Source organism: Cetobacterium sp. ZWU0022 (genome assembly GCF_000800875.1).
GTDB lineage: Bacteria > Fusobacteriota > Fusobacteriia > Fusobacteriales > Fusobacteriaceae > Cetobacterium_A.
Genome location: NZ_JRJZ01000059.1, coordinates 1 through 52789, shown reverse-complemented (window position 1 = coordinate 52789; position 52789 = coordinate 1). Strand labels below are relative to the sequence as shown.

Genomic DNA, 52789 nt, shown 5'->3' with positions numbered 1-52789 from the left:
ATGGTGTAACTATTATATCAAAAAATTAGCTCTGTCACAAAAGTGGCAGAGCTTTTTTTAATTTTTTCTAAAATTGATAGCTTCTAATAAATGATTTTTTTCAATGTTGATCGCATTATCTAAATCGGCAATGGTTCGAGCTACTTTTAATATTTTATGATAAGTTCGCATAGATAGATTTAAACTTCTGATAGCAGTTCTAATAATATTTTCACACTCTTTATCTAGAGTACAAAATTTTTCTACTTCAAAATTATTCATATCGCGATTTAATTTATTTCCGGAAAATCTTAAGTTTTGTATTTCTCGAGCACGAATAACTCGCTCTTTAATAACTTTTGAAGAGTCGCCTCTTTCTTCATCTAAAATCTCTTTATCATTTAATCTATATATTTCAACGTATAAATCTATTCTGTCTATAATAGGTCCGGATAGTTTTTTAGAATATCTTCTTAAATCATATGGAGTACAGGTGCATAGTTCTTCATCAAATCCAAGACCACAGAAGCATGGATTACAGGCCGCAACAAATATAATTTTTGCAGGGAATTCCATTTTTCCTAAACTTCTAGTTATTGATATTCGTTTTTCTTCAAGGGGTTCTCTTAAACTCTCAATTACGATTCGATCAAATTCTGTAAATTCATCTAAAAAAAGTACTCCATTATTTGCAAGACTAATCTCGCCTGGTTTAGGAGTTCGCCCACCACCAATTATAGAAGTTGCTGTTGATGTATGATGTGGGTCACGGAATGGTCGATTGGTAACGATAGGAACCCTTTCACTTAATTCCCCAGCAATGCTATAGATTTTAGTAGTTTCTATAATCTCTTTCTCGGACATAGGAGGTAAAATGGTCGTCAATCTTTTAGCAAGCATAGACTTTCCACTTCCAGGAGCCCCAATCATAATAATATTATGTCCTCCAGCAGCAACAATTTCTAGAGCTCTTTTTGCTCTGATTTGGCCTTTTACATCCCACATATCAAGTAGATTTTCTGAAAACTTAGAGGTGTTTATAACTCTCTTGCTTCTGATAATCCCTTCCTCAATAAACTTAACAACATCTCTTAAATTCTTTACGGGAACTATCTCGATATCTTTTATGATAGAAGCTTCCTCCAAATTTTCTTCGGGTATAATCACACCTTTAAAACCTTTACTTTTAGCTAGTAAAACACCACTAATAATACCATCAGCACGTCTGATTTCACCAGTCAAAGATAACTCTCCCATCATAATATAATCTCGTAAAATTCCAGTGTAGTCAGAAATAAACCTCATTCCGATCATAATACCGATAGCTATGGGTAAATCGAAATGTGATCCTCTTTTTCTAATATTTGCAGGGGTTAAATTTACAACAATTCTTCGAGGTTCTAAAAGATATCCCATATTCTTAATTCCAGAACGAATACGATCTCTACTTTCTGAAATCGTAGTATCACCTAATCCAACGATATTAAAAATAGGCAAACCATTCGTTACATCGACCTCAACCTCTACTAAAAAAGGTTCAATTCCAAGATAGCTCGAACTCAAAACCCTAACTAACATAAAGTTCCTCCCTTTATTTATCAAATACTTTTAAGATTAAAGTTTTAAATATAGTAGGTAGTTATTATAAAAGTTCTTTATGTATTTACTGATAATTTTTAATTTTCTTTTTTTATACAAAAAAAGTAAAAAAAGGTTTGACATATTTACGAAAAAGGTGTATATTATCTTTGTGAACAAAATTGTAATAATTACAAAAAAGAAATTAAAACAAATTTAAAAAGAAAAAGATATAGATAAGAGAAAATCGAGGAGGATTAAAAATGGCAAAAGTAAAATGTACAGTATGTGGAGAAGTATTTGAAGAGGCTTTAGGAACTTGCCCTTTATGTAAAGTAGGATTAGATAAGTGTGTTCCATTTGATGAGTCAGGAGCAAGAGTATGGGCAACTGAGCACAAAGTTGGAGAGGGATTAGCTTGCGGAGATGAAGAAATCATTGAAGGATTAAGAGCAAACTTCAACGGAGAATGTATGGAAGTTGGGATGTACTTAGCAATGGCTAGAGTTGCAGATAGAGAAGGATATCCAGAAGTAGCAGAAGCTTATACAAGAATCGCTTTTGAAGAAGCTGGACATGCTGCAAGATTCGCTGAATTATTAGGAGAAGTAGTAACTGATTCTACAGAAGAGAACTTAAAGAGAAGAGTAGAAGCTGAATATGGAGCAACTTCAGGGAAGTTCGATATTGCTAAAAGAGCAAAGCAATTAGGATTCGATGCTATTCACGATACAGTTCATGAAATGGCTAAAGATGAAGCTAGACATGGAAGAGCTTTCTTAGGATTATTAGAAAGACATTTCCAAAAATAATAGATAAAAAGTAGAGTGTTTGAACTATTCAAGCACTCTTTTTCGTTTATTGAAGTTTTGATTATATTGTGATACTATTAAAGTATTATAGGATAAGGGTGATATAAGTGGGGAAAATAATATATGTAACTGGAGGAGCTAGAAGTGGAAAAAGCTCTTTTGCAGAAAAGAAAGTCTTAGAAATGCAAAAAGAAAAAATATATGTTGCGACAGCCATATCATTTGATGATGAGATGAAAGAACGAGTTCGTCTTCATAAGATTCAAAGGGGAGAAGACTGGATAACAATAGAGGGATACAAAAATATATGTGAGACATTATCAGAGTATAAAAAATTATCAGGAGTTGTACTATTAGATTGTTTAACTAATATGGTAACTAATAATATGATTATGGATAGAGAAATAGACTGGGATAGTATCACTCAAGATGAGTTAAGAGTTATTGAAGATGAGATTAAAACTGAGGTACAAAATTTAGTTGATTTTATAAAAGAAAGTTCTTTAGATATGGTGGTTGTTTCAAATGAAGTCGGGATGGGTTTAGTTCCTCCGTATGCATTAGGAAGATATTTTAGAGATATTGGAGGACGAATAAATCAATTAGTAGCAAAAGAAAGCCACGAAGCTTACTTAATAGTTTCTGGGTTAGAATTAAAATTAAAATAGAGTTGGAGGAAAAAATGAACGGATTAGCTTTACTTTTTAAATTTATGACAAGATTACCATTTCCGGGAGGAAATAAATTTGATTCAAAAGCCTTGGGAAATTCAATGAAATGGTTTCCAATAGTAGGTTTAGTAATAGGAATTATAAACTTTGTTGTTGCAGCATTATTAGAAACGATTATTCCATCACCTATTTTAATGGGAATAATATTAGTGACATTAGATGTAATAATAACAGGTGGCTTACATTTGGATGGTTTAGCTGATACTTTTGATGGGATATTTAGTTATAGAAGTAAACAAAAAATGCTAGAGATAATGAAAGATTCAAGAGTTGGAACAAATGGAGTTTTAGTTTTAGTTCTTTACTTTATTTTTAAAATAGCATTTTTAGTAGAAACTTCAGAGTTATTTGGAGTAAGTCAAGGGGTTATAATGTTGATAGTTCCAATCTTATCTAGAATAAATGGAGTTATAAATTGTGCTTTCGAACCATATGCAAGACCAACAGGTATGGGAAAGACTTTTGTTGAAAATACAGATAAAGCGGGAGCAGCGATAGCATATACGGTAGTAACAGGTATATTGTATTTAGTAGCGCAATATTTTGGATTACCGTTCTTGAATTTATTTTTGATATTAAATATTTTAGGAGTTAGTGGATTTTTCTTTGGAAAGCTGATGACAAGAAAAATAGGTGGGATAACAGGTGATACATTAGGAGCGTTATTAGAATTATCGTCTGTTTTATCACTAGTTTTAATGTATATCTTTTTATAAGAGGAGAAATTTATGGGAAAAGTTATTTTAGTTAGACATGGTGAATCAGAACTCAATGTAAAGGGTGTTTATTACGGAGTTTTAAACCCAGGACTTACAGAAGAGGGAAAAGAACAAGCTAAAAAAACGAGAGATATACTAAAAGAGATTAATTATCATAAAATTTATTCAAGTGATTTAAAAAGAGCTTTAGATACAGCAGAAATAATAAATTCTAAAGAATTAAAAATCTTTGTAGATGAAGATTTAAGAGAGTTAAACTTTGGAATTTTTGAGGGACATACCTATGAGGAGCTTTTAGAAAAGTATCCTGAAGAGTTGGAAAAAAGCCAGAAAAGTTGGGAAAATTATAATTACATAACTGGGGAAAGTGTTGTAGAGCTTCAAAATAGAGCAATAAATTTTATAGATAAAAAAGTTAATTTAGATGAAGATACAGTTTTAGTTACTCATTGGGGTATTATAAATACCATTTTAAGTCATTATTTTTCAAATGGATTGGATGCATATTGGAAGTTTAGTGTAAAAAATGCAGGAGTAGTTATAATTGAGTTTTCTGATGGATATCCGATATTAAAAGGATTCAACATAGGGGGATAAATTGAAGAGATTAATAAAAGTTCAGAAAGAGATTAAAGAAATAGATGTAGAGGCCATGAGGTTATGTAAAGATATACTAGATACTAGGATGAAACCGCAAAAAAGCTTGGGTATCTTAGAGGATCTAGCAGTAACGGTAGCAGGAATAACAGGTAAACCATTAAACACGTTGGAGAGGGGATGTCACTTTATAGCTTCAGCTGATAATGGAGTTATAGAGGAGGGAGTATCATCATGCCCTTTGGAATATACAAAAATTGTTTCAGAGGCTATGTTAAACTCGTTTGCAGCTATAGGTATTTTATGTCAAAGCTTAGATATTCCTCTTAATTTGATTGATGTAGGAATAAAAGGAGATATTTCAAGAGAATATAAGCACCTTTATTTGAAAAAAGTTGCGTATGGCACAAAAAATTTCGTTCAAGAACCAGCTATGAGTATTGAGGAAGTAATAAAGGCCATTGAAGTTGGTGTGGAGATGATAAAAAATAAGAAAGAGTATGATTTTTTCTCAAACGGAGAGATGGGAATTGCGAATACCACTACTAGTTCAGCAATTTTATACGCTTTAACAAAAGAAAATATCGAAAAAGTTGTTGGATGTGGTGCTGGTCTTTCAGACGAAGGACTAAAAAGAAAAAAAGATATAATAAAAACTTCAGTAGAGAAATATGATTTGTTTAATAAAGAAGCGCTAGAAGTTTTAAGATGTGTAGGTGGGTTAGATATAGCTTGTATGGTTGGATTATACTTAGGAGCCGCCTTAGAAAGAAAACCTATGTTGATTGATGGATTTATTTCAGGTGTTGCAGCTTTAGTAGCTACAAGAATCGAGCCTAAAGTAAAGGGATACCTAATAGCGACTCACATGAGTGAAGAACCTGGAATGAAGGTTGTTATGAATGCTTTAGAGTTAAAACCATTTTTAGATATGCAGATGCGTTTAGGTGAAGGAACCGGAGCGGTTTTAGCTTATCCAATTTTAAAAGCAGCAATGAATATTCCAAAAGTTATGAAAACAAAAGATGAGGTTTATGACTTGTTTCAATAATTTCTAATAAGGGGTGGTTGTCTTGGAAAAAGAACAAATGCAAGGACACCGAAAGAGATTACGAGAGAAATATTTAAGAGTTGGTTATAAAGGATTAGAGGATTACGAGATATTAGAGTTGATTTTGACATATTCAATCAAATTGAAGGATTGCAAAGGAATAGCTAAAAATTTATTAGCAAAATTTAAAACAATAGATACAGTTATAAAAGCAGAGATAAATGATCTGAAAGATATTGAAGGTGTTGGAACAGAGACGGCATTATATTTAAAAGTGATTGGAGATATAATGTCGAATCATTATTTTAAAAATATACAATCAGCAGATTTTAAAACTTTAAAAGGAAAAACAGATCTTATAAATTATTTAAAAGATGATGTAGGATCCTTGAAAAGTGAAGAGTTCAAAGTTATATACTTGAGTAGCGATAATAAAATTGTTGCAGATGAAATTCTGTTTAAAGGAACCATAGATAGAAGTGTTGTATATCCAAGGAAGATTGTAGAAAGAGCGATACATAATAGAGCTAAGGGTGTAATATTTGCTCATAATCATCCAAGTGGAAATTTAACACCATCTAAAAAAGATATAGAATTGACATTAGAGATGCAGGAATTATTAGAAAAAGTGGACATAAAATTACTAGATCATATTATAGTGAGTGATGAATCCTATTTTAGTTTTTATGATAATGGATTAATTGAATATTATTAAATTCGACCCTCTTAAATTTTTTAAGAGGGTTTTTTCAAAGGAGGAGTAGAAGTGTTAGATAAAATAGTTATAAAGGGAGCTAGAGAGCATAACTTGAAAAATTTTGATATAGAGATTCCAAAATATAAATTTGTTGTTGTAACAGGAGTTAGTGGAAGTGGAAAATCATCTTTAGCTTTTGATACAATTTATTCTGAGGGCCAAAGAAGATATGTTGAAAGTCTGTCAGCTTATGCAAGACAATTTATAGGACAGATGAAAAAACCAGAGGTAGATAGTATAGAGGGGTTAGCTCCAGCGATATCAATTGAACAAAAAACAACAAATAAAAATCCAAGATCAACAGTAGGAACAGTAACAGAGATATACGATTATATGAGATTGCTATTTGCTCATATAGGAAAGGCTCATTGTCCTGTATGTAATAAATTAGTTGAAAGACAAAGTGTAGATGAAATTGTAGAGAATGTTTACGAGAAATTTCAAAACGGAGAGAGATTGATGCTTTTGAGTCCAGTTATAAAGGACAAGAAAGGAACTCATAAAAATCTTTTTTTAAATTTGGTAAAGAAAGGATTTGTAAGAGCAAGAGTAAATGGAGAAATTTTATATATTGAAGAAGAAATAAATTTAGATAAAAATAAAAAACATAACATTGAAGTGGTTGTTGATAGATTAGTTGTAGATAAGGAAGATAAAGATTTTAAATCGCGTTTGACTGAAAGTATTGAGCAAGCAATAGAGTTATCGGAAGGAAAAATTATTATAAATTGGTCTGATGGAGAACAGCTATATAGTGAAAATTTTTCATGTCCAGATCATGAAGACGTAAGCATTCCGGATTTGAATCCCAGACTATTTTCTTTTAATGCTCCGTTTGGTGCGTGTCCAGAGTGTAAAGGGATTGGAAAGAAATTAGAAATAGATGAAAGTAGATTGCTAGAGGATGAGAATCTCTCTATATTGAAGGGAGGGATATATATTCCTGGAGCGGCTTCTGCTAAAAAAGGTTATACTTGGACAATTTTTGAATCAATGGCCAGAAAATATAAGATTGATTTAGATAAACCAGTAAAAGAGTTAACAAAAAAAGAGATGGATATTATATTTTATGGAACTAATGGAGAGAAATTTAGAGTTGATTATGATTCTAAAGAGTTTAGTTTCCATGGAGAGAAAGAGTTTGAAGGAATAGTGAAAAACTTAGAGAGAAGATATAATGAATCATTTTCTGAAAGTTCAAGAGAAGAGATTGAAAATAGATTTATGATTGATAAAATCTGTAAAGTTTGTAATGGGAAAAGATTAAAACCTGAAGTTTTAGCTGTAACAGTTTATAAAAAAAATATAATAGAGATAACTGAATTAAGTATAAAAGAAGCACTTAAATTTTTTGAAACAATAGAGCTAACAGAAAAAGAGAGACAGATTGCAGCAGAGATTTTAAAAGAAATCAAAGAAAGATTGTCATTTATGATAAATGTGGGATTGGATTATCTGAGTTTGGCAAGAGAAACAAAAACATTATCTGGTGGAGAATCACAAAGAATAAGACTAGCAACTCAGATTGGATCTGGTCTTACAGGAGTGTTGTATGTTTTAGATGAACCGAGTATTGGATTACATCAAAGGGATAATGATAAACTTTTAGCTACTTTAAATAGATTAAAAGAGCTAGGGAATACATTGATTGTTGTAGAGCATGATGAAGATACAATGTATCAAGCTGATTACATATTAGATATGGGTCCAGGAGCCGGAGTTTTTGGAGGAGAGATTGTAGCTGCAGGAACACCAGACGAGGTTATGAAAAATGAAAGATCAATGACAGGAAAGTTTTTAAAAGGAGAGATAGGGATTCCAATACCATCAGAGAGAAGAGTTAGTGAAGAGTTCATAAAATTAAAAGGAGCAAAGGGAAATAATTTAAAAAATGTTGATGTGGACATTCCTCTGGGAGTTTTAACTGTGGTAACAGGAGTTAGTGGAAGTGGAAAATCAACTTTAATAAATCAAACTTTATACCCTGTCTTGTTTAATAAATTAAATAGTGGAAAGCTATATCCTTTAGAGTATGACTCAATTGAAGGAATTGAAAAACTTGAAAAAGTTATAGATATAGATCAAAGTCCGATAGGAAGAACTCCTCGTTCTAATCCAGCCACATATACAAAAGTTTTTGATGATATAAGAGATATATTCTCACAAACAAAAGATGCTAAGTCGAAGGGCTACAGTAAAGGACGTTTTTCATTTAATGTGAAAGGTGGAAGATGTGAAGCTTGTCAAGGAGCTGGAATCATAAAGATAGAGATGAACTTCTTACCAGATGTTTATGTTGAGTGTGAGGTTTGTAGAGGAAAGCGATATAATAGAGAAACTTTAGAAGTTTATTACAAAGGAAAAAATATATCAGATGTTTTAGATATGAGTGTTGGAGAAGCTTATGAGTTTTTCCAAAATATACCGACATTAGAAAGAAAATTGAAAGTATTAGTTGATGTAGGATTAGATTATATAAAGTTGGGTCAACCAGCAACAACTTTATCTGGAGGAGAAGCTCAGAGAATAAAATTAGCTAGTGAGTTAGCAAAAGTATCAAAAGGAAAAACTGTTTATATCTTAGATGAACCTACAACTGGATTACACTTTGAAGATATAAGAAAATTATTAGAAGTTATAAATAGACTTGTGGAAAAAGGTAATACAGTAATAATAATTGAACATAATTTAGATGTTATAAAAAATGCAGATTACATAATTGATATAGGACCTGAAGGTGGAGATGGTGGAGGAAAAGTTATCTTGACTGGAACACCAGAGAAGGTTGCAGCTTCAAAAAAAGGATATACAAGTAAATACTTAAAAAAAGTGTTAAAGGGAGAGAGATAAAGAATGTTTGAATACTTAAACGGAGTAGTAAAAATAAAAAAACCAGAATATTTAGGAATAGATGTAAACGGCGTAGGCTATAGAGTATATATAACTTTAAAAACATATGATGAAGTACAAATTGGAGATAAAAGAGAGTTATATATATACAATGTAATAAAAGAGGATGCTTTTAAGTTAGTTGGATTTTTACAGGAAAGAGAAAGAGTGTTATTCGAAATGTTAATAGGTATAAGTGGGATAGGGTTGTCTTTAGCTTTATCAATAATGTCTACATTTTCAATTGATAATATAAGAGAGATTGTATTAACTGAAGATTTTAAAACTTTAAAAAGAGTTCCAAAATTAGGAGAGAAAAAATCAAAACAAATAATAATAGATTTAAATAATAAAATCAAAACTTTAAACTTGATGGCGATGGAAGATCCATCAGGAGATATACTGAATAGTGCAATAGAAGATGAGCTGTATATGGCCTTAGAGTCTTTAGGATATAGTAAAAAGGAAATAGATTCTCTGGTGAGTAAAGATGAGTTAAATGGATATTCGACTTTAGAAGATGCAATAAAAGGAGTTCTTAAAAAAATTCAGTTAAGGGGATGATTTTATGAGAAAAATCTATGTTCTAGACACAAATGTTTTAATACATGACCACAGAAGTATATACAGTTTTGAGGATAATGAAGTTATTGTTCCAATTTTTGTTATTGAAGAGATAGACCATCTAAAAAGAAATAGTACAACAGCTATTCAAGCTAGATTAGCAGCAAGAGAATTAGATGCAATAAGAAAAAAAGGGTGTATAGCAAAAGGTGTTAATCTAGAGAAAGGGATTTTTTTCAAAGTAGAGATTGAGAACGATTTAGAATTGCTACCGCTAGCTTTAAAAAGAGATTCCGTAGATAATATGATAATATCGGCAACTTTAGGAATTAAAAATAAAAATCCAGATATGAAAGTGGTTTTGATAACAAAAGATATAAATATGAGGATAAAAGCGGACTCCTTAGGTGTAGAGGTTCAAGATTATGAAACTGATAGAACGGATTATACAACTTTAGATGATGGTTATGTAGAAATTGAAGTTCCAAGAGATATATATACAAAATTTGATAAAGCTGGAAAGATAAATGTTTGGGAATTAGGAGAAGGATATCATTTTACTGAAAATATGTTTGTGAGATTTAAATGTGGTGATGAAAAAACTTCTGGAAGATATATTGGTGGAAAAATTAGAAGAAATTTAGAGGGACAAATTTCAGCTTGGGGAGCAAGAGCTAGAAATGATGAACAAGAATATGCTATGGAACTTTTGATGGATGAAAATATAAGAGTTGTAACTTTAGTTGGAAAGGCTGGAACAGGAAAGACACTCTTAGCTATTGCTGCAGGACTTGAGCAGGTTGTAGAAAGAGGAAAGTATAAGAAACTCTTAATCGCAAGACCTATAATACCAATGGGGAAAGATTTAGGATATCTTCCTGGAAGTGAAGAGGAGAAATTAAGACCTTGGATGCAACCTATATATGATAATATAGATTATTTAGCAGGTGAAAAAGGAGAAAAAACAGGTGAAAAAGTTATTTTAGGTCTTCAAACTATGGGATTGTTAAAAATAGAAGCCTTGACATATATAAGAGGAAGAAGTATTCCGAATGGATATGTAATAATAGATGAAGCTCAAAACTTAACACCACTAGAGGTAAAAACAATAATAACTAGAGCTGGAGAAAATACAAAAATTGTTCTTACAGGAGACCCAGACCAGATTGATAGTCCGTACTTGGATGCAGATACAAATGGGTTGACATATTTAGCAGATAAATTAAAAAACGAAGGCATTGTAGGACATGTAACTCTAAAAAAAGGTGAACGTTCAGCTTTAGCTGAATTAGCTGCAAAACTTCTATAATTTTTTCTTTTATTTTATGAATATATATATTATAATATTGTATAAGATAGAAGACGAAACTTGGGAGGAGTAAAGTTATGGAAGCAGTTTTAACAATATTTTTATTCATATTTGCTGTAGCTTTAATAGTACTAGTTCTTGTACAGCCAGATAGAAGTCATGGAATGTCAGGAAGCATGGGAATGGGAGGTTCAAATACAGTATTTGGAGTTTCAAAAGACGGAGGACCACTAGCCAGAGCAACTGAAGTAGTCGCATTTTTATTCATACTTTCAGCACTTCTTCTGTATCTAGTAAAATAGTTAAAAGAGTTAAAGGCGTGTTGGGGTACACAATACGCTTTTTTATTTTAAAAAATAGGTTGTGATTAGATGCAAAGTATATTTGGTGGAAATTTTGAAAAAGCAAAACCTCTATCAGCTCGTTTAAGACCTAAAAAGTTGAATGAGTTTCAAGGTCAAGAGAAGATTTTAGGTCAAAATGGTGTTCTTAGAAAAATAATAGAGGGAAAAAATCTTTCTAATATGATTTTGTATGGACCATCAGGTTGTGGAAAAAGTTCTTTAGGAGAGATAATTTCAAGAGAGTTAGATTATAACTTTGAAACTTTAAATGCTACAATAGCAAGTTTAAATGATTTGAGGGAAATAGTTGAGAAAGCAAAAAGAAATCTCGAGTTATATGGGAAAAGAACAATTCTATTTTTGGATGAGATACATAGATTTAATAAAACCCAACAAGATGCACTACTTTCTTATACAGAGTCGGGGATACTGATTTTAGTTGGAGCTACTACTGAAAATCCATATCATAGTTTGAATAATGCACTTTTATCAAGATGCTTATTATTTGAATTTAAGCCCCTTACAAGAGAAAATATAAATAATATTTTAAAAAAAGGAGAAGAGCTTTTAGAATCTCAACTTCCAAAAGAGGTGAGAGAGGTTATTTTAGATATCTCTCAAGGTGATAGTAGGATAGCTTTGAACTATTTAGAACTTTATAAAAGTAGCTGTGCAGGTTACAGTGAAAAAGAGATTATAGATCTTTTTAGAGAAAGAAGAGCTTCTTATCATAAAGAAGAGGATAAATATAATCTTATTTCTGCCATGATAAAAAGCATAAGAGGCAGCGATCCAGATTCAGCTGTTTATTGGTTGGCAAGACTTCTTCATGGTGGAGAAGATCCAAGATACATAGCAAGAAGAATTTGTATTCACGCAAGTGAAGATATAGGAATGGCTAATCCAGAGGCAATGATAATAGCTAATAGTGCTATGAATGCTAGTGAAAGGATAGGAATGCCAGAAATAAGAATAATTTTATCTCAAGCAGTAATCTATTTGGCTATATCGACAAAAAGTAATAGTAGCTATTTAGCTATTGATAAAGCACTAAAAGATATCGAAAATGGGGATTTAGAACCAGTACCTATTCATATAGGGGATAGAGCAGTTGGTTATAAATATCCACACGATTATCCGAATAATTTTGTTGATCAAAAATATAAAGAACATAAAAAAAGATATTATATTCCTGGAAACAATAGATATGAGAAGTTGATTGAAGAGAAATTAGAAAAATTATGGAAATTAAAATAATTGAGGTGATAAAATGAAACTGATTAAAGCAGTTAGAGGAACTAAGGATATATATGGAGATAATGGAATAAAGTACGACTATATAACAAGAACGGCTCAGCAATTTTTTGAAAACTATGGGTATTCTATGATAAAAACTCCAATATTTGAAGAGACAGATTTATTCAAAAGAGGAGTAGGAGAGGGAACTGACATAGTTGAAAAAGAGATGTATACTTTCCAAGATAGAGGAGAAAGAAGTATAACATTAAGACCTGAAGGAACAGCAGCAGTTGTTAGATGTTACTTAGAAAATAAAATTTACGCAAAAGAGGAAGTTTCAAGATACTTCTACGCTGGTTCTATGTTTAGATATGAAAGACCTCAAGCGGGAAGACAAAGGGAATTTAATCAAATAGGTGTTGAAGTATTAGGAGAAAGTTCACCGATTTTAGATGCTGAAGTAATAGCTATGGGATACTCATTCTTAAGTAAAATAGGAATAACTGATTTAGAAGTAACAATAAACTCAGTTGGAGAAAAAGAGAGCAGAGTTAAATATAGAGAAACTCTATTAAACTTCTTAGAGCCGATGAGAGAAGAGTTATGTGACGATTGTAGAATGAGAATGGAAAAAAATCCTTTGAGAGTTTTAGATTGTAAAGTAGACAAGTGTAAAGAGCTGACAGCTGATGCACCAATCATAACAGATTCATTAACAGAGGAAGAGAAAAACCACTATGAAACAGTAAAAAAATATTTAACAATTTTTGGTGTTAATTATAAAGAGGACCCAAGATTAGTTAGAGGATTAGATTACTATTCAAGTACAGTTTATGAGATTGTAACGAATAAGTTAGGATCACAAGGAACTGTTTTAGGTGGAGGAAGATATGATAATCTTTTAAAGCAACTTGGAGATAAAGAGATTCCAGCTTTTGGATTTGCCGCTGGTGTTGAAAGAATAATGATGCTATTAGGAGATGAATTCCCAAGAAGAGATTTAGATGTATATATCGCTTGGTTAGGAGAAACAACAATGGATTGTGCTTTCAAAATAGCAAACGATTTAAGAATTGCTGGAAAATCGGTTGTAATTGATTACAATTCAAAAGGAATGAAAGCTCATATGAAAAAGGCTGATAAAGTTGGAGCAAAAAATGTTATTATAATTGGTGAAGATGAAATGAATAAAGGTGTTGTAATGCTTAAAGACTTCATTAACAGAACTCAAGAGGAAGTTAGCATAGAAAATATAAAAAATATATTAAAATAATAGAAGGAGAAAAAGAGATGACGTATTATAGAACTCATAACTTAGGGGAATTAAGAGCTTCAAATATTGGTGAAACAGTTACTTTATCTGGATGGGTTGATACAAAAAGAGACCTAGGTGGGTTAACTTTTATCGATTTAAGAGATAGAGAGGGAAAAACTCAAATAATATTCCATACAGATGTAGCTGAAGTTGCTGTTGTAGAAAGAGCACAAAAATTAAAAAATGAATCAGTTATAAAAGTAGTTGGAGTTGTAAGAGAGAGACAAAGTAAGAATGCAAATATTCCAACAGGAGATATCGAAGTTTTTGTAACTGAATTAGAAGTTTTAAATAACTGTGATGTGTTACCATTCCAAATCTCTGGAGATGATAATTTAAGTGAAAATATAAGATTAAAATATAGATACTTAGATTTAAGAAGAACACATATGGCTAGAAATTTAAAAATGAGACATAAAATGATTATGTCTATAAGAAACTATATGGATGAAAAAGGATTCTTAGATGTAGATACTCCAATCTTAACTAAGTCAACACCAGAAGGAGCAAGAGATTTCTTAGTTCCAAGTAGAACAAATCCAGGTGATTTCTATGCATTACCTCAATCACCTCAATTATTCAAGCAATTATTGATGATTTCAGGAGTAGAAAAGTACTTCCAAATAGCTAAATGTTTCAGAGATGAGGATTTAAGAGCGGATAGACAACCTGAATTTACTCAATTAGATATCGAGATGTCATTCATTGAGCAAAAAGATATAATGAACGAGATTGAAGGATTAGCAAAAAGAGTATTCAAAAATGTAACAGGAGAATCAGCTGAGTATGATTTCCCAAGAATGCCATATGCAGAAGCTATGGAAAGATTTGGTTCAGATAAACCTGATACAAGATTTGGTGTAGAATTAAAAGATTTAACTGATATAATGGCAACTTGTGGATTCAAAGGATTCAAAAGTGCAGTAGAAGCTGGAGGAGTAGTTAAAGCTGTAGTAGCTCCTGGTGTAGCTGAGCAATTCTCTAGAAAGATATTAACTGAGTACGAAGATTATGCAAAAACATATTTTGGTGCAAAAGGAATGGCTTGGATAAAGCTAACAGAAGAGGGAGTGAACTCTCCAATCGCTAAATTCTTCACAGAGGAAGAGATGGCAGCAATTATATCTAGAACTGAAGCAAAAGTTGGAGATGTAATTATGATAGTTGCAGATAGAGCAAAAGTTGTTTACGGAGCTTTAGGTGCAGTTAGATTAAAATTAGGAAAAGAGTTAGGATTAATTGATAATGATGAATTTAAATTCCTATGGGTAGTAGATTTCCCGATGTTCGAGTATGATGAAGAAGAGCAAAGATATAAGGCTCAACATCACCCGTTCACATCAATAAAAGAAGAGGATATGCAACTGTTCTTAGATGGAGAAATGGATGCAGTAAGAACAAACTCTTATGACTTAGTATTAAATGGTTCAGAAATTGGTGGAGGATCAATTAGAATATTCAATCCAGAAATTCAAAGTAAAGTATTTGAAAAACTAGGATTATCGAAAGAAGAAGCTCAAGATAAGTTTGGATTCTTCGTAGATGCATTTAAATATGGAGCACCACCTCATGGAGGATTAGCATTTGGAATCGATAGATGGTTAATGGTTATGTTAAAAGAGCAATCTATAAGAGACGTAATACCATTCCCTAAAACAAATAAAGGTCAATGTCTGATGACTGAAGCTCCAAGCAAAGTTGATGACAAACAATTAGAAGAGCTTTATTTAGATTCAACATATAATCCAGAAATAGTTTAGTTATAAAAAATATACTATTCAAAAGGATTTTTTAATTGAAAAAATAATATAGAAGTGATATAATTGTCTTAAGAGTAAATATTTCTGGTCTACTCGCTGTTATCTGGAGGTTTTGGGCCTAAGGTCGCTATTGGGATTGGCTCTGTTGTCTATAACTCAGATACGTCACGGAAACCCTTGTTTCACGGACCCTGTATATAGGCATTATCTGATTACCACGTATATGAAACGGCGACCAAAACCGTAAGGAAGGCGGTAGACTGGAGTTATTCTTTTTTAGGACTTTCGGGTCCTTTTTTTATTTCACAACAAAAGGAGTAAATTATGTTAACTATTGAAAAACAGATAGAGTTAATTTTATTAGATACAGTAAAAAATTTGTATTCAGATAAAGAGTTAAAACCAGTAGAGATAACTGTTGCAACAAATGAAAAATTTGGAGATTTCCAATCAAACTTTGCAATGATGAACTCGAAAATAATAGGAGGAAATCCAAGAGCGATTGCTGAAAATGTAGTAAATAACTTAGTTGTAAATGATGTTATTGAAAAAATTGAGATTGCTGGACCAGGATTTTTAAATATCTTTTTAAAAGATTCATACTTAGCAGATTTAGTTAAGAAGATATCTAAAGAGAACTATGAGTTTAAAGGATTAAATACAGAGGGAGATGTAATAATTGATTACTCTTCACCAAATATCGCAAAAAGAATGCATATAGGTCATTTAAGATCAACTATAATAGGTGATTCTATAAAAAGAATGTATAAATATTTAGGATTCAATGTTGTTGCAGACAACCACATTGGAGACTGGGGAACGCAATTTGGAAAGCTAATTATAGGATATAGAAACTGGTTAAATGCAGAAGCTTACAAAGAAAATGCAATTGAAGAGTTAGAAAGAGTATATGTTGAATTCACTAGACAAAGTGAAGAGCATCCAGAACTTGAAGATCAAGCTAGAGAAGAGTTAAAGAAACTTCAAGATGGAGATGAAGAGAACTACAGATTATGGCAAGAGTTTATAAAAGTATCTTTAGATGAGTATGGAAAGTTATATACTAGAATGGGAATTAATTTTGATACTTACTATGGAGAATCATTCTATCACGATTTAATGCCAGGTGTTGTTAAAGAGTTAGAAGAGAAAGAGATTGCAGTAGAGGATCAAGGTGCAAAAGTTGTATTCTTCCCAGAAGAGGAGAAGTTACACCCTTGTATTATTCAAAAAAGAGATGGAGCTTTCCTATATGCAACATCAGATATAGCTACAGTAAAATTCAGATTAAGCAACTATAATGTAAATAAATTAATCTATGTAACTGATGAGAGACAACAAGATCACTTCAGACAATTCTTCAGAATAACTGATATGTTAGGATGGAATGTAGAGAAGCAACACGTATGGTTTGGAATCATGAGATTTGCTGATGGAGTTTTCTCAACAAGAAAAGGAAATGTAATCAGATTAGAAGAGCTTTTAGATGAAGGAAAAAGAAGAGCTTTAGAGATTGTAAATGAAAAAAATCCTGAATTATCAGATGAGGAAAAAGATAATATAGCAGAAGTTGTTGGAACTGGAGCTATAAAATATGCTGATTTATCTCAAAATAGACAGACAGCTGTAATATTTGAGTGGGATAAAATTCTGAGTTTCGAAGGAAATACAGCACCATACTTACAATACTCTTATGCTAGAATAAAATCTATTTTAAGAAGAGCAGTAGAGAATGGAAAAGATTTAAGAGAGGATGTAGCAGTTACATTTACTGATAAAACAGAAAGAACATTAGCACATCACTTAACTCAATTCCCAGCAGTTATATTAAAAGCAGCAGATAGCTGTAGACCAAATCTAGTTGCAGATTACTTATTTGAATTGTCGAAGAAGTTCAATGGATTCTACAACGCTTGTCCAATATTAAATCAAGAGGATGAAATTCTTTATTCGAGATTATTATTAGCTGAAAGAACAGCTGCAGTTTTAAAAGAGGGATTAAACCTTTTAGGAATTGAAACTTTAGAAAGAATGTAATAAATATTAAAGCCAGTACTTTGTGCTGGTTTTTTTATTGAAAGAATTAATAAAAAAAATAGTATAAAGATAAGAGAAGAAAATATTTATACGAGGTGAGAAGATGGAATTGTATCATATAATTTACTCAGCTGGAGTAGATGCCTTTTTTAAAGTTGGAGTATTTGTATCGTTATCTATTTTGACTATGGGGATTATAGATTATAAATTTAATGGAGTTGTAATAAAACTATTGGAAAAAAGTAGTAAAAATGGTGTGTATTTATCTGCTCTTTTGGGATTAATTCCTGGATGTGGAGGAGCTATAGTTGTAGTACCACTTTTTATTTTGGGTAAGATTAGTTTTGGAGCGCTAGTTGCAGCTTTTATAACAACAATGGGGGATGCTGCTTTTGTTTTAATTGTTGGAAATATTACAGCGTATTTTAAAATATTATTGATAAGCGGAGTGGTTGGAATAGTTTCTGGATTGCTGATAGACCGATTTGGAGTTGGTGAAAATATAGTTATGAATAAAGATTTTAATCAGACTTCGGAAAGTGGTTTTGTAAACGAAGAAAGTGGACACAAAATTCATAATCATATAGCTCACAAAAAGGGTGATATAGTTGATAAAGTTTTACATAGAAAATCTGATATAAAAGAGATATATTTGTTGACACACACAGTTTGGTATAAAATATTTTGGATTTTAGTTATAGTTTCAACTCCTTTTGCAATTGAGCATCTTTTAGAGGGGCACTCTCATGTAGAGCATGAAGGCGATTTAAATCTAATTGAAATTATAGCTTTTTTAGGAACTTTTCTTTGTATTTTTTATACATTTTTGAGTAGGAAACTTGTAAAAGGAAGTGATTTTGATAAAACAGAAAGCAAATTGGGATCACTAAAAGAGACTTTAATTCATACAGCAGAGGAAGTCGCTTTTTTAGTGAGTTGGGTTTTTGTAGCTTTTTTTAGCTATGAAATATTTTTGAATTATATAGGTGGAGAGATTGTATTAAAAAATATTTTAGATAGCGGTGGTTTTTTAGTTGTGATTATGGCAATTTTAATAGGATTGATTCCAGGATGTGGTCCTCAAATTCTTTTAGCAGCACTTTATATATCAGGAGCGATACCTTTTTCAGCATTAGCAGCTAATGCAATCTGTAATGATGGTGATGCCTTATTTCCACTTCTGGCATTGAGTAAGAAATCGGCATTTATGGTTACGTTATATAATGTTATTCCAGCTCTATTAGTAGGAGGCATACTATACATTTTAGAAAGATAAAATAAAAAAGACGGATTTTATTTTCCGTCTTTTTTATTTGTTTATTTTTTAAAATAGTTTTGAAGTAGATTATCTAAAAGCGGATTAACTCCTAAAAATTGTATATATCTATTATATTCCTCTCTTTTTAGAGTTAACTTTTCCTCTGTTGGATTACCTTTAATAGCCTTAATAAGGATATTTTTAGGTGTGTGCTCCATGTCTATAAACTCCATAACTTTTGTATTGAATCCACAAAGTTCTAAAGATAAAGCTCTTAAAGCATCTGTAGCTAGAGAACTAAATCTTTCCTGTAAGATTCCGTGATTTCCGAAAGGTGAAAGCACACCTTTTATCTCTGTGGTAGAAGATTTATCAATTTTTTGATTTATTTCAGATTGGCAGCATGGAACAGCAAGAATAGCTTTTGCCCCAAGTTCTAATCCTTTTAAAATAGAGTAATCAGTTGCATTGTTACAAGCATGTAAAGAGAATATCATATCAACATTATCGAACTCATGAAACTCTTTGATATCTCCTTTTAAAAATTTTAGATTGTTAAACTCTAACTCTTGAGCAATCGAGTTGCAGTGAGTAATTACGTCCTCTTTTAAATCTAAACCAATAACTTCGATATCTAAATTTTTAACATTTTTTAAATAGTGATAAAGAGCAAAAGTTAAATATGATTTTCCACAACCAAAATCAACGATCTTCATACTGTTTTGAATTAGAGTTTTTTCTTGTAACTCTTTTAAAGTATCTTCGATAAACTCTAAATATCTATTGATCTGTCTAAATTTATTAAATCTCTCTTTAGTGACTTTACCTGATTCAGACATAACGCCTAATTTTATTAAAAATGGAATTGGTGTATTGTCTTGAAGAATATAGTTTTTTTGTTTGTTATGAGAAAGTTCAATTTTTTTTCCTATAACACTCTTTCTTTTTAGAGAAAATCCTTTTTTGTTTTGTAAGACCTGAATCTCCTCTTCTGTTGCAGATATAAGAATTTGTTTGAAACTTACTGTAATATCTTTTAAATGATCAAAGCATTCATCTAGTGTGTAATTTTTGTGAAAAGCTTTGTTATCTTTAAAACTTTCAATTTGAATAAAAAGTTCTCCTTTTATTTCAACGGGTTTTAAATTTATTTTTTTATAAGGGTTTTCTTTTGTTGGATTTGAAAAGATAGCTCTAATAAATTTGTTACTATTAATATTTTCGATAAAAATATTTAAAATGTCATCAATATTGTATTTCATACCAGACTCCTTTTTTTCAATAATTTATATTATACTATTTAAGTTAGAAATATTCAAAAAAATTTTGACAAAAGAGATAAATTATGATATTTTAGATTATAGATATAGGGGGTATTGGTATATACCTTAAAAGGAGATGACACATGAAAAGAGAGTATGAGATTGTAAACCTTCATTGTGGAGGATGTGCTTCAAAGATTCAATATGAATTAGATAAAGTGAAAGAAATAAAAGATGTCAATGTGGATTTTTACACTAAGAAAGTTAAGTTTACTTTAGTTGAAGAAACAGATGAAAAGAGTCTTTTAAAAAAAATAAATGAGATTGCAGATAAAGTTGAGCCAGGAACATATTTAAAAGAGGAAGAGTTAGATGAGCATGACGATGAGCATTTACATAATCATACTCATTCATCGTCAGGAGATATCTTATCAAAAATAGATTTAATAATTCTCACAGTTGGGATAACTTTATTTATAGTTGGTTTAACTTTACCTAAAAGTTTACAAAAAGATATAATATTAGTTATAGCTTATGGATTGTCAGGTTATGATATTCTACTGAATGCTTTTAAAAATATTAAAAGAGGAAAGTTTTTAGATGAGAATTTCTTGATGAGTATTGCAACTATTGGTGCACTTGCATTAGGAGAGTTTGGAGAAGCAGCGGGAGTTATGATATTTTATAAAATAGGAGAATATTTCCAAGAGATGGCTGTAAATAACTCTAAAAAATCTATTGAAAAACTGATGAGTATAAAGCCAGAGTTTGCAAACTTAAAAAATAAAAATGGTACAGTAGAAGTTGTTGATCCTTCAAAAGTTAATGTTGGAGATATTTTAATTGTTAAACCAGGAGAGAGAGTTCCTTTAGATGGTGTTATTACTTTAGGAAATACGACACTGGATAAATCTGCATTAACAGGGGAATCAGTTCCTGTAATAGGGGAGATTGGAAGCGAAGTTTTAAGTGGATCGATAAATATAAATGGAACAATAGAGTTTAAAGTGACTAAGTTATATTCTCAATCAACTGTAAGTAGAATAATTGAGATGGTAGAGAGTGCAGGAAGTAAAAAAGCACATGCAGAAAAGTTTATAACAAAGTTTGCTAGATATTATACACCGATTGTAGTTACACTATCTATTTTAATTGCAGTTTTAGTTCCATTGATGTATGATGGTAACTTTAAGTTATGGTTTAGTAGAGCATTGATATTTTTAGTTATATCTTGCCCTTGTGCTCTTGTGCTTTCAGTTCCTTTAACATTCTTTAGTTCTATAGGTAAAGGATCGAAAGAGGGAATTTTGATTAAGGGTGGAAACTATCTAGAAAGATTAAAAAATATTGATACTGTTGTATTTGATAAAACAGGAACTTTAACAAAAGGAAGATTTAAGGTAACGGCAGTTGAAGTCTTCAAAGGAACAGAGAGTGAATTGTTAGAGTATGCTAAGGCTGGAGAGTTTTATTCAAATCATCCAATAGGAAAAGCTATATTAAACTATGGTAGTGTTGAAGTTTCTGAATGGGATATTCAAGGGCATAATGAAAAAGCAGGTTATGGAGTAAATGCCCTTTATTGTGGAAAAGAGATATTAGTAGGAAGTAGAAAGTTTTTAGAGAGCCATAATATAGCGATTGATTTAGCAGAAGATTTTGGAACGGTTGTGTATATCGCAGTGGATTCTGAACTTCTTGGAAGAGTAATTGTTGAGGATGAGATTAAAGAGACATCAAGAAAAACAATTGACGAGTTAAATGCTCAAGGAATAAATGTATATATGTTGACAGGAGATAATCTAAAAACAGGAAGATATATAGGAGAAGCTTTAGGAATTGATGACGATAAAATATGTACAAATTTATTACCACAAGATAAAGTTTCAAAACTTGAAGAGATAAAAGCTAAAAGTAAAAAAGGAACTATTTTTGTTGGAGATGGAATAAATGATGCCCCTGTTTTAGCAATGGCGGATATAGGAATATCTATGGGAAAAATAGGTAGTGATATAGCTATTGAAAGTTCAGACATAGTTTTAATGAATGATGATCCTTATAAAGTTCTAGAAGCTTTAAATTTAGGAAGAAAAAATCATCAGGTTGTTATTGAAAATGTTGGATTCGCTTTGGGAGTAAAAATAGTTGTTATGGTACTAGGAGTTTTAGGAATTGCAAACTTATGGTTAGCTATTTTTGCCGATGTAGGAGTATCAGTTTTAGCAGTTTTAAATGCATCAAAAATTTTAACAAAGAAAGACTAATGGTTTTAATGAAATAAAAGAGAGCTAGCCTCTCTTTTATTTTTTATGTTATAATATATAAAAAAATCAAAAGGTGGTAGAGATGTTTTATTTTATTTATGGTGATACCCCGCTTCCATTAAAATATGAAGAGTTAGTGGAAAAAATAAAAAAATCAAATCCTCATATTCCAATTAAAATTTATGATGCCTCTCAAGGAGAGGAGGAACAATTTTTAGAGAGTATATCGATTAACTCAATGTTTGTAGCAAAAGAGATGATTGTTTTAAAAAGAGCAGATAAATCTAAAAAGTTAGATAATCTTCTTAAGATTGTTGGAGATTACGATTTAACTAAAAAAGAGGTTATAGTTGTCTATGAAGAGGAGTTAAATGACTATGGAAAAGCAATAAACGAAGTTGGAAAAAGAGTTTTAACAAATGCAGAGAAACTTGGCCAAACTATAGTTGCAAGAAAAGCCTTGGAAAAAAAAGGAATACATTTTTATATAGAGAAGGAATTACAAATTTCAGAGTATGAATCAGAGAAGTTAGCAGAAGTTTTAGGTGATGACTTTTTTAAAGTGAAAAATGAAGTCGAGAAGATAAAGAGTTTTTTAAACGGAAAAACTTTTATTTTAGAAGAAATATTACCAATATTATCAGTAAGTGATGAGTATAATTTAAAAAAATTGGTTGAAGACTTCATGATAACTGATAATATTAGCATACTTATAGAATATTTAAAGAAAACAAAAGAGTATATGCTATTTTTATATTTAATGACAGAGGAGCTTAATTTGGCACTGAAACTAGTTGGATTGAAAAAATCTGGTGAGTTAAGAGCTAATATATCATATAATGAGTTTAAAGCATCAAGCTATGAAAAAATCAAAAAATATTTTAAAACATCAAGAGGAATGATGAGAGAATATCCTGTATTTTTAAAATTGAAGTATATGTCTTCATTTAATGAGGAATTTTTATTGAAGTCTATAGAAAATCTATTAAAAGTGGAGCACTCAGTAAAAAATGGTGGAATAGAAGAGAGTATTGGGATAGAGAAATTTATAATTGAATTTAGGAGAGGGTAGATACTACCCTCTTTTTATATTGAAAAAAATAGAATCAATATTATTTATAAAAGAGGAAGGCTTAGAAAAAAATCCACATGAGTTATAAAAATTCAGAGGATAAGTGAGTATAAGCTCTTTTTTAGCTCTGGTTATAGCAACATAAAATAATCTTTTCTCTTCTTCTATATTAATCTCGCTTCCTATGGAGGTTGGAATAATTCCATCTAGAAGAAGTGGAATAAAAACATAATCCCACTCTAAACCTTTAGAGCTGTGTATAGTTGATAAAGTTACTCGACTATTTTCATTAAAAGATAGATCTTTGAAGATGTTTTCTAAAAAAATATTTTGAGTGATATTAAAAGTAAGATTATTTTCATTAAAAAATTTTATAATGTTTTCCATATGAATATAGTTTCGGAAAAGAATAACTATATTTGATGATAAATCAGAGGATAAAATTTTTTTTATTTGAGATATTATAAAATTTATCTCGTCAGTATGATTTTTAAAAATATTGAGTGTAGGTAAAAAGTCAGAAGTATTTTTTGTTGTTAAAGTTTTTCTAAAAGAGTAGCGTAAGCACTTAGCAAATTCATTAGATAGATTTAAAATATTTTTTGAACATCGATAGTTTTCTTTTAAAATAAAAGTTTTACTGTCATTGAAATCATTGGAGAAATTTTGAATATTTTCTGTAGAGGCTCCTTTAAAACTGTATATGCTTTGATAATCATCTCCTACAGCCATAATGAAACTATTTTTTGAAAATATTTTTAAGATATCTACTTGAATAGAATCTGTATCCTGATATTCATCAATCATAATATATTTAAAATCTGTAGGGATTATATTTAAATGAAGCTGTTTATAGAATGCGTTTAGTAGGTCATCAAAAGTGTAGAAATTTGTTTGTTTTTTTCGGAGACTTATATCATTAAAAAAATTTAATAAAATATTTTTAGAAGTTTTATTTAAGCTTTTGAAAAAAAAAGATTCGGTATATCTATCTTTTATAGAAGTAGTACATTTTATAATTTCATCTTTAGTCAAAAATTTTGAAATCTGAGTATAATAAATAGAGGAGTTAGCAAACTCGAGCGCGTTATCAGAATTTAAAATTTGAAAGTTTTTATTTTGAGTATACTTTTTAAGTGACTTATAGGCTAAAGAGTGAAAAGTTTCAATGTTTATATTTGAATCAGGAATAAAAGCTTGAATTCTCTCTTTAATTTCATTGATAGCTTTTCTTGTAAATGTTAGAATTAAAATATTTTTGGGTGGAATTTGTAATTTAAGTAACAAAAGTGCTCTGTAAATAATAACTCTAGTTTTACCAGAACCTGCACCAGCAAGGACTAAAAAATTTCCATTTAAACTTTTTACGGCAATTAATTGCTCAAAATTTAGATTAGAAATTAGAAGATTTTCAAAATTATTAGAAAGATTCAATTCTTTTAAACATACATTTTTTAAATAGTTTTCTTTCATTTTAGATATACTCCTTCCTAGAAAAATCAAAGCTTAATACAATATACTTCAAAAAAATAAAAAAAGCTAATATAAATAAAAAAAGTTGAATCATGGTTTGACAATTGCAAAATGGTTAAAAAGTGATGGTTAAAAATTTGAAAAGTAGGCAAAAAAATATTTTTAAAAACACTAAAACACAAGTATACTAGCATTATAAAATAAAAATTCACAAAGGAGTGATGGTTTATGACACTAATAAATACAATAGAAAAAGTAAGATTAGCTCAAAAAGAATATGCTAAATTTACACAAGAAAAAGTAGATGAAATCTTTAGAGAAGCTTCATTAGCTGCAAATAATGCTAGAATAAAATTAGCTAAAATGGCAGTAGAAGAAACTGGAATGGGAATTGTTGAAGATAAAGTTATAAAAAATCACTTTGCTTCAGAATATATTTATAACTCGTACAAGGATACAAAAACTTGTGGAGTAATAGAAGAAGATATGGCTTACGGAGTACAAAAAATAGCTGAGCCAATCGGAGTTATTGCAGGAATCGTTCCTACAACTAACCCAACATCAACTGCAATATTCAAAGCTTTATTAGCTTTAAAAACAAGAAATGCAATCATTTTTTCTCCACACCCAAGAGCAAAAAATGCAACTATAGAAGCTGCTAGAATAGTTTTAGAAGCAGCAGTAAAAGCTGGAGCACCAAAAGATATAATCGGATGGATAGCAGAACCTTCAGTTCAAGCTTCAAATGATTTAATGAAGATGGCGGATCTTATATTAGCAACTGGAGGACCAGGAATGGTTAAAGCTGCTTACTCGTCAGGAACACCTGCAATCGGAGTTGGAGCTGGAAATACACCAGTAATCATCGATGAAACTGCTCATATAAAAATGGCAGTAAACTCAATCTTATTATCTAAGACATTTGATAACGGAGTTATTTGTGCATCTGAGCAAGCAGTAATCATACCAGCGTCAATCTATGATAAAGTAAAAGAGGAGTTTGCAGCAAGAAATGCTTACATCTTAAAAGGTGAAGAAGTAGATAAAGTAAGAAAAACAATAGTTATCGATGGACACTTAAATGGAGATATCGTAGGACAATCAGCATATAAAATAGCTAAAATGGCAGGAGTAAATGTTCCTGAAACTACAAAGGTAATAATCGGAGAAGTTGAATCAGTAGAGTTAGAAGAATCATTCTCTCATGAAAAGTTATCTCCAGTATTAGCAATGTACAAAGCTACTAATTTTGAAGATGCTTTAAAGAAAGCTGACAGATTAATCGAATTAGGAGGAATGGGACATACTTCAGTTTTATACGCAGATGAATTAATTGCTAAAGATAAAATTGATTTATTTGGACAAACAATGAAAACTGGTAGAACATTAATCAACATGCCAGCAGCTCAAGGAGCAATCGGAGATGTATTTAACTTCAAATTAGCACCATCATTAACTTTAGGATGTGGATCGTGGGGAGGAAACGCTGTTTCTGAAAACGTTGGAGTTAAACACTTAATCAATATAAAAACAGTTGCTAAAAGGAGAGAAAATATGTTATGGTTTAGAATTCCTGAAAGAGTTTACTTCAAATTCGGATCTCTTCCTGTAGCTTTAGAAGAGTTAAAAGGAAAGAAAAAAGCTGTAATCGTAACTGACCAACAATTAGCTACATTAGGATATACAGATCATATAACTACAGTTTTAGAAAATATCGGAGTAGATTTCAGAGTGTTCTCAGATGTACAAGCTGATCCAACTTTAAGTGTAGTTGAAAAAGGTGCAGAATTAATGAGAGGATACAATCCAGACGTAATCATCGCTCTTGGTGGAGGATCAGCAATGGATGCTGCTAAGATTATGTGGGTTATGTATGAGCACCCATCTGTAAACTTCAAAGATTTAGCTATGACATTCATGGATATTAGAAAGAGAATAGTTAAATTCCCTAAAATGGGAGAGAAAGCTGAGTTCTGGGCAGTAGCAACTTCAGCAGGAACAGGATCAGAAGTAACTCCATTCGCAGTTATAACTGATGATGCTACAGGAGTAAAATATCCTCTAGCTGACTACGAAATTACACCAAATGTAGCAGTAGTAGATCCTCAATTAATGTTATCAATGCCAGCTGGATTAACAGCAGCATCAGGAATAGACGTTGTAACACATGCTGTAGAAGCATATGTATCAGTATTAGCTTCAGAATTTACTAATCCATTAGCATTAGAAGCTACAAGATTAACATTTAAATATCTTCCAGAATCTGTAAAAGGAGGAGCGACAGCAGTAAAAGCTAAAGAAAAGATGGCAAACGCATCTTGTATGGCTGGAATGGCATTCTCGAATGCATTCTTAGGAATATGTCACTCAATGGCTCATAAATTAGGGGCAGCTTTCCACTTACCACATGGAGTAGCAAACGCTTTATTATTAGATGAAGTAATTAGATTTAATGCAACTGATAAACCATTCAAGATGGCAGGATTTGCACAATATAAATATCCTAACGCAAAAGAGCGTTATGCAAAATTAGCTGACTACTTAGGATTAACAAAAGGAACTGAAACTCCAGAAGAGAAAGCTAAGTTATTAAGAAAGAAATTAGCAGAATTAAAAGCTGAAATTGGAATAAAATCAACAATTGCAGAATACGGAATTTCTGAGCAAGAATACTTAGCTAAATTAGATCAAATGGTAGAGGATGCATTCGATGACCAATGTACAGGTGCAAACCCTAGATATCCATTAATGAGCGACTTAAAAGAGATGTACTTAAGAGCTTACTATGGACCAGAGAAGTATTTAGCTATGCAAAAAAAGAGCGAAGAAAAAGTAGAAAAAAAAGCAAAATAAAATTTAGCCACCTTAATTAAATTTAGTCGTATAAAAAGTAAAAACCTCCTAAGAAATTAGGAGGTTTTACTTATAATAAAGATTATTTAATTTTTGTCCAAGTTTGTTTAGAACCAATTAGTCCAGATTTATCTAAGCTTCCTTTAACAATGATAGTATTAGCATCTTTAAAGGAAATTGAGCAGTAGTATGTTTTTCCATTTTCTGGATTGTAGATGAACCCGTTTTCAAATCTATCTTTTTCAGGGTTGTATGTGAATTCACTAACGAAGTTTATACCAACTAAAGGTCTTGATTTTAAATTTTCATCAGAGTTAGCTAAATCTAGTTTCATTTGTCCTTCTAATTTGTGACCTTTCTCATAAACTGGGATAGTTAGCTCATTAATTTTTCCAAAATACTTATTTTCTACTTTGTAAAATTCAACGATTATTTGGTTTCCATTTTTAGCTTTTTCGGTAATCCATTTTCCAGAGATATCCTCTTCTTTTGAGAAAGTTAAAGAACTGAAAATTAAAGTTAATAGTAAAAATAATTTTTTCATTATAAATCCTCCAAAATTTTATTTTTTATATTATAACAGGTGTAATTAAATAAATCAATACCGAAAAAAAGAACAAAATAAAAATATTTTTTCTTTTTTCAGTAATATTGAAAAAATTTATTTTTTAAATGGAGCTCATTTATTAAATAAATTTGATTTGTACGATATAAAAGGTTATATTTTATTAAGAATATTAAAAAAATAAAATCTTAAAATTAAACAAAAAAAACTATAGGGGGATAAAAATGAAGAAAAAAATACTTTTATTAAGTGCTTTAGCAATATTTTTAGGAAATAGTTTAAATGCAGTAGCAAGTAAGGATACTTTGATTGTAGCACAAGGAGCTGATGCGAAAGTTTTAGATCCTCATGCAACAAATGACCAACCATCTTCTAGAGTAGCAGGACAAATCTATGATTCATTAGTAAAACAAGATATCAATATGAATATAATTCCTGGTTTAGCTGAAAGTTGGACTCAAATTGATGATACAACGACTGAATTTAAATTAAGAAAAGGTGTAAAGTTCCATAATGGAGAACCTCTAACAGCGGATGATGTAAAGTTCACATTAGATAGAATGAAATCATCACCTCAAGTATCACATATAATTAAAGCCATTGATTCAGTTGAAGTAGTGGACGATAATACAGTAAGAATAAAAACAGATAAACCGTTTGGTGCCTTATTAAGTCATCTATCACATACAGCTGCATCGATTTTAAATAGAGAGGCAGTTGAAAAAGGTGGTTCAGCTTATGGTCAAAATCCAGTAGGAACAGGACCTTATAAATTTGTTAGTTGGCAAGCTGGAGATAGAATAACTCTTCAAGCAAATCCTGAATATTATTTAGGAAAAGCTCCAACTGAAAAAGTAATTTTTAGAAGTATAGTTGAAGGAACAAATAGAACAATAGGATTAGAGACTGGTGAAGTTGATATCGCATATGATTTAGAACCTGTGGATAAAGAGATGGTAAAATCGTTACCAACTTTAGATTATGTGGAGGAACCATCGTTATCAATGGCATACATAGGGTTTAACGTGAATAAAGAAGCGTTAAAAGATAAAAAAGTAAGACAAGCAATTTCTTATGCTTTAAATGTACAAGATATAATTGATGTTGCATACCAAGGGTCAGGAGCAAAAGCAAACTCGCCAATAGGACCAAAAGTATTTGGCTATAATCCTAATGCAAAAGGGTACGATTATAATCCTGAAAAAGCAAAAGAGTTATTAAAAGAAGCTGGATATGAAAAGGGATTAAAGTTAAAGTTATGGACAAATGATAATCCTACAAGAAGAGATATAGCTGTAATAGCTCAAGATCAATTAAAACAAGTTGGAATAGATGTAACTATTGAAACTCTTGAATGGGGAGCATACTTAGATGGAACAGCAAGAGGAGAGCATGATATGTTTATTTTAGGATGGGTTTCTGTAACAGGAGATGCTGATTATGGACTAGAGCCTTTATTTAACTCTGCAAATAAAGGTGGAGCAGGAAATAGATCATTCTATGAAAATCCAAAAGTTGATGAATTATTAACAAAAGCAAAAAATTCAACAAATCCAGAAGAAAGAAAAGCGTATTACTATGAAGCTCAAGAAATAATTCAAGAGGATGCACCTATATTTACAATAGCTTATACAACTCAAAATATAGGAAAGCAAAAAACTGTTGAAGGATTCCAAATGCATCCAGCAGGACATCATAAAATATACGGAGCGTACAAAACAAAATAACATATAAATAAAATTTAGAAAGGAAACCTTTTGGTTTCCTTTCTAGTATAAAGCAAATAAAGGGGGATACACATGCACAAGTATATATTAAAAAGAATACTGTTACTAATACCAGTATTGTTAGGAGTATCGTTTCTAGTATTTACAATAATGTCATTTACACCAGGAGATCCAGCACAACTTATCTTAGGAGAAAGTGCTCCTAGGGAAGCTGTAGCTCAATTGAGAGCAGAGATGGGATTGAATGATCCATTTATAGTTCAATATATCAGATTTGTTAAAAATGCAGTAGTAGGAAATTTTGGACAGTCTTATACTACAGGAAGAGAGGTATTTGGAGAGATATTCTCGAGATTCCCGAATACACTAATATTAGCAGTTTTAGGAATAATTATAGCTGTTTGCATTGGAATTCCTTTAGGAATAATTTCAGCAACAAGACAGTATACATTAATAGATAGCGTGAGTATGATAGGAGCACTTTTAGGAGTATCAATGCCAGTGTTCTGGTTAGGGTTAATGTTAATCTTAACATTCTCAGTAAATTTAAGATGGTTACCTTCTGGAGGATTTGATGGATTAAAAAGTTTGATTTTACCATCGATTACATTAGGGGTAGGATCGGCAGCCATAATTACTCGTATGACTCGTTCTTCTATGTTAGAAGTTATAAGACAAGACTACATTAGAACGGCAAGAGCTAAGGGGGTAGCAGAAAAAGTTGTAATAAATAAGCATGCTCTAAAAAATGCTTTGATACCAGTTATAACAGTAGTTGGATTACAATTTGGTGGACTTTTAGGAGGAGCTGTATTAACAGAATCAGTTTATTCATGGCCTGGTGTAGGAAGAATGATGGTTGATGCCATTAGACAAAAAGATACACCGACAGTTTTAGCATCGGTAATTTTCTTGGCGGTAACGTTTAGTATAGTAAACTTAGCAGTTGATATATTATACGCTTATGTAGATCCAAGAATAAAATCGCAATACAAATAGAGGGGTGAATAAAGTGGAGACTACTACAAAAAATGAAAATATTGGGAAAAAAAGAAGTCAATGGGCTGAATTATGGAAAAATTTAAAAAGAAATAAGATGGCATTGTTTGGTTTAGTTATATTGGTTATAATAGTTTTACTTGCGTTATTTGCAGATCAAATAGCTAACTATGATCAAGTTGTTATAAAGCAAAATTTAAGAATGAGATTAAAACCTCCTTCATCAACTCATTGGTTAGGAACGGATGAGTTTGGAAGAGATATTTTTGCAAGATTAGTTCATGGAGCTAGAGTATCGTTAAAAGTTGGAATATTAGCTGTAGGGATTGCTATAATTGCAGGTGGATTTTTAGGAGCCATTGCAGGATATTATGGTGGTAAATTAGATAATATTATAATGAGAGTAATGGATATTTTCTTAGCAGTACCTAGTATATTATTAGCAATTGCAATTGTATCAGCACTAGGACCGAATTTATTAAATTTAATGATAGCTGTAAGTATCTCTTCGATACCTAGATATGCTAGAATAGTAAGAGCATCTGTTCTATCAATAAGAGATCAAGAGTTTATCGAAGCAGCAAGAGCGATTGGAGCAAGTGACGCAAGAATAATATTCAGACATATTATTCCTAACTCTTTAGCACCTGTAATTGTACAAGGAACTTTAGGGGTTGCTAATGCAATATTATCGACAGCAGGATTGAGCTTTATAGGATTAGGAATCCAACCACCAGCACCAGAGTGGGGATCAATGCTATCAGGAGGTAGACAATACCTGAGATATGCATGGTGGGTAACTACATTCCCAGGAGTATCAATCATGATAACAATTCTATCACTAAACCTTTTAGGAGATGGATTGAGAGATGCATTAGATCCGAGATTAAAACAATAATTACAGTGGGGGAGATGAACGTAATGGAAAAATTATTAAATATAAAAAATTTATCTATAAACTATGAAACAAATGATGAGAAAGTTTTAGCAGTTACAGACTTGGAAATCGAATTAAATGAAGGAGAAACATTAGGATTAGTTGGAGAAACTGGAGCTGGAAAAAGTACAACAGCACTAGGAATAATGAGACTGGTTCCAAATCCACCTGGAAAAATTTTGTCAGGAGAGATTTTCTTCCAAGGAAGAAATCTACTTACAGTTTCTGAAGAGGATATGAGAGCTATAAGAGGAAGACAGATAAGTATGATTTTCCAAGATCCGATGACATCTTTAAATCCAGTTTTAACTGTTGGAGATCAAATAGCTGAAGTTATTCAGATACATGAAAAGCTTTCAACAAAAGATGCGATGGAAAAAGCAAGTGAGATGTTGGAATTAGTAGGAATTCCAGGAAATAGATTGAATGATTATCCACACCAATTCTCGGGAGGAATGAAGCAAAGGGTTGTAATTGCTATTGCCTTGGCATGTAATCCAAAACTTTTAATAGCGGATGAACCTACGACAGCTCTAGATGTTACGATTCAGGCACAAGTGCTAGACTTGATGAACGATTTAAAAGAAAAATTAAAAACATCAATGATTTTAATAACGCATGATTTAGGAGTAGTTGCTCAAGTGTGTGATAAAGTAGCGATAATGTATGCAGGAGAGATTGTAGAATCAGGAACTTTATATGAAATTTTTGAAAATCCAAAGCATCCATACACTCATGGATTGTTTGACTCAATACCTAACTTAGATGAAGAGGTAACTAGATTAAGACCAATAAAAGGATTGATGCCTGATCCGACAAATTTACCAACGGGATGCAGATTCCACCCGAGATGTCCACATGCACAAGATGAGTGCTCAAAAAGAAGTCCAAGAACTTTTGATGATAATGGACATAAAGTTAAATGCTTAGCTTATGAAGGTATAATAAACGTACCTGAGTTACAAGGGGGAAGAAATGGCAGATAAAATACTAGAGGTAAAAAACCTAAAAAAATATTTTAATACACCAAAAGGGTTGCTACATGCAGTTGATGGAGTTACGTTCTCTATTGAAAGGGGAAAAACTTTAGGAGTTGTAGGAGAGTCTGGTTGTGGAAAATCGACAACTGGAAGGGTTGTTTTGAGGCTTCTTGAAGCGACAGATGGAGAGATTCTATTTGAAGGTAAGAATATAAGAGAGTATGGAAAAGCTGAAATGGTTAAATTGAGAGAAGAGATGCAAATAATATTCCAAGATCCATACGCTTCACTAAATCCGAGAATGACTGTAAGTGAGATTATAGCAGAGCCCTTAATAATACATAAAAAGTGTAAGAATAAAAAAGAGTTAGAAGAGAAAGTATCTAAACTTATGGAAACGGTAGGTTTAAGTGAAAGACTAACAAATACTTATCCTCATGAGCTAGATGGAGGAAGAAGACAGAGAATAGGAATAGCAAGAGCACTTGCATTAAATCCTAAATTTATAGTTTGTGATGAGCCTGTTTCAGCTCTTGATGTATCTATTCAAGCTCAAGTGTTGAACTTAATGAAGGACTTACAAGAGGAGTTTGGACTTACATATATGTTTATAACTCACGATCTATCGGTTGTAAAACATTTCTCGGATGATATAGCAGTAATGTACCTTGGGGAATTAGTAGAAAAAGCTCCTGCGAAGGAGTTATTCAAAAATCCGGTGCATCCATATACTAAGGCTTTATTGTCGGCGATTCCTGTTCCAAGTTTAAAGCACAAAATGAATAGGGAGAGATTGAAAGGAGAAATAACTTCACCAGTAAACCCAGGAGTGGGGTGTAGATTTAGAAAAAGATGTCCTATGGCTGTTCCAGAATGTGGAAACACAACGCCAATACTGAGAGAGATTTCACCAGGACATTTCTATGCTTGTCATTTGATTGAAAAAAATTAAAAATATAAAAAGGATAACTCTAAATTTAGTTAAATACTATTTTAGAGTTATTTTTATTTTAATGTTATTAAAAGGAGGGAATCATGGAACGATTTGAGAGTAGAAAATACCATTTAACATCTAAATTAGTATTATTAAAAGCTATAAATGATATTTATCCTGAATATGAATTAACTTTTAGAAATTCTTTAAATAATGGAGTATATATAACTATTAATGGAAGAGATTATGTTTCAGAAGAGGAACTTAAAAAAATTGAATCTAGAATGAATGAGATTGTTTTAGAAGGAAAACCGATAAAGAAAATGCATTTTACATCAGAGCGTATAACAAAAAATAATTTAGAAAATGTACGACTAGATTTAAAGGAGTTATTAGAAACAACTGGAATAATTTCGTTTTTTATGTACGAATTAGATGGATATAAAAGTTATTTTATAGAAGAACTTTATGATAATACATATTGTGTAGATTTGTTTGAGCTATATTCATATGATGAAGGGTTTATATTTAAAACTCCGAAAGAGATAAATGGGGTTATACAAATACCACCGATGATTGATGATAGAAAGCTAGCTAAAGTTTACAAAGAGAGTTCTAAATGGAATGATATAATGGAAGTTTCGTGTGTTGGAAGTTTGAATAGAATTAATTTGAGTGGAGATATAGTTGGACTTATAAGAGTTAATGAAACTTTGCACGATACAAAGATAACAAAAATAGCGGAAAAAATATTAGAAGACAGAGATATCAAGATAGTTACGATAGCTGGACCAAGTTCATCTGGGAAAACAACATTTAGTAATAGATTGAAGCTTCATCTAATGGCATCTGAAATAAAACCTTTGATGATTTCTTTAGATGATTATTATAAAAATAGAGATTTGATTCCGTTAGATGAGGATGGAAAAAAAGATTTTGAAACTTTGAAAGCTCTAGATGTTGAACTTTTAAATAGAAATTTGAAAGATTTGATGCTTGGAAGAGAGGTGGAGATACCAAGATATGACTTTAGCTCTGGAAAAAGGAAAGAGAAAGGTGAATTAGCAAGGATTTCAAAAGATAATTTGGTTATTTTAGAAGGTATACACGGCTTAAATGATAGTCTTATTGAAGGAATAGCTCAAAATCATATTTTTAAAATATATATAAGCTGTTTAACACAACTTAATATAGATTCCCACAATCGTATAAAAACAAGTGTTGTTAGAAAAATGCGAAGAATTGTTAGAGATAGTATTTCAAGGAATTTTGATGCAGAAGAAACGTTGGAAATGTGGGATAGAGTTCGTAGAGGAGAGAGTAAGAATATATTTCCATATCAAGAGAATGCAGATGTTATATTTGATACAAGTTTAGCATATGAGATAGGAGTTTTAAAACCAGCGGTGGAGAGAGAGTTAATAAAAATAAAAATATCAAGTCCTCATTATGAAGAAGCTAGAAGACTTCTTCGGATGCTGAGTTATTTTACGACGATATCAGAGAGATATGTTCCGGATGAATCAATACTAAAAGAGTTTATTGGTGGGAGTTATTTTTATAATTATTGATAAAAAAAGGGAGATTTTCTCCCTTTTTTACAGTTTCTATATATTTTGGTAGATAATTTTATCCAAGATAGAAAGAGCTTTATAATGTTCTAAAACATTGTGAACTCGAATAATTTTAGCTCCTTTTGAAATTCCGAGAGTATTGACTGCAATTGTTCCTTCAACTCTTTCATCAGGAGAAAGAGTTAAATCTTTTCCAATGAAGCCTTTTTTAGATACGCCAAGTAAAATAGGGGCAATAAAAGAAAGCTCGTTTAGCCTATTTAAGACACTGATATTCTCTTCATATCCTTTTCCGAAGCCGATTCCTGGATCTATAATAATTTTATTTATATTTAAACCATTTTCTTCTGCAATTTTAAAAGTTTTATTAAAAAATTTCTTCATAGATAATATGATGTCGGTGTCGTAGATTTTAGAGTCTTGATTGTGCATAGCGATTACAACACAATCATATTTAGCTGCAACTTTTGCCATTTCACCGTTATCTCTTTGTAATCCCCAAACGTCATTTATAATGTGAGCTCCAGCTTTTATAGCAGCTTCGGCAACTTCGTATCTGTAAGTATCAATTGAAATTATACAATCAAGTTCTTTTGAGATCTTTTCTATGATAGGAACTACTCGATTAATTTCTGTTTCTAAATCTACTTCGATATGTCCGGGTCTTGTTGATTGTCCACCGATATCTATGATATCAGCACCTTCTGATATCAGTTTTTTAGCATGTTCAAATGCCAAATTGACAGAATCAAATTTACCGCCGTCTGAGAATGAATCTGGAGTAACATTCAAAATTCCCATAATTAATGTTTTGTTTTCTAAAGAAAATATTTTTCCTAATGATGAAAAAATCATAAAACTCCTCCTTATCTAGATTTATCTAGATCTCTTTTAAGTGTTGATATATATTTTTTTTCTAATGGGTGAACTATATTAGGAGCAATTTCAGATAAAGGATCTAAAACAAAAGAACGTTCACACATCCAAGGGTGAGGAATAGCTAAATTTTCATCTTGTATAATCAAATCATTAAACAGAAGAATATCTAAATCGATAATTCTAGGCCCCCACTTAATTTCTCTAACTCTTCCTAACTCTAGTTCTATACTCAATAACTCTTTTAAAAGTTCTTGAGGTGTGAATAGGGTCTCTATTTCTAAGCAAGCATTTAAAAAATTATCTTGAATAACATCACCGAAAGGTTCTGTTTCTAAAAGTGAGCTTATTTTTGTTACAGATGTATACTCCAATTTGTTGATTAGCTCTATAGCATTTTCTAAATTTTCTTTTAAATTACCGATGTTTGTACCTATTGAAAGATAAGCTTTATTTCTAGAACGAGTTATCTCTACTGCAACAAAATCAAAATGTTTTCTAATAGGTGCCCAAGGTTTTTTTACTGTAACTTTAACGGTTTTAATTAAATTGTATTTTATTAAAATCTCTTTTGCAATCGCTTCAGCAAGAGCTTCGATTAAATCAAAGGATTTGGAAAAAAATACTTTTTCAATATCTTCAGATACAAAACCGTAGTGAGTAGAGTGATTTAAATCATCACCTACTCCAGCTTTTCTAGTAGAAGTTTCCATCTCTACAGAGATTGTAAATTTTTGTTGAAGAAATTTTTCTTCTGGGAAAACACCGTGGTTACCAATAAATTCTAAATTTTCAATATATATTTTATCCATATTTTACTCCTGTTATTTTATTAGATTAAGAAATTCATTTTTAAGATTGCTATTTTCATTAAAAATACCTTTAGAAGATGTTGTTATTGCTTTAGACCCTAATGCTTTAACCCCTCTCATAGTCATGCAAGTATGCTCTGCTTCTATAAGAACATAAACGCCTTGGCAATTAATGCCTTTATAGATTGTTTCTGCAATCTCTTCACACAGTCTTTCTTGGAGTTGAGGTCTTTTAGCGTAGGTCTCGATAACTTTTATAATATCTCCGAAGCCTACGATTTCTCCGTTTGGAATATATCCTATAGATATCTTTCCAAAAAAAGGAAGAAAATGATGTTCGCACATAGAGTAAAAAGTAACATCTTTTTCAATTATTAGATCGTTGCTTTTAACAGGGAATTTTCTTTCTAGGAATTTGTATGGGTCTATAGAAAGACCAGAAAAAATTTCTTTATAAAAGAGTTCAATTCTTTCAGGAGTGTTTTGAATAACTTCTTCAGAAATAACTCCACTCCCGTTATCTATATTTAAAATTATATTTTTAATATGATTTTTTAAATTCACTAAATCACCTCATAAACTTTGTATTTGTTTAAATTATAGCATAGAGAGAAGTGTAAAAAAACTTAAAGTTTTGTAAAGAAAAAATGCTTGACAAAAAATATAAGAATGGATATAATATGTTGGTGATATTATGGAATTGAATGAGATGTTAGAAGTCTCTATTCTGCTTGACTATTATAGTAATCTTTTAAGTGATAGACAAAAAGAATATTTGTTAGAGCACTTCGAGGAAGACCTTTCTCTTAGCGAGATTGGAAAGAAGTATAATGTAACTAGACAAGCTGTCTATGATAACATAAGAAGAGGAATAAAAATTTTAAGAGATTATGAAGAGAAGATAGGATTTTATAAGAGAGATTTAGAATTACTATCACAGCTAAAAGAGTTGAAAAAAGATTTTAAACTTGAAAAGCTAGAAGAGATAATCGAAAAAAACTTTTAGTAGGGGTGGCCATGTTAGAAAATTTAGGAAATAGATTCCAAGACATAATGAAAAAAGTAAGAGGTCATGGAAAACTAAGCGAAAGTAATATAAAAGAGGCTTTACGTGAAGTTAGAATGTCTTTACTAGAGGCCGATGTAAACTACAAAGTTGTTAAAGAGTTTGTTGCGAAAATCCAAGAAAAAGCTGTTGGAGCAGAAGTTTTAACAGGGATTAATCCTGGACAACAATTTATAAAAATAGTAAACGATGAGTTAATTGAACTTTTAGGAGGAACTAACTCAAGGCTTACAAAAAGTGCTAAGAACCCAACTGTAGTTATGTTAGCCGGTCTTCAAGGAGCGGGAAAAACAACATTTGCAGGAAAGTTAGCAAAATACTTGAAAAAACAAGGTGAAAAACCTTTCTTAATAGGAGCAGATATATATAGGCCTGCAGCTATGAAGCAATTAGAGGTTTTAGCTCAACAAATAGGAGCAGAAGTTTACTTTGAAATTGGAAGTAACGATGCAGTAGGAATTTGTGAAAGAGGTTTACAAAAAGCTAAAGAATCTGGAGCAACGTATTTAATAATAGATACTGCTGGTAGATTACATATAGATGAGAAGCTGATGGAGGAGTTAAAAGAGGTTAAGAAAGTTGTTAGACCTCAAGAGATTCTTTTAGTAGTGGATGCAATGATAGGACAAGATGCTGTAAATCTTGCACAATCATTTAACAATGCACTGAGCATTGATGGAGTGGTACTTACAAAGTTTGATGGAGATACAAGAGGTGGAGCTGCGTTATCAGTAAAATCAGTAGTTGGAAAACCAATTAAATTTGTTGGAACTGGAGAGAAAATAGATGATTTAGAACTTTTCCATCCTGAAAGATTGGCATCAAGAATTTTAGGAATGGGAGATGTTGTTTCTTTAGTTGAAAAGGCTCAAGAAGCAATCGGAGAAGAGGATGCAAAGTCTCTTGAAGAAAAAATCAGAACTCAAAAGTTTGACTTAGATGATTTCTTAAAGCAGTTACAAAATATTAAAAAGTTAGGTTCGCTAGGAAGTATCTTGAAAATGATTCCAGGTATGGGTCAAATTGGAGATTTAGCACCAGCTGAAAAAGAGATGAAAAAGGTCGAAGCCATTATTCAATCGATGACTAAAGAGGAAAGAAAAAAGCCAGAGATATTAAAAGCTAGTCGTAAACAAAGAATAGCTAAGGGTAGTGGAACAGACGTAGCGGATGTAAATAAATTATTGAAGCAATTTGAACAGATGAGAGAGATGATGAAGATGTTCTCAACTGGAAAGTTCCCACAACTTCCTGGAATGGGCGGAAGAAAAGGTGGAATGAAGTTTCCATTTTAAATAGAAATATAGAGATACCAAAAATAAAAAAATAGAAATATAAGAAGGAGAAGTGATTTTAAATGTTAAAATTAAGATTAACTAGAATGGGAAGCAAAAAGAGACCTGTATACAGAATAGCTGCAATGGAAGCTTTATCAAGAAGAGATGGAAAGGCAGTAGCTTACTTAGGAAACTACTATCCATTAGAAGAAGGAAAAGTAACTCTTAAAGAAGAGGAAATCGTTAAGTTCCTTATGAACGGAGCACAACCTACAAGAACAGTTAAGTCTTTATTAGACAAAGCTGGAGTTTGGGCAAAGTTCGAAGCTGCAAAGAAAAACTAATTGCATAAATTTAGGTGCCTGAAAAGGCACCTTTTTTTCTGTTTGTGTTAGACATTGATTATTAAAATATGGTATAATACAAGGTAAATTCAACTATGAAAAGGAGATGGATTAATGGATACACTCTTTAATAGAATTGCAAAGGAAACAGGATTAAATGTTGAGCAGATCACTAATACGGTAAAACTTTTAGATGAGGGAGCAACAGTTCCGTTTATTGCAAGATATAGAAAAGAAGTTACTGGAAATTTAGATGAAACAAATATTTTAAAAATATCTGAGTCGATAACTTATCTTAGAAACTTAGAAATAAGAAAAGAAGAGGTTATCAGATTAATTGAAGAGCAAGGGAAGTTAACTGATGAACTGAAGTTACAGATAAATTCAGCAGAAAAACTTCAAACAGTAGAGGATATTTATTTCCCTTACAAAAAGAAAAGAAAAACAAAAGCAGACGTAGCAAAAGAGCAAGGATTAGAACCTTTATCTGAAAAAATTTATACACTAAATTCGTTGAATGAGCTTGAGCAGGAAAGTCAGGCTTATATAACAGAAGAGGTTGAAAGTATAGAAAAAGCTATTGAGGGAGCAAAATTGATTGTCGCTCAAAATCTATCTGAAACTTTGGAGTATAGAGAGAGATTAAGAGAGGATATGCTAAAAAAAGCTTTGATAGTTGCTAAAAAAACTAAAAAAGCTGAAGAGTTAGATGCAAAACAGATATACAAAGATTACTACGAGTATACAGAACCTGTAAGTAAGGCCTTATCTCATAGAGTTTTAGCTTTAAATAGAGGAGAAAATGAAGGTATATTAGCGGTTTCTTTAAATTTTGAAGAGAAAGATAGAGAGAGCGTTGAAAGATACCTATTAAAAGATTTCAAAAATAAAGAGTTGAATGGTCTTCATAAAGAGATTGTAATAGATGCTTTAGATAGACTAATTTTACCTTCTATTGAAAGAGAAGTTAGAAATATATTAACTGAAAAAGCAGAGGATGAAGCGATATTGGTATTTAAAGAAAATTTAAAAAACCTTTTAATGCAACCACCTCTACATGAAAAGAATATATTGGCCTTAGATCCAGGGTATAGAACAGGATGTAAGGTAGCTATTATAGATAAGGATGGATTCTTTAGAGAGAATACTGTTTTCTATTTAGTTAAAGAGATGCATCATGAAAATCAGCTTAAAGATGCAGAGAAAAAAATGAAAGATTTTATAAAAAAATATAATATCGATATCATTGTTATAGGAAATGGAACAGCTTCAAGAGAAACAGAGAGCTTTGTAGCAGAGGTTTTAAAAACTGTAGACTCTGATGTGAAATACTTAATTGGAAACGAAGCTGGTGCTTCGATATATTCGGCTTCAAAAATTGCAGTTGAAGAGTTTCCTGATTTAGATGTAACGGTTAGAGGAGCAATCTCTATCGGAAGAAGAATTCAAGATCCGTTAGCAGAGTTGGTTAAAATAGATCCAAAATCCATTGGAGTTGGAATGTACCAGCACGATGTTAATCAAAAAAGACTTGATTTATCGTTAGAGGAAGTTATTCAACTTGTTGTAAATAATGTTGGAGTAAATGTAAATACAGCTTCGTGGGCACTTTTATCATATGTATCTGGAGTTAAAAAAAGTGTTGCGAAAAGCATAGTGGATTTCAGAAGAGAAAATGGAAACTTTAAAAATAGAAAACAACTTTTAAAAGTTAAAGGATTAGGAGCGAAAGCTTATGAGCAGATGGCAGGATTCTTAATTATACTTGAAGGTGAAAATCCTTTAGATAACACAATAATACATCCTGAATCATACGGAATAGCTCAGCAAATATTGAAATGTGTAAATTTATCTTTAAATGAATATGAAAGTGATTTAGCAAAAGCTAAGGAGATTTTATTAGGATTTGATTATGCAAAATTTGCACAGGAAAATGGATATGGATATGAAACTGTAAAGGATATCTTTGACGCCTTAGTTAAAGAGAGAAGAGACCCTAGAGATAGTATTCAAAAACCGATATTAAAATCAGACATTTTAAAAATAGACAACCTTCAACCAGGAATGGAATTAGAGGGAACTGTAAGAAACGTTGTTAAATTTGGTGCCTTTATAGATATAGGTTTAAAAAATGACGCTTTACTTCATATTTCTGAAATATCAGACAAGTTTATAGATGATCCTAGCAAAGTTCTTGCTGTTGGACAGATTATAAAAGTTAAGATAAAAGATATTGATAGAGAGAGGGAAAGAGTAGGACTTACTAAAAAGGGGATTTAGAGGATGAGAATAAAAAAAAATTCATTGTTGATAAAAATAATTTTTTACAATGATATAGCAATATTTTTAACCTCAATTTTAATTGCTGTAGTTGTAATATTAACATCCTTTCAAGACATGGAACAAAGGGTAGAGGATACAACTAAAAATAAAATGAATCTTCTTATGGGAAACTATAAATCATATTTTGGTGAGATTCGAAATGATGTCTATAAAGAGATTGCAAAATATAGAATAAATGAAGGCAACCAAAGAGTTGCTGAGATGTTGAAATACAACCTTCTGAAAGAGGATTTTAGAAATTATTATAATTCGGTAATAACTATAATCTCCTCTGAAGGAGAACTTTTGGCAGAGTATGGAAATAAAGGGAACTTAGGGACTCTAACAGAGGATAATATTCATATCTTACTTGAGACATCAACTAAGAAAGAGTTTGAAGAATTAGGATATTATTTAGCAGAAGTTCAAGGGAAAATCTATGGAAGAGTAGTAATCCCGTATGGAACTGAAGATATAACATATTACTTGGTTGTTTCAGTTCCAATTAATAGGGATTTTTTAACTTCGTTAACAGAAGGATTAGAATTAGGATCGAAAGATAAGATTTATTTTGTGACTAATAGTTCTGATAAATCTGAACTTCAAGCAAAATTCTTTTTTTCACACAGAACTTATAGAGAGATTTTGAGAAAAGATTATAAAAATTATTATTTGAATAAAAAGATAAATGGTTTATCATATTATGTAGGAATTTATAATTTAATAGGTTATAATGATAGTTATTTAGGAAGTTTTGTTATATCCCTTTCAAAAGAAAAATTGACTGAGGAAAAACTTATGACAGCTATCTATATAGGAATATTAGTTTTACTAATAATGATAATAAGTTCAACCGTTTCGAGCAAAGTATTTAGAAAATTATTGCTACCCCTTAGTCAAATAGCTGACTTAGCTGATAAGATTTCAAACGGAGAAAAAGTTGAGGACATAAAAGTTGTTGGACAAGGTGAGATAAGAACTTTATCAATATCTTTTAAAGAGATGATCGAAAAGTTGAACGTAGCACAAGAGGATCTAACTCTTCAAAATAAAGAGCTTGTAAGAAATATTGAAAAAATTGAAGCTATAGATAAACTTTTAATGGGAATGAATATAGAGCAAGATACGTTTAAAACTATCAAAAAATTAGTTAATGGATTTACATCGGAAGTAGGGCTTGGATATAGTAGAGCTATGTACTTTAGATATAGTAGAGAAAATGACTATTTAATTGGAGAGGAAATATCTATCAATAGAACCCTAAAAGAGGAAAGTAGAAAAGGATTTAAATTCCAATTGAAAAATTTAAAAGAGTTAATCCTATTTACAAAAGTTCCAATAAATAATGAAAGTTTATTAGCGAAATCTTTTAGAGAACAAAAAATTATATATAAAAATGATGACGGATATAAGTATGATTTAGGTAATGATGTTCTAAAAGCTGTTGGTTTAAAGAATTTCTTTATATTTCCAATTCATGGAGCTGGAAAGTTTTCAGGAGTTATTCTTGTAGATAACTATACAAAAGATGTTCGTATAAACCAAGAAGAGTTAGAATTATTAAATCTACTTTCGATGAACTTCTCAATAGGAATTAATAATAAAGAAATCGTGTTAGATACTTTAGAGAGTCAAAGAGTGATGACAATTGAGAAGCTAGCTACAAGATTTTTGAGATTACGTGGAGAGGTTGTAGACAAACTTTTAAAGTGTGTAGACTCTGAAAATCCAGATGAAAAAATAATAGAAGAATTAACAACAATAAAGCCATATTTAACTAGAATTAAAGAGGATAATGAATCTTTGAAATTCTATTCTGAAGAGAAAGAAGTTATATATGAGCGGGTTTGTTTAGATAAAGTTATAAATGAAGCTATAGCAGATTATAGTAAAAAATTTAAAAGTGAAAATATCTCTGTTTCGTTTTTCAATGCTACGACAGGTAGTGTATTAGGAAGCAGAAAACAACTTGAAAAAGTTATTAAGGAGCTTATAGATAACGCATGTAATGCTCTTTTAAATAAAAAGAACAACAGAAGAATAGATATTATTCTATCGAAAAGAAGAATTAATGAAAAAATAGAGTTGAAAATTATTGATAATGGGGACGGAATGTCATTTAAGCAATTAGAGGATATATATGAACCATTTGTAAGTTATTCGCCTCAAACATTAGGGCTTGGATTATTCTTTGTTCATAAGATAATCAAAGATCATGGTGGAGTAATTAAACACTTCTCAGAAGAGGGGAATAGTACAGAAGTAAAAATAACATTAAATGCATATAAGGAGGAAGTCTAATGGAAGAAAGAGATTACGGTAAAACGTTAAACCTTCCGAAAACAAGTTTCCAAATGAGGGCGAACTTACCAACGAAGGAACCAAACATCTTAAAAAAATGGGATGATCAAAAAATTTATGAAAAGGGATTAGAAAAGGGGAGTAAAACATTTATACTTCACGATGGACCTCCATACGCTAACGGTGGAATTCATATTGGTCATGCTTTAAATAAAATCTTAAAAGATATTATTTTAAAGTATAAAAGATTATCTGGATATTCAGTACCTTATGTACCTGGATGGGATACTCATGGATTACCAATCGAGTTAAAAGTTAGTGAAGAGTTAGGCGCTAAAATGAAAGAGATGTCACCTCTTGAAATTAGAGAGAAGTGTACAGAGTACGCTAAGAAATGGGTAGAAGTTCAAAAAGAAGGATTCCAAAGATTAGGAATTTTAGGGGAATGGGATAATCCATACCTAACTTTAAACCCAGAGTATGAAGCAAAGCAATTAGAAGTATTTGGAGAACTTTATGAAAATGGATATATATTCAAAGGATTAAAGCCAATTTACTGGTCTCCAGTTACAGAAACAGCTTTAGCGGAAGCAGAAATTGAGTATAAAAATCACGTTTCTCCATCGATCTACGTAAAGATGGAAGCTAACGAAGAGATTATGGAAAAGTTAGGAATGACTGAATCACTTTATTTAGTTATCTGGACAACAACTCCATGGACTTTACCAGCGAACACTGGAATAGCATTAAACGGAGAGTTTGAGTACGGAATATACAAAACAGAAAAAGGAAACTTAATCTTAGCAAAAGTTTTAGCTGATAAAGCATTCCTTGATATGGGAGTAAAAGAAGTAGAGCTAGTAAAAGAGTTCGTAGGAGCAGACTTAGAAAACTTAACTTATAAGCACCCATTCTTAGATAGAACTGGAAAAGTTGTTTTAGGAACTCACGTAACTGCAGAAGCAGGTACAGGAGTAGTACATACAGCACCAGGACACGGTCAAGATGACTATGTTGTAGGAGTTAGATACGGATTACCAATTATCTCTCCAATCAATAACAAAGGAGTTTTAACTGAAGAAGCTGGACAATTTGCTGGATTATTCTATAAAAAAGCAAACAAAGTTATAGCTGAACATTTAACAGAAACAGGACATCTGTTAAGTTACAAAGAGTTTGAGCACTCTTATCCACACGATTGGAGATCAAAAACTCCAGTAATATTTAGAGCAACTGAGCAATGGTTCATTAGATGTGAAGGGTCTGATTTAAGAGAAAAGGCTTTAAAAGCATTAGATGATGTTAAGTTTGTTCCTGAATGGGGAAGAAATAGAATTGGTTCAATGTTAGAGACAAGACCTGACTGGTGTATCTCGAGACAAAGAACTTGGGGAGTACCAATTCCTGTATTCTATAATGAAGTAACTGGAAAAGAGATTTTCGAAAGAGAGATTTTAGATAGAGTTATTGGAATAGTAAAAACTGAAGGATCTGCAGCTTGGGTTAAATACTCAGCAGAAGAGTTAATCGGAGAAGAGCTTTTAGTAAAATATAACTTAAAAGGTTTAGAGTTAAGAAAAGAAACAAACATAATGGACGTTTGGTTCGATTCAGGTGTTTCTCATAGATCTGTATTAGAAACTAGAGAGGGACTTCATAGACCAGCTGATCTATACTTAGAGGGATCAGATCAACATAGAGGATGGTTCCAAACATCTCTATTAACATCTGTTGGATCAACAGGAGATGCTCCATTTAAGATGTTATTAACTCACGGATTTGTAAATGATGGTGAAGGGAAAAAGATGTCTAAATCTGTAGGAAACGTTGTTGCACCTCAAGATGTAATCAAAGTTTACGGAGCAGATATATTAAGATTATGGTGTGCTTCAGTAGATTACAGCGAAGATGTAAAAATCTCTGATAACATCTTAAAGCAAATGGCAGAAGCTTACAGAAGAGTAAGAAATACAGCTAGATATATCTTAGGAAACTCAGCAGATTTCAATCCAGCAACAGATGCAGTAGCATATGAGGATTTAATGGAAATCGATAAGTGGGCATTAAATAAGTTAGAGAGATTAAAGAGAACAGTAACAGAGTCATATGAAAAGTATGAGTTCTACAATCTGTTCCAAGAGATTCACTACTTCTCAGGAATCGATATGTCAGCATTCTACCTTGATATAATCAAAGATAGATTATATACAGAGAAAGCGGATTCAAAAGAGAGAAGAGCAGCTCAAACAGTAATGTCAGAAGTTTTAGTAACTTTAACTAAAATGGTTGCACCAATCCTATCATTCACTGCAGAAGAGATCTGGGAAACATTACCAGAGTCATTAAAAGATTCTGAGTCAGTACTATTAACTGACTGGTATGCAAACAACGATCAATACTTAAATGATGAGTTAGATACGAAGTGGGAAGAGATTGCTAAACTTAGAAAAGATGTAAACAAAACTTTAGAGTTAGCAAGACAAGGTGAAAATAAAATAATAGGAAACTCTTTAGATGCAAAAGTTATATTAAATACAGCAGATGCAGATTTAGAGAAGTTCTTACAAGAGAATAAAGAGATTTTAGAAGAGGTATTCATAGTTTCTCAATTAGTAATTGCTAATGAAAAAGATGATTCATTCGTAAAAGGTGAGGAGCAAGAAGCTTTATTTGTAAAAGTAGAGCATGCAGATGGAGAAAAATGTGAAAGATGTTGGAAGTACTCAACAGAGTTAGGAACTAACCCTGAGCACGAAACAATCTGTCCAAGATGTACATCGGCACTAGTTGATTAATTATTCAAAGAGGTGAGCTGTGTTATATATAGGGATAATATTTGTATTAGTTTTTCTAGATCAAATCTCAAAATATGAAATAGACACTTGGTTAATAGAAGGAGAAACGTTCCCCGTAATTGGGAACTTTTTCCATCTAACATATGTAAAAAATAGAGGGATAGCTTTTGGAATGTTTCAAGGGAAATTAGATATAATCTCTATACTTACAGTTGTTGTGATATTTGGACTAGGGTTTTATTTTTACAAAAATAGAGAGAAGTTTTCGGTTGTTGAAAAGTTAGGGTACTCGTTTATTTTAGGTGGAGCAATTGGTAATATAATCGATAGAATATGTAGAGGTTTTGTTATTGATATGATCGACTTTAGAGGAATATGGGTATTTGTATTCAATTTAGCGGATGTTTGGATAAATATAGGAGTTATTCTAATAATAATAGATAGCTTATTAGAAAGTAAAAGCAAAAAGAGAAATTAGGAGGAAGTGAAATGACATTTCAAGAGATGATATTTGCTCTTCAACAGTATTGGAGTTCAAAAGGGTGTATCATTGGAAATCCATACGATATAGAAACAGGAGCTGGAACATTTAACCCAAATACATTTTTAATGTCTTTAGGACCAGAGCCTTGGAATATAGCATATGTTGAGCCATCAAGAAGACCAAAGGATGGAAGATATGGAGAGAACCCAAACAGGGTTTATCAACATCATCAATTCCAAGTTATAATGAAACCATCACCAGATAATATTCAAGAGTTATACTTAGAATCGTTAAAAGTTTTAGGGATTGATCCTTTAAAGCATGATATACGTTTTGTAGAAGACGATTGGGAATCACCAACTTTAGGAGCTTGGGGATTAGGATGGGAAGTATGGTTAGATGGAATGGAAGTAACTCAATTCACATATTTCCAACAAGTTGGAGGATTAGAGTTAGATGTTGTTCCGGTTGAGATAACATATGGACTAGAAAGATTAGCACTATACATTCAAAATAAAGAGAATGTTTATGATTTAGAGTGGGCTCCAGGAATCAAATATGGAGATATGAGATACCAATATGAGTATGAAAACTCTAAATATTCATTTGAAGTAGCAGATTTAGAAAATCATTTTAAATGGTTTGATGACTATGAGAAGGAAGCTGATAGAGCACTAAATGAAAACTTAGTAATGCCGGCATATGACTATGTTTTAAAATGTTCTCACACATTCAACGTTCTTGACTCAAGAGGAGCAATCTCTACAACTGAGAGAATGGCTTATATTTTAAGAGTTAGAAACCTAGCTAAAAGATGTGCAGAGGTATTTGTACAAAATAGAAAAGAACTAGGATATCCTTTACTAAAAAAGAAGTAAAAGGAAAAAAGAGGAGGAATAGAAAGTGAGATTACTTTTTGAAATAGGGATGGAAGAACTACCTGCAAGATTCCTTGTTCAAACTCTAAAAGAGATGAAAGAGAATTTAGAAGGTAAATTAAATGATAAAAGAGTAAAGTTTGAAGAGATAAAAACTTTTGGAACACCAAGAAGACTTGTTGTTTTAGTTGAAGGTTTAGCTGAAACTCAAGAGGATTTAGATATTTTAAATATGGGTCCTGCAAAGCAAGTTGCATTTGGTGAAAATGGAGAGATTTCAAGAGCTGGATTAGGATTTGCTAAATCTCAAGGAGTAGAAGCAACTGATTTAGAGATTATTGAAACTCCAAAAGGTGAATACATAGCTGTAAGAAAATTCTTAAAAGGAGAATCTACAAAGGCTCTTCTTTCAGAACTTTTAAAAGAGTTAGTATTAGAGATTAATTTCCCAAAATCGATGAAATGGGGAGAGAAAAAATTAAAGTTTGCTAGACCAATTCAATGGTTCTTAGCTTTAGTAAATGAAGAGATAGTAAACTTTGAAATAGAGGGAATTAAAAGTGGAAATTCTTCAAGAGGACATAGATTCTTTGGAACTAATTTCGAAATTTCAACTATAGATGAGTATTTCGAAAAAATTAAAGAAAACAACGTTATTATAGATGTTGAAGAGAGAAAAGAGTTAATAAAAAAACTTATAAAAGAGAATTGTGAAGAAACTGGAGAGCAAGTTCTAATAGATGAAGAACTATTAAAAGAGGTTGCAAACTTAGTTGAATATCCATTCCCTATAGTTGGAACATTTAACTCAGACTTCTTAGAAGTTCCTCAAGATGTACTAATAATATCTATGCAAGTTCATCAAAGATACTTCCCAATCTTGGATTTAGAAGGGAAATTATTACCAAAGTTCGTTGTTGTTAGAAATGGTATTGAGGATTCTGAGCATGTAAGAAAAGGAAATGAGAAGGTTTTATCAGCAAGACTTGCTGATGCGAGATTCTTCTATCACGAAGATTTAAAGAAACCTTTAATTGAAAATGTAGAAAAATTAAAGCAAGTTGTATTCCAAAAAGATTTAGGAACAATTTACAACAAAATTGAGAGATCGAATAAAATTGCGGATTATTTAATAGAAGCTATCGGAATGGAAACAAGAAGAGAAACTATTGAAAGAACAATTCTTTTAGCTAAAGCAGATTTAGTATCTAATATGATTGGAGAAAAAGAGTTTACAAAACTACAAGGATTTATGGGAGCGGATTATGCACTTAAATCTGGAGAGTCTGAATTAGTAGCTAAAGGAATCGAAGAACACTACTACCCAAGATATCAAGGTGATTTATTACCAAAAGGTGTTGAAGGAATAGTGGCTGGAATATCTGATAGAGTAGATACTCTTTGTGGATGTTTCGGAGTTGGAATTATCCCAAGTGGTTCTAAAGATCCATTTGCTTTAAGAAGAGCAGCATTAGGAATTGTAAATATAATTTTAGATTCTAATTTAAATATCTCTTTAAAAGCTTTAGTTGAAAGAGCGGTAGATACTTTAGAAGCTGCATCAGTTTTAAAAAGAGATAAAGCTGAAGTTATAAATGAAATTATGGAATTCTTCAAGCAAAGAGCACTTAATGTGTTTACTGAGATGGGATATTCAAAAGATATTGTATCAGCAGTTGTAGATAAGAGTTTTGATAATTTAGTAGATACTCTATTAAGAATAAAAGCTGTAGATGAATTCACAAAAATGGATAGTTTCAATAACTTAGTTTCATTAATGAAAAGAGTTGGAAATATCTCTAAAGGATTTGAAGGAGTAATCGTTAATTCTGATCTTTTAGTTGAAGATATAGAGAAAGAGTTGTTCCAAAAATCACAAGAAGTTGCAAGAGATGCAGAAGAGATGCTAGTGGCTAAAAACTATATAGGATACTTAAATGTAATTCTGTCAACGGAAGATATCATCAATAGATACTTCGAATCTATAATGGTTATGGATAAAGATGAAGCTGTAAAAAATAATAGACTTTCTCAACTTAATTATATTGCAACAATATTCAACAAGATGGTAAACTTAACATTAATTGAAGAAAAAAAATAAAAAAGTATTGACTAAAAGATACAAATACGATATAATTTAGCAGTAAAAAACAAAAACAAAAAAATCATCAAGAGAGACTGAGGGACTGGCCCTATGACGTTTCAGCAACCTACCTTAGAGGTGTGGTGCTAATTCCAGAAAGATGACCTATAAAGAGCATTTAGCCTTTTATCTTTCTGGAGAGATAAAAGGCTTTTTTTATCTCTTTTGATTAATCTTAGGAGGAACAAATGAAAAATTTAACTTACTTTACTTCAGAGTGTGTATCACCAGGACATCCAGACAAAATAGCAGACCAAATATCGGATGCGGTATTAGATGCATGTATAAAAAATGATCCAGCAGCAAGAGTTGCTTGTGAAGTATTCTGTACAACTGGTCAAGTAATCGTAGGTGGAGAGATCACAACTACAACATATATCGATATTCAAGATATCGTAAGAAATAAAATAGATGAAATTGGTTACAAGCAAGGTATGGGATTTGACTCTGACTGTGGAGTTTTAAATGCAATTCACTCGCAATCTCCTGATATCGCTATGGGAGTAGATGTTGGAGGAGCAGGAGATCAAGGTATAATGTTCGGAGGAGCAGTAAAAGAAACTCCAGAATTAATGCCATTAGCTTTAGTTTTAGCAAGAGAGATTATCGTAAAATTAACAAGATTAACAAGATCAAAGGATTTAGCTTGGGCTAGACCAGATGCAAAATCACAAGTAACTTTAGCTTATGATGAAAATGGTGCTGTTGTAGGAGTAGACACTGTAGTAGTTTCAGTTCAGCATAATCCAGAAGTAACTCAAGAGCAAATTCATCACGATGTAAAAGAGTTAGTAATAAAGCCAGTATTAGAGGCGTACAACTTAAATGCTGAAGAAGTTAAGCATTACCATATCAATCCAACAGGAAGATTCGTAATAGGAGGACCACACGGAGATACTGGATTAACAGGAAGAAAAATAATCGTAGATACTTACGGAGGATTCTTTAGACATGGTGGAGGAGCGTTTTCTGGAAAAGATCCTTCAAAAGTGGATAGATCAGCAGCCTATGCAGCTAGATGGGTTGCAAAAAATATCGTAGCGGCAGATTTAGCTGACAAATGTGAAGTTCAACTTTCTTATGCAATTGGAGTAGTAGAACCTACATCTGTAAAAGTTGAAACTTTTGGAACTGGAAAAGTTGAAGAGATAAAATTAGCTGAAGCGGTTCAAAATGTATTTGATTTAACACCAAGAGGAATTGAAAGAGATTTAGAGTTAAGAAGCGGAAACTTTAACTACCAAGATTTAGCAGCTTTCGGACATATCGGAAGAACTGATTTAGATTTACCTTGGGAAAGAGTAAATAAAGTTGAAGAGTTAAAAAAAGCCTTAACTAAATAATAGTATACAAAAAAAGGGAAGAATGTTCTTCCCTTTTTTCTTTTTTAATGTTAAGCTATATGAAAAAGAATAGGAGAGGATACTTATGAGATATTTATTTTTAAATTACCCTAAATGCTCAACTTGCGTTAAAGCTAGAAAATGGTTAGAGGAAAATGGAGTAGATTTTGAGGCTAGACATATTGTAGAAAATAACCCAACAAAAGATGAATTGAAAAAATGGTTAGAGTTAAGTGGATTACCTGTAAAAAAATTCTTCAATACAAGTGGTATTCTTTATAGAGAGATGAATTTGAAAGAGAAAGTTGCTGAAAATAATGAAGATGAACTTTTAGAGATACTTTCAACAAACGGAATGTTAGTAAAAAGACCTCTAGTTATTGGAAACGATAAGGTTTTAATAGGATTTAAAGAGAAAGAGTGGGAAGTTTTAAAAAAATAAAAAAGTTGTTGACATTTTTTAAAAAAGATGGTACTATTATTATGTAGCAACGACGCGAGAGCGGAAGTTGCCCCGTTCGTTCAGTGGTTAGGACAATAGATTTTCACTCTATAAACAGGGGTTCGAT

The 52789-nt window shown here is 31.4% G+C and carries 42 protein-coding genes and 1 riboswitch; of the genes, 35 read left to right on the top strand and 7 right to left on the bottom strand.

Features of this window, described 5'->3' with window-relative positions; genetic code table 11:
• Positions 1-57 precede the first annotated feature (57 nt).
• Positions 58-1557, bottom strand: coding sequence for a YifB family Mg chelatase-like AAA ATPase (locus L988_RS05675; RefSeq protein ID WP_047382461.1), 1500 nt, complete (start codon positions 1555-1557; stop codon positions 58-60).
• Positions 1558-1820: 263 nt separating this feature from the next.
• Between L988_RS05675 and L988_RS05670 the strand changes: the two genes are divergently transcribed.
• The 15 genes from L988_RS05670 (at position 1821) to L988_RS05600 (ending at position 18957) form a co-directional block, all read left to right on the top strand.
• A complete protein-coding gene (locus tag L988_RS05670; RefSeq protein WP_047382460.1) occupies positions 1821-2369 on the top strand; it encodes a ferritin family protein in 549 nt (182 codons plus the stop codon).
• A gap of 107 nt (positions 2370-2476) precedes the next feature.
• Positions 2477-3037, top strand: coding sequence for a bifunctional adenosylcobinamide kinase/adenosylcobinamide-phosphate guanylyltransferase (gene cobU, locus L988_RS05665; RefSeq protein WP_047382458.1), 561 nt, complete (start codon positions 2477-2479; stop codon positions 3035-3037).
• Between the two features lie 14 nt (positions 3038-3051).
• Positions 3052-3816, top strand: coding sequence for an adenosylcobinamide-GDP ribazoletransferase (gene cobS, locus L988_RS05660; RefSeq protein WP_047382456.1), 765 nt, complete (start codon positions 3052-3054; stop codon positions 3814-3816).
• Between the two features lie 12 nt (positions 3817-3828).
• The gene (locus L988_RS05655; RefSeq protein ID WP_047382455.1) at positions 3829-4416 is read left to right on the top strand and encodes a histidine phosphatase family protein; all 588 of its coding nucleotides are present in this window, start codon (positions 3829-3831) and stop codon (positions 4414-4416) included.
• A 1-nt stretch (position 4417) separates the two neighbouring features.
• Positions 4418-5467, top strand: coding sequence for a nicotinate-nucleotide--dimethylbenzimidazole phosphoribosyltransferase (gene cobT / locus L988_RS05650; protein WP_047382454.1), 1050 nt, complete (start codon positions 4418-4420; stop codon positions 5465-5467).
• A 22-nt stretch (positions 5468-5489) separates the two neighbouring features.
• The gene (radC, locus tag L988_RS05645) at positions 5490-6182 is read left to right on the top strand and encodes a DNA repair protein RadC (protein WP_047382453.1); all 693 of its coding nucleotides are present in this window, start codon (positions 5490-5492) and stop codon (positions 6180-6182) included.
• A 51-nt stretch (positions 6183-6233) separates the two neighbouring features.
• The gene (uvrA, locus tag L988_RS05640) at positions 6234-9074 is read left to right on the top strand and encodes an excinuclease ABC subunit UvrA (protein WP_047382451.1); all 2841 of its coding nucleotides are present in this window, start codon (positions 6234-6236) and stop codon (positions 9072-9074) included.
• 3 nt (positions 9075-9077) lie between these two features.
• Positions 9078-9677 carry a Holliday junction branch migration protein RuvA gene (gene ruvA, locus L988_RS05635; RefSeq protein WP_047382449.1) on the top strand — a complete coding sequence of 200 codons (600 nt, stop codon included), beginning with the start codon at positions 9078-9080 and terminating at the stop codon, positions 9675-9677.
• Between the two features lie 4 nt (positions 9678-9681).
• Positions 9682-10986, top strand: a complete 1305-nt coding sequence (locus tag L988_RS05630) for a PhoH family protein (protein ID WP_047382448.1) — start codon at positions 9682-9684, stop codon at positions 10984-10986.
• Positions 10987-11063: 77 nt separating this feature from the next.
• On the top strand, positions 11064-11288 hold the full coding sequence (gene secG, locus L988_RS05625) for a preprotein translocase subunit SecG (RefSeq protein ID WP_047382446.1): 225 nt from the start codon (positions 11064-11066) through the stop codon (positions 11286-11288).
• A gap of 69 nt (positions 11289-11357) precedes the next feature.
• A complete protein-coding gene (locus tag L988_RS05620) occupies positions 11358-12587 on the top strand; it encodes a replication-associated recombination protein A (protein WP_047382445.1) in 1230 nt (409 codons plus the stop codon).
• Positions 12588-12600: 13 nt separating this feature from the next.
• Entirely contained in the window at positions 12601-13842 is a 1242-nt protein-coding gene (gene hisS, locus L988_RS05615; RefSeq protein WP_047382441.1) for a histidine--tRNA ligase, read from the top strand.
• 17 nt (positions 13843-13859) lie between these two features.
• Positions 13860-15644 carry an aspartate--tRNA ligase gene (gene aspS / locus L988_RS05610; protein WP_047382440.1) on the top strand — a complete coding sequence of 595 codons (1785 nt, stop codon included), beginning with the start codon at positions 13860-13862 and terminating at the stop codon, positions 15642-15644.
• Between the two features lie 324 nt (positions 15645-15968).
• A complete protein-coding gene (argS, locus tag L988_RS05605) occupies positions 15969-17681 on the top strand; it encodes an arginine--tRNA ligase (RefSeq protein ID WP_047382438.1) in 1713 nt (570 codons plus the stop codon).
• Between the two features lie 103 nt (positions 17682-17784).
• On the top strand, positions 17785-18957 hold the full coding sequence (locus L988_RS05600) for a putative manganese transporter (protein ID WP_047382437.1): 1173 nt from the start codon (positions 17785-17787) through the stop codon (positions 18955-18957).
• A gap of 41 nt (positions 18958-18998) precedes the next feature.
• Here L988_RS05600 and L988_RS05595 read toward each other — a convergent pair whose 3' ends face one another.
• Positions 18999-20201, bottom strand: a complete 1203-nt coding sequence (locus L988_RS05595; RefSeq protein WP_047382435.1) for an SAM-dependent methyltransferase — start codon at positions 20199-20201, stop codon at positions 18999-19001.
• Between the two features lie 143 nt (positions 20202-20344).
• On the opposite strand from L988_RS05595, the gene L988_RS05590 reads away from it, so the two are divergent.
• Together L988_RS05590 and L988_RS05585 are read left to right on the top strand one after the other, a co-directional pair.
• Positions 20345-22465, top strand: coding sequence for a heavy metal translocating P-type ATPase (locus tag L988_RS05590; protein ID WP_047382433.1), 2121 nt, complete (start codon positions 20345-20347; stop codon positions 22463-22465).
• A gap of 82 nt (positions 22466-22547) precedes the next feature.
• Positions 22548-23537, top strand: coding sequence for a hypothetical protein (locus tag L988_RS05585; protein WP_047382431.1), 990 nt, complete (start codon positions 22548-22550; stop codon positions 23535-23537).
• Positions 23538-23540: 3 nt separating this feature from the next.
• On the opposite strand, the gene L988_RS05580 is transcribed toward L988_RS05585, so the two are convergent.
• Positions 23541-25010, bottom strand: coding sequence for an ATP-dependent helicase (locus L988_RS05580; protein WP_047382429.1), 1470 nt, complete (start codon positions 25008-25010; stop codon positions 23541-23543).
• A gap of 228 nt (positions 25011-25238) precedes the next feature.
• On the opposite strand from L988_RS05580, the gene adhE reads away from it, so the two are divergent.
• On the top strand, positions 25239-27863 hold the full coding sequence (adhE, locus tag L988_RS05575; RefSeq protein ID WP_047382427.1) for a bifunctional acetaldehyde-CoA/alcohol dehydrogenase: 2625 nt from the start codon (positions 25239-25241) through the stop codon (positions 27861-27863).
• Positions 27864-27945: 82 nt separating this feature from the next.
• Here adhE and L988_RS05570 read toward each other — a convergent pair whose 3' ends face one another.
• On the bottom strand, positions 27946-28407 hold the full coding sequence (locus L988_RS05570) for a DUF2147 domain-containing protein (protein ID WP_047382425.1): 462 nt from the start codon (positions 28405-28407) through the stop codon (positions 27946-27948).
• 245 nt (positions 28408-28652) lie between these two features.
• On the opposite strand from L988_RS05570, the gene L988_RS05565 reads away from it, so the two are divergent.
• From L988_RS05565 to L988_RS05540, 6 genes are all read left to right on the top strand, one after another.
• Positions 28653-30155, top strand: coding sequence for a glutathione ABC transporter substrate-binding protein (locus tag L988_RS05565; protein ID WP_047382423.1), 1503 nt, complete (start codon positions 28653-28655; stop codon positions 30153-30155).
• Between the two features lie 72 nt (positions 30156-30227).
• Complete coding sequence (gene nikB / locus L988_RS05560) at positions 30228-31154, top strand: nickel ABC transporter permease (RefSeq protein WP_047382421.1); 927 nt, start codon at positions 30228-30230, stop codon at positions 31152-31154.
• A 13-nt stretch (positions 31155-31167) separates the two neighbouring features.
• Positions 31168-32052 (top strand): nickel transporter permease, encoded by an 885-nt coding sequence (gene nikC / locus L988_RS05555; RefSeq protein WP_047382419.1) that lies wholly within the window; start codon positions 31168-31170, stop codon positions 32050-32052.
• 23 nt (positions 32053-32075) lie between these two features.
• Positions 32076-33077, top strand: coding sequence for an ABC transporter ATP-binding protein (locus tag L988_RS05550; protein ID WP_047382417.1), 1002 nt, complete (start codon positions 32076-32078; stop codon positions 33075-33077).
• Positions 33067-34023, top strand: a complete 957-nt coding sequence (locus L988_RS05545) for an ABC transporter ATP-binding protein (RefSeq protein WP_047382416.1) — start codon at positions 33067-33069, stop codon at positions 34021-34023. The genes L988_RS05550 and L988_RS05545 overlap by 11 nt, the downstream gene beginning before the upstream one ends.
• Positions 34024-34106: 83 nt before the next feature.
• The gene (locus L988_RS05540; RefSeq protein ID WP_047382414.1) at positions 34107-35576 is read left to right on the top strand and encodes a uridine kinase; all 1470 of its coding nucleotides are present in this window, start codon (positions 34107-34109) and stop codon (positions 35574-35576) included.
• Positions 35577-35612: 36 nt separating this feature from the next.
• On the opposite strand, the gene folP is transcribed toward L988_RS05540, so the two are convergent.
• From folP to folE, 3 genes are read right to left on the bottom strand one after another with little or no spacing between them, the layout of a single operon-like run.
• A complete protein-coding gene (gene folP, locus L988_RS05535) occupies positions 35613-36434 on the bottom strand; it encodes a dihydropteroate synthase (protein WP_047382412.1) in 822 nt (273 codons plus the stop codon).
• 11 nt (positions 36435-36445) lie between these two features.
• Positions 36446-37267, bottom strand: a complete 822-nt coding sequence (folK, locus tag L988_RS05530) for a 2-amino-4-hydroxy-6-hydroxymethyldihydropteridine diphosphokinase (protein ID WP_047382411.1) — start codon at positions 37265-37267, stop codon at positions 36446-36448.
• A gap of 12 nt (positions 37268-37279) precedes the next feature.
• Positions 37280-37813: a GTP cyclohydrolase I gene (folE, locus tag L988_RS05525; protein ID WP_369797070.1), complete on the bottom strand. Its 534-nt coding sequence runs from the start codon at positions 37811-37813 to the stop codon at positions 37280-37282.
• A gap of 148 nt (positions 37814-37961) precedes the next feature.
• On the opposite strand from folE, the gene ylxM reads away from it, so the two are divergent.
• From ylxM to L988_RS05470, 11 genes are all read left to right on the top strand, one after another.
• Complete coding sequence (gene ylxM / locus L988_RS05520) at positions 37962-38273, top strand: YlxM family DNA-binding protein (protein ID WP_047382407.1); 312 nt, start codon at positions 37962-37964, stop codon at positions 38271-38273.
• Between the two features lie 11 nt (positions 38274-38284).
• Positions 38285-39628 (top strand): signal recognition particle protein, encoded by a 1344-nt coding sequence (gene ffh, locus L988_RS05515; protein ID WP_047382405.1) that lies wholly within the window; start codon positions 38285-38287, stop codon positions 39626-39628.
• A gap of 62 nt (positions 39629-39690) precedes the next feature.
• The gene (rpsP, locus tag L988_RS05510; RefSeq protein WP_023051405.1) at positions 39691-39954 is read left to right on the top strand and encodes a 30S ribosomal protein S16; all 264 of its coding nucleotides are present in this window, start codon (positions 39691-39693) and stop codon (positions 39952-39954) included.
• 114 nt (positions 39955-40068) lie between these two features.
• The gene (locus tag L988_RS05505; RefSeq protein ID WP_047382403.1) at positions 40069-42234 is read left to right on the top strand and encodes a Tex family protein; all 2166 of its coding nucleotides are present in this window, start codon (positions 40069-40071) and stop codon (positions 42232-42234) included.
• Between the two features lie 3 nt (positions 42235-42237).
• Positions 42238-44577 (top strand): ATP-binding protein, encoded by a 2340-nt coding sequence (locus tag L988_RS05500; RefSeq protein ID WP_047382401.1) that lies wholly within the window; start codon positions 42238-42240, stop codon positions 44575-44577.
• Positions 44577-47372, top strand: coding sequence for an isoleucine--tRNA ligase (ileS, locus tag L988_RS05495; RefSeq protein ID WP_047382400.1), 2796 nt, complete (start codon positions 44577-44579; stop codon positions 47370-47372). The genes L988_RS05500 and ileS overlap by 1 nt, the downstream gene beginning before the upstream one ends.
• A 19-nt stretch (positions 47373-47391) precedes the next feature.
• Positions 47392-47850: a signal peptidase II gene (lspA, locus tag L988_RS05490; protein ID WP_047382398.1), complete on the top strand. Its 459-nt coding sequence runs from the start codon at positions 47392-47394 to the stop codon at positions 47848-47850.
• Between the two features lie 11 nt (positions 47851-47861).
• Complete coding sequence (glyQ, locus tag L988_RS05485) at positions 47862-48734, top strand: glycine--tRNA ligase subunit alpha (protein ID WP_047382395.1); 873 nt, start codon at positions 47862-47864, stop codon at positions 48732-48734.
• Positions 48735-48759: 25 nt separating this feature from the next.
• Complete coding sequence (glyS, locus tag L988_RS05480) at positions 48760-50835, top strand: glycine--tRNA ligase subunit beta (RefSeq protein WP_047382393.1); 2076 nt, start codon at positions 48760-48762, stop codon at positions 50833-50835.
• Positions 50836-50896: 61 nt separating this feature from the next.
• Positions 50897-50984: riboswitch (SAM riboswitch) on the top strand.
• Positions 50985-51065: 81 nt separating this feature from the next.
• On the top strand, positions 51066-52220 hold the full coding sequence (gene metK, locus L988_RS05475) for a methionine adenosyltransferase (RefSeq protein WP_047382392.1): 1155 nt from the start codon (positions 51066-51068) through the stop codon (positions 52218-52220).
• Positions 52221-52305: 85 nt separating this feature from the next.
• Positions 52306-52662, top strand: coding sequence for an arsenate reductase family protein (locus L988_RS05470; protein ID WP_047382390.1), 357 nt, complete (start codon positions 52306-52308; stop codon positions 52660-52662).
• The last annotated feature ends 127 nt before the right edge of the window (positions 52663-52789 follow it).

Bases quoted from the DNA above. Each gene is read 5' to 3' on its own strand.
- L988_RS05550 (WP_047382417.1), top strand. From the start codon at position 32,076: ATGGAAAAATTATTAAATATAAAAAATTTATCTATAAACTATGAAACA.
- argS (WP_047382438.1), top strand. From the start codon at position 15,969: ATGTTAACTATTGAAAAACAGATAGAGTTAATTTTATTAGATACAGTA.
- ileS (WP_047382400.1), top strand. From the start codon at position 44,577: ATGGAAGAAAGAGATTACGGTAAAACGTTAAACCTTCCGAAAACAAGT.
- ruvA (WP_047382449.1), top strand. From the start codon at position 9,078: ATGTTTGAATACTTAAACGGAGTAGTAAAAATAAAAAAACCAGAATAT.
- L988_RS05540 (WP_047382414.1), top strand. From the start codon at position 34,107: ATGGAACGATTTGAGAGTAGAAAATACCATTTAACATCTAAATTAGTA.
- ylxM (WP_047382407.1), top strand. From the start codon at position 37,962: ATGGAATTGAATGAGATGTTAGAAGTCTCTATTCTGCTTGACTATTAT.
- L988_RS05675 (WP_047382461.1), bottom strand. From the start codon at position 1,557: ATGTTAGTTAGGGTTTTGAGTTCGAGCTATCTTGGAATTGAACCTTTT.
- folP (WP_047382412.1), bottom strand. From the start codon at position 36,434: ATGATTTTTTCATCATTAGGAAAAATATTTTCTTTAGAAAACAAAACA.
- L988_RS05570 (WP_047382425.1), bottom strand. From the start codon at position 28,407: ATGAAAAAATTATTTTTACTATTAACTTTAATTTTCAGTTCTTTAACT.
- L988_RS05545 (WP_047382416.1), top strand. From the start codon at position 33,067: ATGGCAGATAAAATACTAGAGGTAAAAAACCTAAAAAAATATTTTAAT.
- folK (WP_047382411.1), bottom strand. From the start codon at position 37,267: ATGGATAAAATATATATTGAAAATTTAGAATTTATTGGTAACCACGGT.
- L988_RS05470 (WP_047382390.1), top strand. From the start codon at position 52,306: ATGAGATATTTATTTTTAAATTACCCTAAATGCTCAACTTGCGTTAAA.
- L988_RS05670 (WP_047382460.1), top strand. From the start codon at position 1,821: ATGGCAAAAGTAAAATGTACAGTATGTGGAGAAGTATTTGAAGAGGCT.
- aspS (WP_047382440.1), top strand. From the start codon at position 13,860: ATGACGTATTATAGAACTCATAACTTAGGGGAATTAAGAGCTTCAAAT.
- L988_RS05505 (WP_047382403.1), top strand. From the start codon at position 40,069: ATGGATACACTCTTTAATAGAATTGCAAAGGAAACAGGATTAAATGTT.
- hisS (WP_047382441.1), top strand. From the start codon at position 12,601: ATGAAACTGATTAAAGCAGTTAGAGGAACTAAGGATATATATGGAGAT.
- rpsP (WP_023051405.1), top strand. From the start codon at position 39,691: ATGTTAAAATTAAGATTAACTAGAATGGGAAGCAAAAAGAGACCTGTA.
- secG (WP_047382446.1), top strand. From the start codon at position 11,064: ATGGAAGCAGTTTTAACAATATTTTTATTCATATTTGCTGTAGCTTTA.
- cobS (WP_047382456.1), top strand. From the start codon at position 3,052: ATGAACGGATTAGCTTTACTTTTTAAATTTATGACAAGATTACCATTT.
- L988_RS05585 (WP_047382431.1), top strand. From the start codon at position 22,548: ATGTTTTATTTTATTTATGGTGATACCCCGCTTCCATTAAAATATGAA.
- L988_RS05630 (WP_047382448.1), top strand. From the start codon at position 9,682: ATGAGAAAAATCTATGTTCTAGACACAAATGTTTTAATACATGACCAC.
- L988_RS05580 (WP_047382429.1), bottom strand. From the start codon at position 25,010: ATGAAAGAAAACTATTTAAAAAATGTATGTTTAAAAGAATTGAATCTT.
- adhE (WP_047382427.1), top strand. From the start codon at position 25,239: ATGACACTAATAAATACAATAGAAAAAGTAAGATTAGCTCAAAAAGAA.
- L988_RS05595 (WP_047382435.1), bottom strand. From the start codon at position 20,201: ATGAAATACAATATTGATGACATTTTAAATATTTTTATCGAAAATATT.
- L988_RS05620 (WP_047382445.1), top strand. From the start codon at position 11,358: ATGCAAAGTATATTTGGTGGAAATTTTGAAAAAGCAAAACCTCTATCA.
- L988_RS05600 (WP_047382437.1), top strand. From the start codon at position 17,785: ATGGAATTGTATCATATAATTTACTCAGCTGGAGTAGATGCCTTTTTT.
- nikB (WP_047382421.1), top strand. From the start codon at position 30,228: ATGCACAAGTATATATTAAAAAGAATACTGTTACTAATACCAGTATTG.
- metK (WP_047382392.1), top strand. From the start codon at position 51,066: ATGAAAAATTTAACTTACTTTACTTCAGAGTGTGTATCACCAGGACAT.
- L988_RS05565 (WP_047382423.1), top strand. From the start codon at position 28,653: ATGAAGAAAAAAATACTTTTATTAAGTGCTTTAGCAATATTTTTAGGA.
- L988_RS05590 (WP_047382433.1), top strand. From the start codon at position 20,345: ATGAAAAGAGAGTATGAGATTGTAAACCTTCATTGTGGAGGATGTGCT.
- glyQ (WP_047382395.1), top strand. From the start codon at position 47,862: ATGACATTTCAAGAGATGATATTTGCTCTTCAACAGTATTGGAGTTCA.
- L988_RS05655 (WP_047382455.1), top strand. From the start codon at position 3,829: ATGGGAAAAGTTATTTTAGTTAGACATGGTGAATCAGAACTCAATGTA.
- L988_RS05500 (WP_047382401.1), top strand. From the start codon at position 42,238: ATGAGAATAAAAAAAAATTCATTGTTGATAAAAATAATTTTTTACAAT.
- ffh (WP_047382405.1), top strand. From the start codon at position 38,285: ATGTTAGAAAATTTAGGAAATAGATTCCAAGACATAATGAAAAAAGTA.